Source organism: Mesorhizobium sp. M0244, assembly GCF_040321795.1.
In the GTDB taxonomy this organism is placed as follows: domain Bacteria; phylum Pseudomonadota; class Alphaproteobacteria; order Rhizobiales; family Rhizobiaceae; genus Mesorhizobium.
The window spans coordinates 1-57671 of the sequence record NZ_JAMYSE010000017.1 but is presented as its reverse complement, the minus strand read 5'-3'; the positions used below and the strand labels follow the sequence as shown (position 1 = coordinate 57671).

Here is a 57671-nt window from a genome sequence, read left to right as displayed (position 1 = left end):
TGGCCTCAGATACATCATATGCCCGCCTTCCAGCACCTCGCTGCGAATGGGCTTTGCGCCGGCAAGCGAAGGAATTTGACCAAGCAGGTAGCGCGAGGTCATGTAGGGCGTCACCAGGTCGCTGTAGCCGTTGACGATCAGCACACCAAGGCTGGGGTTCAGTGCCCGCGCCTGTTGCAGGTCGTCCATGACGCCGGCATAGCCCTGACGCGTCGGGCTCGTTCCGTAGTCCCAATTGCCGCTGATTTCGTGGTTGAGAAGCCGGTAGCTGATATCGGTGCGGAAGTTCAACTCGTCGCGCACATAGCCGACAAAGGCGGAGGTGAGCGCCGGCACGCTTCGGTCGAGCACCGGATCTGGACCGTCGACTCCCAGGCTCTCTGGCGCCACGTCCGCCGTCTCGATGGTACCGTCATAGGCGCTGAGAACATTGCCTTTTGCCCGTGCAAACTCCTTGGCGAAGAGCCCTATGGGAATGCGTGCAAAGTGGCGCTGGACAAGATCGAGCGGCAGACCGGTGACTGTGGCGACGCGCTGGCTCGCCAGGTGTCCACCTTGCTCCAACCCGCCGGCAAGCGCCGCCAGATAGTCACCGAGCGCATAGCGTTCGACTTCCGCCAGCCGCTCCTGCAGAGCCGGGCCGGAAACGCCTTCGCTGTGCAGGCGCACCGCCGCCAGCGACGGCAGCTCAAGCGCCCAGTGGAGCGGCTGGAACTCATCGGGGCGCACCAGCGTGAATTCGAGTGCCGGCGAGATCAGCACGACGCCGCTCGGGCTGATGCCGGTGTCTTCCTGAAGCTTCCTGGCGAGCAATGCCGCCCGAAAGCCGCCATAGCTTTCGCCGGCAAGAAACACCGGCGATGCCGTGCGGTTCGTCTGCGCCAGATAGAGCCGGATGAACGCGCCTATCGAGGCGGCGTCCTGACTGACGCCCCAGAAGCTGTGTGCTTCCGTGCCGGGCGCTTCGCGGCTGTAACCGGTTCCGACAGGGTCGACAAAGACCAGGTCGGTCATGTCGAGCCAAGTGTCGGGGTTATCGAACAGCCTCTGTGGCGGCGGCAGGAAACTTCCATCGGCCGCCGTCGCCAGGACCCGCGGACCGAGTGCGCCGAGATGCAGATAGGCGGAGGCCGCTCCCGGACCGCCATTGAACACGAAGGTGATCGAGCGCCGCGGATCCGGTCCCGTTTCTTTTCCGGGGTGCAGGGCATAGGCGACGTAGAAAATCTCGGCGGTGATATCGCCTGTGCCGGACGGCAATGACAACGTGCCGGCCTTGGCCTCGTAATCGAGCGTGCGTCCGGCAATGACGATCGAATGATCGGAAGTCTGCGGCGGCGGCAGGAGCGAGAGAACCCCGCCCGCAGGCGGCCGCTGGGCCGTCTCGGCATGACCGGACCCAGCGCCGGCGACCAACAGCAGAAGAGCGAGGGCGATTTCTTGCAGCTTGATAGGCATGACGTCTCCGGAGCAACTGGCTGGAAACTAGCACACCGTCGGCCGAACCAAAGTCACAGCACCGTGCGCCAGTACATCTGACAAAAGGGGTCGGGGGTGGGAAAGCCCAGGCGGAAGATAGGGCGCGAGGGTCACGGCGGCAGCGTCAACCCCTTGCAGCAGATACGCGGTGGCATAGCGTGCCAACGACTTCGTGAATTTCTGCCGGTTGACTCGATTGGCTCACTTCCTAGGTTGGCATTGGGGCTCCCGTGCAATCCGAAGTTGGTATGACATCTTTCCACATCCGAAAGCTTGCCCTTCTCGTTCTATCGGCAAGCGCCGCCATCCTGTCCTCCTGCGTCATGCCGGACGACACGTCGAGCAGTGCGAAGGAAGACGCCACGGCGGCGGCCGCCCGCAAGGAGATGGTCGGCCTCAGCGAAGCGGACGTTCGAATGTGCGCCGGCTTTCCGACCGCCACCGCCGATGTTGGCAGATCCGGCCAGATCTGGACCTATCAGCGCGTCGTTCAACGCGGCAATCTCAACATTGTGGTTCCGACCGTGGCCATTGGCCCCGTCCCGGCGCTCGGAGGTTCCGTCAACGTCGCCCCCGGCGGCTATTGCAACACGCAAATTCGAATGATTGACGGCCATGTTGCCGAGATCGCCTACGCCGGCGACAACAACCTGCCGAACAACCGCGATGCGCTCTGTGTCAGCACGGTGGACGCCTGCGTCGCCTATGCCCGTCAGCGCCATCCAGTCAGGGCGATGGCCCGTACGAGGTGACCCGGATCAAGCACGCCGCTGCTGGTTGCTTTGCCGGCTAATGGATTTTGCCGAGCTCCGATTTGAGGACCAAACGACTTACCTAGATCCATGCTCTCAACCGCCGACCCCATCGCGAATAGCGCAGAAATAGCGGTCGGTTCCGACCTGCCCACCTTTGAGGGCAATTTCCAGCCCGTCAATCGCCTTTATGCGCGAATGCGCGAGACAAAGCGGCGAGCCCGGCGATGCCGGTAGCGGCATTCGCACCGTCAGCGCATCGACGCCCATCTGGCCAAGTGCATGGCTCGACGTGTCGCCGCCGGCGATAACCACGCGCTGCAGTCTCTGCTCGAGCGTCAGTTCGCGGAGAAGCTCGCCAAGGCCGCGGCCAAGCTTATGGCGGGCGCCTTCCCAGAGATCGATTTCAGCACCGCGGTCGGCCGCGGGTCCGAGCGCGGTGTAGAGGATGACGCTGCGCCCGGCTGCCAGACTGGAGCGGCCGGTTGCAACCGCGCGCGCAATAGCGTCGTCGGAAGCCTCAGAAACCAGTTCGACCGGGTCGAGCTCGATCCCGTCGAAGCCATCGGCCAGAGCATGCCGGATCTGTCGTTCCGTCGTCGGCGAGCAGCTCCCCGAGACCACGGCGATCCTGTCGGCAGCGCCCGGCGGCGAAAACGCGGGGTTGGCATCCACGATCCGGTTCGATGCCCATTCAGCCAGCAAGGCATATTCGATGCCCGAAGAGCCGACGACGAAATAACCGCCCGGCTTGCGAGCGCGCCATATCTCCTTGCCGGCAAGCGCCTGGGTTTCCAGGCTGTCGACATCGACAAGCACGATGTCTGTGCCATTCTCCACAAGCCGGTCGAATGCTTCGGACCGCGACGCCGCTTGCAGCGTCGCCAGGTCGACCAGCCCAGAGGCGAGGTCTGTCTGACGCGACAGATGGATCAGCAGATCGGACTCATCCATCGGCGTGGTCGGATGACGGCTCATCACGGGATGGCGATCGATACGGAAATATTTGTCGCGATAGGCCGCGAACAGATGGCCGAATGCGGTGTAGCGCTTGAGCTGCGGCGCGCCGACGACCAGCGGCACGCTATCTTGCCGGAAAACCGAGCGGCCGATCTCGATCGCCCTGCCGATGCTGCCGATCGCCGGGCTGGAATCGAAGGTCGAGCAGACCTTATAGTGGCAGATCTCGGCGGTAAGGGTTTTCAGCCAGGCGAAGGCGTTGCGCAGATGCGTGTCCATCCACTGCGGCGTCTCGCTTCTGCTGGTGCCGGCCAGCCCGATGGCGCGGCAATGCGCAAACTGCGAAAGCAGCGCCTCGTCGGGCTGGCGCATGAACAGCACGGTCGGCACCCCGCCGAGCTCGAGCGCCTCCATCACGTCGGTCGAGCCGGTGAGGTCGTCGCCATAATAGCTCAGAAGCAGGCTCTGCATGGCGTCAGGCCGCCTTGCCGTCGCCGAACTTCTCGATCGACTGCGCCAGCTCGACATGGCTCAAGGCATAATCCGCCAACGGAATGTCTTGGACCGCCGCCTGCCAGGCTTGCTGCACGGCGCGGACGCCGGCGCCCGGCCCGTCCGGGTGGCTGACGATGCCGCCGCCGCAGAGATAGAGAAGATCGACCGTCAGGCCGGTCCGCTGGAAGGTTTCAGGCGCTTGCCCGCCCCACTGGCCGGAGCCGGCGACCGGCAATGCGCAATCGGCCGGCGAAAAGATCGGCGTGGTCACCGCCTTGAACGATTCGACGAAGGACCAGTCCGGTTCCCAGTATTTCGAGGCGATGCCGTTGATCTGGAACTGGTCGACGCCGAGCAGCCGCCAGAACTGCTGCCAGACCTTGAAATCCATGCCGAGGCCGGGATGGCGGGTGAGAATGTCCCAGCCATTGCGGTGGGCGTGGAGCACCAGCTTCGAGCGTTTTCTTAGAAAGGCCATGCCGCCGAAGCCCACGGAATTGATGTTGACCACCGCGCAATTGCCGCCGGCCTTTACCACCAGATCGTGGTTGCGCATCATCTCGTCGGGATCGGCATGTGAGATGCCGAAGGCATACATGACCTTCTTGCCGGTCTTCTGCTCCTGGTCGAGGATCAGCGGCATGATTGCCTTCACCCGCTCCGACAGCGGCGAATAGGCCGGGCTCATCAGCTTCTCGTCGTCCTTGATGAAATCGACGCCGGCGGCAATCAGCTCTTCCACCATTGCGGCCGTCTCGTGCGGGCGGAGCCCCAGCGCCGGCTTGACGATGGTCCCGATAATCGGACGATCGGTGACACCGGTCAGCCTGCGGCTGCCCGTGACGCCGAATTGCGGGCCTGGATGCGCGCTGCGGTACTCCTCGGGTAGCTTCATGTCGACGACACGGATGCCGGACAGGCCCTTGATCGAAAAGGTGCCGCCGATGGCGATGGTCATCAGCGCCGACAGGTCGGTGCCGATGGCGTCCTGCGGAAAGCCAATGTCGACGTCGGCGCGTTTGAACGGGCCATTGCTTGCTTCTGGAAGTGACGGCCGGTCCGCGTCCGGCAGATGCCGTATCGCTAGGACGCGCGCCGCGACCCTGGCCTTGAGCTCTTCGGTCTCGCCGGCCAGCGCGACGAAGGTTCCGGTCGACTGGTCGCTTGCGATCTTGGCCGCCAGCGCCTCGATATTGCCTGGCGTTTCGATGCGATAAGTAAGAACAATCATATTCGCGCGGCCTGCCGGGGTGAGTTCGAAAAAGGTTCCTTGGCCCTCGAAATCTGGTATAATGAGTACATAAGCATTGCAAGCCCTATCCGGCCTGGCAGGTAAGGGCGAGGGGGCGACAGGCGTACCGGAATTCGCGGCGGAAATGCTAGATAGAGGCCGGTCATAGGAGTGATTCGCGACGATGAACCGTTCGGAGCCGATCGTCCGGCGCAAGCTTTCCGACGAAGTATTCTTGAGACTGAAGCGCCTGATCACCAGCGGCGAATTGCTGCCGGGCGACGACATGCCGTCGGAGCGCGAATTGATGGAGCGCTTCGAGGTCGGCAGGCCGGCCATCCGCGAGGCGATGCAGGCGTTGAGCAATATGGGGCTGGTCGCGATCTCGCATGGCGAGCGGGCCAAGGTGCTGCAGCTGACCGCCAAGTCGATCATCAAGCAGGTCGACGGCGCGGCCAAGATCATCCTGTCGTCATCGAAGGACACGCTGGAGCACCTCAAGAACGCGCGTATCTTCTTCGAGCGCGGCATGGTCAAGGAAGCCGCTGAAAAGGCCACCGCCGAGGATGTGCAGCGGCTGCGGGCAACCGTCGCCGAGCAGCGCAGCTTTCGCGGCGACTCGGAAGCCTTCATATCCGCCGACATGAAGTTCCACACCCAGATCGCGGCAATATCCGGCAACCCGATCTATGTCGCGGTCAGCGAGGCAATGCTTGGCTGGCTAAAGGAGTACCACACCGAAATGCTGATCTGGACCGGCAAGGAAAAGTTCACGCTGACCGAGCACGAAGAGATCATCGGACGCATCGAAGCCAAGGATGCGGATGGCGCCGAGAAGGCGATGATCAAGCACCTCGAACGCTCGCGTGCGCTTTACGTGATGAATTCCGGCAACTGAAAAAGAAGCGCAGTCCCGACCGGCTTAGCGGCCGGGACCCTGTTCATCGGTTTTTCTGACTGACCAAAGATTAGGATGCAGCTTCGGGGCAAGCGGCAACATCCCGAGGCAACACCGTATTCCGCTGCTTCAGCGTCAGCGCAAGAACCGCCCCGAGGAGAGCCGCCGCCGCCGCGAACCAACCGGCGACGCGCAGCCCGTTGACGACATCCGGTGCGACGCCGGCCTGCCCGCCCAAACCGACCCCACCCAAACCGACTTTGGCCACCGCAAGAATGGCGGCGAGACCCAATGCAGCGCCGATCTGCAGGGAGGTCGACGCCAGCGCCCCACGAACAAGGCGTCGGCGCCACTCCGGAAGCGGCAGCTACGAACAGCGTCGTAAAGGCGATGCCGCCGTCAGCAAGCCCGTATACGGCCATCCTGGAGGCGCCGCGCTTTTTCTGGAATTGGCAATTTTGACAAAGACTATGCTAGACTTGCCATCCGACGAGAACGACACCGGGAGTACCGCAATGGCTGTCAGGAGCCTCCACGTTGTGATCTGGCTGCCGTCGAATTTCTATTCGGCCGTCGTCTCCACGCTCGTGGAAATGTTTCAGCTTGTGAATGACGTCTGCCGTTCACAGGTTCTTTCATGTGAGTTCGTTTCAAGGGGCGCGCCGTCAACATCAAGCACCGGAATTTCCTTCCCGACAAAGGCTCAACCATCCCGAAAAATGGATGTCCTGATTCTCATTGCGATGCCGGGTGTCGAGATTCCGGAGCTTCTGCGCTCGCTCGACGAGGAGAGTGAACATTCAAAACCGCTAATAGCGCTCGCGCAGCAGCAGGACGCAATCATCGCCGCACATTGCGGCGCATGTTATCTGCTCGCCAATTCGGGATTATTGGACGGCAAACGCGCGACGATATCCTGGTGGCTGAAAACCGAGGCAAGCCGCCGGTTTCCGCAAGTGCGATGGGACTCTTCCCGCCTGATCATTCGCCAGGACCGCCTTTACACATGCGGAGGCGGGTTTTCCGGACTCGAACTCGCCAGGGCTTTGCTGATCGATCTGGGCTTCTCAAAGGAGGAGCGGATCATTCGAAAACTTCTAGTTCTTCCTCCGCCGCGCAAATTCCAGAGTCCCTACGAATTTCCTCTCGACGAAATTTCGAACGAGGCCAGCCCATTCGAGAACAAGCTGCGCGAGCTCTCGAAAGACAAGATGCCAGAAATCGATTTGAAATTTCTCGCAACCGAATTGGCGATGTCTTCGCGAACCCTGTCTCGCAGATTTTTCGACGAGCTCCAGACAACGCCGGGAAAATGGATCCAGGAAAGGCGGCTGGAGTTGGCAAAATCGATGCTTGAGGAAACGAAACTGAGCGTTTCAGAAATTTGCTATCGGGTGGGATATCAGGACGTCGCTTCGTTCAGCCGTCTTTTTTCCAAGACCACTGGAATGGCACCAGGCGAGTTTCGAAAGCAAATCCGGTGACAAGTCGGCAGCGGAAGTGCTGCGGCTACGGGCAACCGCTGCGGAACTGCGGCGACTCATGAACCCTGGCAAATGACTTCAGCCGATCCGGACGATTGCGTAGGGCGTCATCGCAAGACGGTCGCGGCCCGACGTGTCTCGCTGAATCTGGCGTGACATTCGTCCATCCCAGAGCTTCAGAGGACCCTGATCGGAGCCGAGCCCGGAAACATCGACCGGAACGTCATCAGGGGTAAGGTTCGCCAGCCAGATGATGATCTTGCCTGTCTGGGAGCGGCCGGCCACTGCCAGCACCCGCGTCTCATCGGTCGTTGTCGCCGCCACATGCGCATGGCCGGCCAACTCGCAAAGTCCTTTCACCGCGTGGAAAATCAGCCGAGCTGTACCTTCCTCGACCGGTTCACCCGACGAGGCCAACACGCCGAACGGCCCGGTGAAGCTGCAGAGCGTGAGCATTTCGAGCCCCGCCGGAGCGACGCTGGCGGCGTAGCCGATCGTCCATGCGGCTCCGAACAGCCCGGCATGGCGAGGATCGCGGTCGGCCATGGCGATGCGCTGACTGTCGGGATTGGCCTTGGTCGCACCGCCATAGGGATTCTGGCGCATGGCAATGGTCGACGGCCCGATCCGATAGGGTTTTGGCCCGAAGATCGCCCTCACCGAGGCTGTGATGAAAGGCAGCGCCTCCAGCGATTGCATGACGCTGAGATCGTCGGCGGCGTGCACGATCGGGCATGTACAGTGGGTGACGAAATCGAGGAGGTCCGCAGGAACGCGCTTGCGGTTGAGCTCGGTGAAATAGCTGACCATGCCGCCGCCGAGGCGGATGTCGGGAAAGGCACGCCGCGCCGCGGCATAAACGTCTTCGAGCGGCGGGCATTGCGGCCATGCGCTGCCCGGCGGCGTCGACTGCCGGTCGACCGAGGGCGAGACGGCAATGGCCGAGAGCTTGAGACCGGCCTTGCGCACCCCGTCGGCGGCGCCTGAGAGCTCGGCGTCGAGATCGCCATCGCAGGCAATGACACATTCGAGCGTTGTCCGGACCGGATAGGCGGCGGCGAGCTGGGCGTAAGCCCTCAAGGCGTCGAGCCCATGGCCACGCGTCGGGTCGTAGTGGAACATCAATTGCTGCGGACCAAGCTCGGACAGCATCGGCAGCTTGCCCAGCGCGGCCTCGACCTCATCCGGATAGATGATCACGCCGATATCCGGCAGCGCCGGTCCGGCTTGGCCGAGCGTGACGCGAATTGGTTCGGCGGTTGCCGCAGCAGCTGGCACTTTCCCGCGACCCTCTATCCGCAAGCTGATGGTCTGGCGGAAGGTCTTGCCGGCAGGCAGCACATAGGGCCATGGCAGCGCGAGCGGCCGGACATAGGTCTTGTACGACGCATCCGACCAGTTGCGCTGGTCCTCCATCTCGAACGTGTCGCCTTCCGTCCGGCATTCGGCGGTGACGCCCGGCCGGACCTCATGGGTGATCGCCCGTAAAGCCTTGAAAGGTTGCCAGGGATCGATCAGCTCCGGAAGCCGCGTCGCGACCACACTGCCGTCGGTATGCTCGATCGTGACCGGGCTGCCGGCCAGGCCGGCTATCGGATGCAGAATGCAGAAGCCACAGCGATTGGTTTCGAAATCGCTGTCGGGAAGAGCGCTCACGTCGAAGACCAACTGGCCATCGGCGGAGCCCTTGATGGTCGCGCGGAAGCCAAGCCGGCTGCCGTCCGGTGCTTGGCAACTTGCCGAATAGCTGACGGAAAAAGCCTCGGCATCCTGCTCGATGGTAAGGTCGGCCAGTGTCGGCTCGTAGGTGCCCCAGTCGCGATCCCTGACGATGTAGGCGATGGCGCGCAGAACTTCGGTGCCGCCATGCCGAATGGTGCGCAGATTGCCGTTGACGAAGTCCGCCGTCAGCGCGCCGGCGCGCAGCCTGACCGGTTCGGCTTCAACGGCACGTGTGCCATAGAGGAGGAAGGCGTCGGCTGTCATTTCAGCAAGGCGTCGAGTTGCACCGGCTCCCGGCTTGCGGCGCCGGCATACGCCGCCTCTACCAGCGCCAATGTCTTGAGATTGTCCGCGCCCGAGGTCGCGGGCTCGGTTCCGTTGGTCAAGCAATCGACCCAATGCCGCTGGATTGCGACGACGCTTTCCTGGATGTTGTGCCATGGTCGCGATGCCCAGGCCAGCAGCGGTGGCGAGACGTCGCTGACGACTGTCCCGCTCCTGCCGGTGACGGCGAGCTGGTAGCCTTGCGCCAGCCGGATCGTGCCATCGCTGCCGTCGATCTCGATCAGCGTCTCCGGAAACGGCTCTGTCGCGAGCTTGCTCGCGTAGCTGCAGTCGACCACGGAGGTCGCGCCGCTCGCATGGTCCATCAGCATCGTCGCGACGTCCTCACCGGCGATATTGGGATTGATGCGCGCCGTTCGCGCAGTGACCGTCGAGACGTCGCCCAGCAGAAAGCGGGCGATGTCGAGGATGTGGATGCCGAGATCCTCGATGATGAAGCGCCTTCCGGTCGCCAGATAGGGCTGGCCCGAAAACACGTCATAGGCAGAGCGGAACGAAATCCGTCCGAAGAAGGGCGTGCCGATTTCGCCGCTGTCGAGCACGGCGCGCACCGCCTGGATCGGCGACTGCCAACGAAAATTCTCATGCACCATCAACGGCACGCCGGCGTCGGCGCATGCCTTCACCATCGCCTTGGCGTCGGCAAGCGTCGGCGCGAACGGTTTTTGGCAGATTACCGGCACGCCGTGCTGCGCCGCCATCTCCACGAGCGTTCTGTGGCTTGGTGCGGTGGTGGCGATGTCGACGAAATCCAGCCTTTCGCCGGCAAACAAAGCAGCCGCGTCGGTATAGCGCCGCGCGACCCCGAACTGGTCGCCGACGATCCGCAGCCGGTCCGGATCGCGGTCGCAGATGGCGGCGATCGAGGCTCCCTCTATGTCGCCCCAGGCATGCATCTGATTGACGGCGAAGAAGCCGCAGCCGATCAGCGCTCCACGCAGCTCCGCCACGGTCAGCCTGCCTTTGCCATCTGCATCAGCGTGACACGGCTCTGCAGTCGGCGTTGCGCCTGGTCGACGACGACGGCGACGATGATAACGAGGCCCTTGATCACCATCTGCCAGAACGAGCTCACCCCCATCATCACCAGCCCGTCGGAAAGGATGCCGATGACGAAGGCACCGACAATGGTGCCGCCGATCGTGCCGCGGCCGCCCGACATCGAGGTGCCGCCGAGCACCGCCGCGGCAATGGCGTTCAGCTCGAAGCTCTCGCCGGTCGCCGGATGCGACGCCATCAGCTCGGACGAGATGATCAGCCCGACGATCGCGGCGCAGAAGCCAGAGAACATGTAGACGAACATCTTCACCATGTTGACGCGGACGCCCGAAATTCGCGCCGCCCGTTCGTTGCCGCCGACCGCGAAGATGTGACGGCCGAGCGGGGTGTATTTGGCGAGATAGGCCGCCCCTAGCGCAACAACGAGCAAAATCCACAATGCGACCGGCAGGCCGAGCAACCGGCCGGCGCCGAGAAAGCCGAATCCGGTGGTGCCGAGCTCCGGCTTGCCAATGAGATTGGGGAAGGTGCGCCCGTCCGACGACAGCAGCGCCAGGCCGCGCGCGACATAGAGCACGCCGAGCGTGGCGATGAACGGCGCAACGTTAAGCCTGGTGATCAGCAAGCCGTTGACGGCGCCGATCAATATGCCGACGGCAAGCGTGATCAGCGCGATCTCGAAGACGTTGAAATAGATGGTATAGCCGACCTGCAGGTCGATGCCGTTCAGCACGAGATAGCCGGCCACCATGCCGCACAGCCCAACGATCGAGCCGACCGACAGGTCGATGCCGCCGGTGATGATGACGAAGGTCATGCCCATTGCCAGAAATGCATTCAGCGCAACGTGCTTCGACATCAGGATAAGGTTGGCGGCCGACAGAAAATTGGGTGCAGCGATCGAGAAGAATAACAGCACCGCGATCAGCGCGATGAACGTCCTCGCCTTCATCAGCGTCAACAGGACCGAGCCGCTCGACATGGGGGTGACCGCCGCCTTGGCCGGAATGTCAGTCATGCGCCTTGCTCTCCATGCGGGACCGGTCCGTGGCCGAGCGCCGAGGCAGCGACAAGGGCCGCCTCAGTCGCCTCGGCGCGATCGAACATGCCGGTCAATTTTCCATTGCTCATCACCGCGATCCGGTCGGACAACGCCATCACCTCATCAAGATCCGAGGTGGCAAACAGGATCCCCAAGCCGTCGCGCGACAGCTTGCGCATGGTGCGGAAAACGTCGGCCTTGGCGCCGACGTCGATGCCACGGCTGGGCTCATCCATCAGCAGCACCTTCGGCCCGGTGAGCAGCGCCTTGCCGATGACCACCTTCTGCTGGTTGCCGCCCGATAGCGACGAGACTTCCTGCGCCGGGTCGGCGACCTTGATCGCCAGTTCGCGTACCGTCTGGGCCACCGCCTGTCTTTCGGCGGCACCGCGAATGTGGAATAGACGCACGAACCGGGACAGGCTTGCCAGCGTCAGATTGCTGGCGACGGAGAGGATCGACACCAGCCCTTCGCGCTGGCGGTCTTCGGGGATCAGCGCCAGGCCGCGCCGGATGCGCCGCGTCGTGTCCCGCTCGTGCACCTTCTTGCCGGTGATGAATATCGTTCCGGTCGAATGGCCGTGGCGGCCCATGATGCAGTCGAACAGCTCGCTGCGTCCGGCTCCCATCAGGCCGTAGATGCCGAGAATCTCGCCGGCGCGCAGCGAAAGCGAGACATGGTCGACCGCAAGTCCGCCGGTGGCGCGCGGCAGGCAAATGTCCTCGGCGCGGAATATCTCTTCGCCCGGCACATGGCCATCGGCTTTGGCGAAGTCCTTGGCGTCGGAGCCGATCATCTGCCGCACGATCCACTGCGTGTTGACGTCTTTCATCTCCGCCTGGCCGGTGATACGCCCATCGCGCAGCACGGTGATGGTGTCGCCGATGCGGATCAGTTCCTCGAGCCGGTGCGAGATGTAGACGATTGCGACGCCGCGCGCCTTGAGGTCGGCAATCACCTTGAACAGGATCTCGACCTCCGCCGCGCTGAGCGCCGAGGTCGGTTCATCCATGATCAGGATGCGCGCATCGAGCGAAACCGCTTTGGCGATCTCGACCAGCTGCTGCTGGCCGATGCGCAGATCCTCGACCAGCATGTCCGGCCGGATGCCGGCTTCCAGGCGTTCCAGGAATTCCGCCGCGCGGCGCTCCTGCTCCCGGCGGTCGATCTTGCGGAAGCGGTTGGTGATTTCGCGGGTCGCGAAAATGTTTTCGGCGACAGTCAGGTTGCCGAACAGGTTGAGCTCCTGGAACACCATGCCGATGCCGCGGTTCACCGCGTCCCCGGATGAGGAGAAGGAGACCTCTTCACCGTCCAGCAGAATGCGCCCGAGGGTCGGCTGCTCGACACCGGCGATGATCTTCATCAGCGTCGATTTGCCGGCTCCGTTTTCGCCGACCAGCACGTTGACCGCGCCCTTGCGCACCTCAAAATTCGCACGTTTGACCGCGACGGTGCCCGAATACACTTTCGAGACATCCTCCAGCTTCAGGATGACGTCTTGATCGCCGGTCATGGCTTCGGCCCGATCTCTGCCTCCGCCGGCGTCACCAGCGGCAGGTCCTGGCCACTGCCTGGCGTATAGGCGCCGAGGATCTTGACGCTTCGGCCCTCGAGTGCCTCGCGCGGCAGCTTGGAAAGCACGGTCTTGTCCGCGTAGGCGTTGAAGGCCTTGCCGAATTGGGCGAAGTCGATCTGGTTGGTGAAATCGTTGAATTGAATGAAGTCGAGGCTGTCGCGCAGCGCGGTCCCACGCATGGCGGGGCCGATCTGCACCCGCGCATCCGCCTTGCCGTCGCCGTCGGCATCGACGTCCATCGTCGCCGCGCGTGACTGTGTATTGGCTGCAACGACCTTGCCCTCGAGCCGGACGGCGAAGGTCCATGGCGAATTCGCCTGCTTATTCGGATTGCCGTATTTGGCACCGGCAGCGGCGGGATCGGTCTTCGCCAAAGCATGAACCTCGGGAAACGGCCCGGCCTTCTGCTGCAGATAGGGTATCACTTTCGCCGCCCAGATGTCCTCGACCATCTTGTCGGGATTGAAGCCCGTGGCATTGCCGCTGGTATCGCCTGACGGCGTCGGCAGGATCTTGCAGGCGGTCAGGCTGACTATTGCTGCAAGGAACGACGCGACAAGGATCGGCCGGGTCAGCTTGTTGAACATGTCGGCTCGTTCGGCATGGCGGTCAGGAGCACCCAGGGAAATGGAAGCAAGGGACGAACCGAAGGCTCGTCCCTTGCTGCTTGATGTTACGCCGGCTCAGTTGGTGAGCGCGAACGTCTCCAGCTTGGCGGCATTGTCGCCATTGACCAGGACGCAGTCCATCAGCTGCTTTTCCTCAGGTGGAGACTTCTTGTTCTTGATGAAGTCGTTGGCCTGCTCGACCGCCATCTGCGCCTGCGCGAAGGCCGGCTGCAGGACCGTCGCCTTGATGCCGCCGGAGGTGATCGAGTCGCGCACGTCGTTCGACCCGTCGAAGCCGACGACGATGACGTCCTTGCGACCGGCAGCGGCAAGTGCTGCATAGGCGCCCATCGCCATCGTGTCGTTGCCGGAGATCACGCCCTTGATGTCCGGATTGGCCTGGAGGATCGATTCCATCTTGGAGTAGGCCTCGGTCTGGCTCCAATTGGCCGACTGCTGCGCCACCATCTTCAGGTCCGGATAGTCGTCGATGACGTCGTGGTAACCCTTGGAGCGGATGCCGGCATTGGTGTCGGATTCCTTGCCGACGAGCTCGACGAAATTGCCCTTCTCGCCCATCAGCTTGACGAATTCCTGCGCGCCGAGCTGGGCGCCCTGATAATTGTTGGAGACGATCTGCGCCACGGCGACGCCGGTGGCATTGATCTCGCGATCGATCAGGAATGAGGGAACACCCGCATCCTTGGCCTTCTGCATGGCAGCGACGGTGGCGTCGGCGCCGGCATTGTCAAGGATGATCGCCTTGGCGCCGCGGCCGATCGCCGTGTCGATCAGCTCGGACTGCTTGTTGGCGTCGTCGTCATGGACGAGCACCAGCGCTTCGTAACCGAGTTCCTTGGCCTTGGCTTCCGCACCGACGGCTTCCGCCTTGAAGAACGGATTGTCGTGCGAGGGCGTGATGATGGCGATCAGATCCGCCGCGTAGGCGGGTGCGGCGGTGCCAAGCGCCAGCATGCCGGCAAAAGCCGCAAGCGTCATTCTGCGTGTCAGTTTCATGTATTCCTCCCGTTGAAAACCCGTGCCTTGATCCCAAGGCTGTATGCATTCAATTCGTTGGCCAGCGCAGATCGCGGATCGCGTCAGATTCATAAGCCTTTTGCCGGCTTCACCTCGACGGATCGCTTCCCCGCTATCCTCCACTCGTCCAGGCCCTGAGCTTGCTGCGAAGCTTGATGGTCCGAGCCATCGAACAGCTAAGCCAACTGGTATGATGAGTCAATGACAATTTCAGGTGACATGTCCCGGAAGACGCGTCGGCACCCTCAAGTGATGCGCTGAATGCTCGCAGCAATCTCCTCCGGCTCGAACACCCGCTTCCAGTCATCGCGCATCAGCACCGGCTTGCCGAACTCTATCGCCTTGTTGCAGGCGTCGGAGAACACGCCTTTGGTCTCGCCGAAGATGACGGCGCCAAGCACGTTCATATGGCCAAGCAGGAAGTCGAGCGCCGCCTGCCTGTCGACCCCGCGCGCCACGACTTCGTCGACGGCCTCTTTCATAACGACGAGCAGTGAAGCGCATACCGTTTCCGAAAGGCCGGGCTCGAGCAGTGCCATCTGATCGACCGTGACGCGATGCGAGCGCATGACCGGGGCCCAGATGATCTTGGCGATTGCTTCACCCTTGGCGAAATCTTCCTCGGGTCCCTGCATCAAGGCGCTGACCATGTGTTGCTTGGCCTTGACGCCGCCGAAATAGTCCTTCTTGGCCGCCATGTCGGTCTCGTCGTTGAAGATCGGCGGATGGCACGGGTGGGTGACGAAATAGGTCAGGTCCGGCCGCTTCGGCAGGTGGCCGGCGAAAGGTGCTGCGGCGTCGAGCACGACGACCATGGTGCCGGCGGCAAGCTTGCTCTCGATGCTCGCCGCGACCTTGCCGATATGCGTGTCCGGCACCGCCAGGATCACCACATCGGCGCCATCAAGCGCCTCATCGGCACTGACCGCGTCGATGCCGAGATCCGATTTCAGCCGCTCGCGACCGGCGTCGCTGACCTCGACATGGCGTATCGTATAGGGAGATCCGCGAAAATTGGTCGACAGGCGGTAACCCATTTTGCCGCCGGCACCAAACAGCGCAATCGTTGTCATTGTCCGTTACTCCTGATTTCCAACGACGGCTCTGCCGATCGTCATCCTATTGACCTTGTATGCACACTGCCGCCGGTTGGCGGATTAGACAGGCGGGAGCCGCCGCTCAGCTTGGCCCATCCCTGGCCAGCGCTCCGTCGTCGTTGCTTGCGGGTTCGACGGAGGGTCGCCTCGCCAACGCCTGCCGCCCGGCAAGGGCGAGCACGAAGATGACGACGATGCCCTGGACGATGTCCTGGGCACCGGGAGGCAGGCCGATGATCTGCATGGTGGTGACGATCAGGATCAGAAGAATGCTGGCAAACAGGGTGCCGATCGCGGTCGCCGAGCCGCCGAAGATGAGCGTCCCGCCCAGCACCACCGCGGCGATCGACTGCAGCAGATAAGGCTGGCCCATCTCGAGGAAGGCGCCGCCGATATAGGCCCCGAGCAGCAGGCCATCGAGCGCCGCCAGCACCGATGAGATGATGAACGCCGATGCGATCACCGGACCGTTGCGGATGGCCGCCAGCCGCGCCGCGGTCCGGTTCTGGCCGACCGCCGACAACAGCTGCCCGAACACCGTGTAGCGCAGCACGAAGGACGCGGCCGCCACCCCCAGGATTGCGATGACGGTCATGATCGGCACGCCCGCGACGCGGCCCGTGGCCAGATGTTTGAGCGTCGGGCTGACGGCGAATCCTGTTATCGCCCGGTTGGACAGCAGCGTCGCTGTCGCCAGCACATAGCCGGTCGCCAGTGTGGCGATGATCGCTGGTATGCCCAGCCTGACGACGAGCAGCGCGTTGAGCGCACCGACCGCGAGGCCAAGCACGATTGCGACAAGGACGCCAATGGCAAGATTGGCGTCCTGGCCTTTGATGGTGAGCAGCGCGACGAAGGCGCTGAGCGTAATCACCGAGGCGACCGACAGATCGATATTGCCGCGCCCGGTCGTCACCACGAACATCTGGCCGATACCGGCGACCGTCAGGAAGGAGGCCGAAAGCAGGATGCCCGACAGGCTGAACAGGCTGAACCGGTTGGTGACCGCCGACAGTACGAGCCACAACAAAAGCACGCCAATCGCCGACCAGATCCAGCGGTTCCTCTGCGCCCAGATGCTGAACGCGTTCAGCGCATTCATTGTTCGCTCCTGCGGTCGGCCGTCAGGCTGCGCAGCGTCAGCAGTGCTATGAGGATCAGTCCTTGCGTCGCGGCATTGAAATCGCTGCTGACGTTCAGCGTGCCGAGCAGCGCCCCGATCAGCGACAGGGTGACGGCACTGACAACGGCACCGAGCGGCGAGATGACACCACCCAGCAAGGCACAGCCGCCCATGACCACGGCCGCGACGCTGAGCAGCGTGAACGAGTTGCCGGAATTGATGTCGCTCGCCGTGTTGATCGCGGTCAGCGACAGGCCGGCGGCTGCGGCGAACAGCCCCGACACCAGATAGCGCACCAAAGCATAGCACGTCGGCGACCAGCCGGAGCGAATCATGGCGGTCGGATTGTTGCCGAAGCCGCGCAGCACCACGCCGAGCGGCAATCGGTCAATAACGAACGCGATCAGCGCAACGATGCCGATGAGGATGATGGATGTTGGCACGGACCCCAGTGACCAGTTGACGAGGGCCGACAGCCATTCGGGACTGGCGCCGCCGGGCGTCGGCTGCAGCGAATAGCCAAGGCCCATCCAGATGAACGATGCGCCGAGCGTAACGACGATCGCCGGAATCTTTCGCGCCTGGATCAAGCCGCCAAGTCCGGCATAGGCGGCGACTGCCGCCATCAGCGCCAGGGCGCCAAGCCATGGCCGGTCATAGAGCAGCGTGGCGCTGAGCACGCTGACAAGGCCGGCGAAGGCACCGACGCCGAGGTCGATTTCGCTGCCTCCGACAACGAACATCTGCGCCGCCGTCACCAGCACCAGCGACAGCGCCGGCAACAGAAGCAGGTCTAGGCCGAAAACCGAGGCGACCGCCGGATTGGCCCAGATCATGACGGCCAGCACGACGGCAAGGCCGATAAAAGGCGCCGCATTCATCAGCCGCCGGGCAAATCTGGCCGCAGGCCCATCCCCTCGGAGAGTGCCGGCGAGCCGGTCCGCTGGCTGGGCGAAGGACGCGCCGACGATGGCTTTCTCGGTGATCGCATCGCCGGCCAGCTCCCGAACGATCCGTCCGCAGGCAAAGACCAGCACGCGATCGCAGGCCAGCAGTTCGGCGTCCTCAGTCGTGTGCCAGACCAGCGTCCGTCCGCTGCGCGCAATCTCGTTACAGAGCCGGTAGAAATCTTGCTTGGTGGCGATATCGACGCCGCGCGTCGGGTCATCGAGAAGGATGATCGGCGTCTCGGCGACCAGTGCCCGCGCAACCAGCGCCTTTTGCTGATTGCCGCCGCTTAGCTCCGTGATGTTCGAATTGAAACGTCTGTCATCGAGCCGCAGCCGGCCGGCTGCGCTAACGGCCGCATCGTGGTTGACGCGATCGGAAACAAGGCCCAACACCGGGCGGCGGGCAAGGGCGCCGATGCTGATGTTCGACAGCACGCTCCACAAGGGAAACACGCCTTCCTTCTGGCGGTCTCCTGCTATGAAACCGGCGTCGGCATGTCTTATGACTGCCGCGCCCTGTTTGCGATCCGGTTTGAAGATCGCGTGCAGCAGCTCCTTCTGGCCGCTGCCCTCGAGACCGGCCAGGCCGACGATCTCGCCGCGAACAATGTCGATGTCGCGGCCAAGTTCGGACGTCAGCGTACCGGAGAGTTGCACCAGCACATCCGCGCTGGAAGCGGCTGCGACGGCGTGCTGATGGACCGGATTGGCGTCGCCGCCCATAAGCTGCACCAGCTTTCCGATCGACGCATCCGCGACAGGGCCATGCCAAGCAGTGCGGCCGTTGCGCAGCACCACGATCTGCGTGGCGATGTCGATGATTTCCTGAAGCTTGTGGCTGATGAAGATGAACGCCAACCCCGATTTCGCTCGCTCACGGATGAAAGCCCTGAGCTGCCTCGAACGATCGAGGTCGAGGGAAGATGTCGGCTCGTCGAGGACAATGAGCCTCACGCCGGGCGTTGCCGCCGCGCGCGCAATCTCCACCATTTGCCGTTCGGCAATGGAGAGATGGCCGATTTCGGCATCTGCATCGATGCCGTTCCCTGGAAAGACCGCGTCGAGCGCCGAACGGGCCCGAGCCTTGTAAAGCGTTCTCCAGCCAGGCCGGCTCGCCGCATCCGCAGGTGTTTCCAGGAAGAAGTTCTCGGCGACAGACAGGTTGGCGCACAGCGACAGTTCCTGGTGCACCATGCGGATGCCACGCTTTTGCGCCTCTCCCGTGTCGTAGTCGCTGAAACTCACCACTTCGCCGCCGAACGAGATCGAGCCCAGCGTCGGCCACATGGCACCGCACAGGATGCGCATCAGCGTCGATTTTCCAGCACCGTTACCGCCGACCAGCCCGATCACGTCCCCGGCCGAGACGGAGAGATCGATGTCCGCATTTGCGAGTGTCGGTCCGAAGCTCTTGCTTATCTGCCTGAGCGAAACCACGCTTTGCCGGACAGGCATCACCTGCCCCGCAAACGCGGCATCTCCCGGGTCGGCAAGGGCAAGATGGGACATTCTCGTCTCTGTTTCTTCGATAGCGGTTGCCGGGCGTGATCCGTCGAGGCGGCGCCCGGCCGAAGTGAAGCGTGGCCGCCTCATTTCTTGGTCAGGAGATTTTCCTTGACCCAGTCCAGCGAATAGCTCGGGCTGATGATCTGGCCGCCCGGCAGCTTCGCGTAGTCCTTGAGGTTGCCGGCGTCGACCGTCGCCACCGGCATGATCATCAGCTTGGGCGCTTCGGCTCCCTTCAGAAGCGACAGGCCGAGCCAGAACGCTGCGCCGCCAATGCCCGGCGTGGTGTTCATCGAGACGGTCTTGTAGCCGTTCTTGGCGTTTTCTTCGGCCCACCATTTGACGAAGTCGGTGCCGCCGCCGCCCTCGATGATCGGCATCTTGCCTTCATATTCGCCGCCATACTGGACGAAGGCCTGGGCGATGCCGACGTCGTCGCTGCCGCCTTGTGCCAGCACCGCGTCGACATGCGGCAGGCTGGGCAGCACGTTGGCGATCGCCGCTTGCGCGACCGAGGCGGTCGCTTGGCCGTAGACCGTCGCAAGCACCTTGATTTCGGGGTATTTCGCCAGCACCGACTGCTGCGAATTGTACATGTCGTTATCCGGCGCGGAGCCTTTCACGCCACGTACCTGCAGGATGTTGCCCTTGCCGCCGAGCATCTTGATGACGGCCTCGGCCTGGGCTGCCTTGTAGCCCTTGAAGTCGAAATTGAGCTGGTAGTTGCAGGGCGCCGACGCGACCGAATCGAAGGAAATGACGATAATGCCGGCGGCGCAGGCCTTCTGGATGACGCCGTTGACTGCGGTTTCCGAGGCTGCGTCGACGGCCAGCACATCGACCTTCTTGAGGATCAGCTCGGCGATCTGGCTGTTTTGCTGCGCCACGGAGCCGTCGCCATTCATGATGATGTAGTCGGCGATCTGACCGGCCGCCTTCGCCTCCTTGGCCGAGGCTTCGAAAGCCTCGACCATCTGGTGGCGCCAGGTGTTGCCGTAATAGGCGTTGGCGAGCGCGATGACCGGCGCGTCCGGAGACGCCATTGCCGGCAGCACCGCCGCGCTGGCCAGCGCGGCGCCGGCAAGCGCCGCCACAGTTGCAAATCTCATGGTATTCCTCCCAAAAACACGATCGGCTCAGTCTGTCATGTCGAGCACAGCGCAGCTACGTGGAGCACGCTATCTCAGGTACATATTATACCAGCATACCAAATTGGCAAGCGCCCGTGGCGCGGCTCTGCCCCACCGGCGAGCCGCAGCAATCGCTTAGGTTTGGCCGTCGTTTACCTCCTGTTCAACGGCAAAGAGCGATCATCGCGCTGAACCGCCAATAGGGCAGGATGATTCGCAACGGACGAAGGCCAATGCTCGAGACCTCACTCTACAGCCCGGTCAAGACCTTCCTCGAAGGCTTGGGATTTATGGTCAAGGGCGAGATCGGCGGCTGCGATCTGCTGGCGCTGAGCGCCGACTCTCCACCGATCGTCGTCATCTGCGAGCTGAAACTGAAGTTCAATCTCGAGCTCGTGCTCCAGGGCGTCGACCGTATGGCGGCGAGCGACGAGGTCTGGCTCGCAGCCCGCATGTCGGTCCGCGGCAAGGGCCGTGAGAGCGATGTGAGGTACCGGAATCTCTGCCGTCGCCTCGGCTTTGGCCTGCTTGGCGTGCACGCGAACGGCGAGGTTCAGGTGCTGCTCAGCCCGACGGCATTGGCTCCGCGTCGGGATCCCCGGCGTCGCTCGAAGCTGGTCGACGAACATCGGCGCCGGCAGGGCGATCCTGTCGCCGGCGGCGGCTCGCGTGCGCCGATCATGACCGCCTATCGCCAGCAGGCGCTCGCGTGCGCCGCAGCACTCGCCGATGGCCCACAACGGCCGCGTGACTTGAAGCCCAACCTGCCGAACGCGCCCAAGATCCTGCTGCACAACGTGTATCGCTGGTTCGCGCGCGCCGACCGCGGGGTCTACGAATTGACCGATCTGGGCCGCGAAGCATTGCAGCGCTGGCCGCAGCCGCATCGCAGCCACGCCGCCGCCTGAGACAGCCAACGCCGGATTTCGCGCTCTGCTTCCGCGACAATCACGGCTTTTCGGCAAGACGGCCATCTCCGTGACGGAACCATATTTCGGCACGATGGTTGTGTCGTCACCGAAATGATCATCCCCTGAGCAAAACGGAAGGAAAGGTCATGCGCCTATCGACGACAATTGCCACACTTTCGGCACTGGCCCTTGCCTCGCCGGTCTACGCGCAATCCGTGGGACCAGAGCTTGCCCCTGTCCCGCCGACGGCCCCGCAAACCCTGCCCGAGCAAGCCACGCCCGAAGGGGCCACGCCCGACCAGGCTACACCGGACCAAGCCTTCTCCGCCCAGAATTTCACCGCTGTGACGATCGTGGCGATGGAGGATCTGCCTCCTGAAATCAAGGCACAGGCGGAGGCTGTGGTCACCCAGACCAGCGCCGAGGATTTGCGTATCCTGCAAAGTTCGATCGACGCATCACCGCAGGCAGCATCAGCACTGGCGGCGAACGGCCTTAATTCCACGCAGGTCGTGGCGGCCAATATCGACGGCGACGGCACGCTGACGCTGATCATCCAGACGACGACATGAGCGGCTGAACGCGGACAAACCCGCCTAATTGCGGAGGACTGTCATGGCCGAGGCTGCGGTTCGCAACTTCACCATTAATTTCGGGCCGCAACATCCCTCTGCTCACGGCGTCCTGCGGCTGGTGCTCGAACTCGACGGCGAAATCGTGGAGCGCGCCGATCCTCACATTGGCTTGCTGCATCGCGGCACCGAAAAGCTCATCGAGTACAAGAACTACCTGCAGGCTCTGCCCTATTTCGACCGGCTCGACTACGTCGCGCCGATGAACCAGGAGCACGCATTCTGTCTCGCCGCCGAGAAGCTCCTCGAAATATCGGTTCCGAAACGCGGGCAGCTCATCCGCGTGCTTTTCTGCGAGATAGGCCGGCTCCTGTCGCACCTCCTCAACGTCACCACGCAGGCCATGGACATCGGCGCGCTGACGCCGCCGCTCTGGGGTTTCGCCGAGCGCGAGAAGCTGATGGTCTTTTATGAGCGCGCGTCCGGCGCCCGCATGCACGCGAATTATTTCAGGGTCGGCGGCGTGCATCAGGATCTGCCGCCGGAGCTCCTCGACGACATCTGGAATTTCTGCGATCCGTTCCTCAAGGTCTGCGACAATCTCGAAGGGCTGTTGACCGACAACCGCATTTTCAAGCAGCGCAATGTCGATGTCGGCGTGATCGGCCTCGATGATGCCTGGGCCTGGGGCTTTTCCGGCGTGATGGTGCGCGGATCGGGCGCCTCATGGGATCTGCGCAAGGCGCAGCCATACGAATGCTACTCGGAGATGGATTTCGATATACCGGTCGGCAAGCATGGCGACTGCTACGACCGCTATCTCGTACGCATGGAGGAAATGCGCCAGTCGGTCCGGATCATGCGGCAATGCCTGGAAAAGTTGCGCTCGCCCGAAGGCCAGGGGCCGGTCGCGATCCCGAACAGCAAGATCACGCCGCCGCCGCGTGCTACAATGAAGCGCTCGATGGAAGCGACGATCCATCACTTCAAACTTTATACCGAAGGCATTCGCGTGCCGCGCGGTGAAGTCTATGCCGCCGTCGAGGCGCCGAAAGGCGAGTTCGGCGTCTATCTCGTATCGGACGGAGGCAACATTCCCTACCGATGCAAGATCCGCGCACCTTCCTTCGCCCACCTGCAGGCGATGGATTTCCTGTCCCGAGGCCATATGATCGCCGATGTTGCCGCGATCATCGGCTCGCTCGACATTGTGTTTGGAGAGATCGACCGCTAGAGCGGATCGAAGAATCTTCCGCGATCGCAGGATTGTTTCGTCCTTAGCCAGATCGCGCATGCCTGAACGGCGCTCGAAAGCCCGTCGGATGAAGGCTCAATTGCCGCGGGTCAGCTCAAATTCTCACATCGCAAACAGACGCATGGCCGCGACAAAGCGCAGCCAAGCGTCGAGGAGTTTCACAATCTGTGCGGCCCGACGGCGCACGAGCCCTTCCAGATTCGGAAGCGCTCTCCACGGCGCGGAAAGAACGCGTGTTCCGCCGTTCCTCGTACCGCGTCAATGCACGATCAACCCCTTCATCCAGGCAACAAATCTGTTGCCGCGGACTATCCCGCGCACCCTGGCAGCGGCCCATCGCGCTTGCATCGTAGCACCGACATGGCAATGGCAGACGATTTGGTGCAACTGCCGGTCGCTCAGTTCGAAGAAGCGCTTTGCCTCACCATAGGTATCGTCATTCAGGCCCATGGCACGCAGAACCGGATCCTCGAAAGCGACAGTGAGCGGCGTCCCAGCGCCACGCGATCTGTCACGCGCTTCCCTGTTCATATATTCGGTGCCCGGAAGCGCTCCAAGGCATCGCGTCGGGTTTTGCTCGAGAAGTTCTGCCCAACGTTCAATCCGCTGGTTTCGAGTCATCGCCGGATACGCCGCGAAGGACTCAACTTCCGCGACGGCATGCAGTTGGTCGAGTGTTTGATGTTTCATGGTCGGCTCCTGTCGACAGGTGAAATTGCCCACGCCTTTATGAGCAATTATCGCGCCGTGGAGCGCTGACAAGGCCGGACCGCCGCAACATGAAGCATACGGTGAAGCGGTGCTCGAGTTCCAACGCGCCCGCGCCGCTCGGTGGGTTCGATGTCGACCCGTTAACCGAACCCATTCCGGACAGGAACTTTTGCGGAAGCTTGCCGTTTGGCTTTGCGTCCGCTCCGGCGGCTGCAATATCAATCTTGAAAGCCATTCCGTTGGACACGAAGCCTCAAAGCGTCGAACAAGACGTCGAGCCTGTAAATGAAACTCGGGAGCAACCGGCCCGGGTTCGAGAATCTCGTGAGCGATCGGCAGGGCCCCGGCAGGAAAAGCCCGACGGGGATGCCTCGCAACGAAAGGCCGGTCTGCTCGGCTTTCCCAAGCGCCATCCCTATGCGACGGCAGCGGTCGCGCTTGCGCTGTTGCTCGTCGCGGCAGGCGTCGTGATCTGGTGGCTGAACGCCGGCCAGTACGAATCGACCGACGACGCCTTCATCGACGCCCGCACGGTGACGATCGGCGCCCAAATCGCCGGCCGCATCACCGAGCTGGCGGTTACCGACAATCAGCACGTGCAGGCGGGCGATGTCCTCCTGCGCATCGATGACAGCGATTATCAGGCAAACCTGAAGCAGGCCGATGCCGGCGTCGCCGCGGCCGAGGCCGAAATCGTCAATGTCACCGCCCAGATCGAGGCTCAAAACGCAAAGGTGAACGCCGCGCAGAGGCAGGTTGCACAGGCCAAGGCAGCGCTGGATTTCGCTAAGGCCGAGGATCAGCGCAATCGCGAACTCCTGGCCAGGGGCACGGCAACGCAGCAGCAGGCGCAGCAGGCGGCATCGACGCTGCGTCAGGACCAGGCCGCGCTGGACAGCGCCGAGGCCAATGTCGCCTCGGCAAAAAGCCAGGTTTCGGTCTTGCAGGCACAGGCCAGGAGCGCCGAGGCGCAGCTTGAGCAGGCCAAGGCCAGCCAGGATCAAGCCCGCACGACGCTGTCGCGCACGACCATCACAGCACCGGTCGCCGGGCGTGCAACGAGCATTTCGGCCGCTGACGGCACCTACGCCCAACCCGGCCAGGTATTGATGATGTTCGTTCCCGACGAGGTCTGGGTGAAGGCCAACTTCAAGGAGACGCAGCTCGACCTGATGCGGCCCGGACAGCCGGTCGACATCGACATCGACGCCTACCCGGACAAGTCCTTCCATGGCCGCGTCGACAGCATCCAGGCCGGCAGCGGCACCGCCTTCAGCCTCCTGCCGGCCGAAAACGCCACCGGCAACTACGTCAAGGTGGTGCAGCGCGTACCGGTCAAGATCGTCTTCGACAAGCCGCCCGATATGCTTCTTGGCCCAGGTCTGTCGGTGGTGCCGACGGTCAAGGTGCGATGAGCGGCGAAGCCGCCAGAAATCACGGCGAAAGCCGGTCTGCCGCCGGGACGCACAATCCCTGGCTCATCGCCGTCGTCGTTTCCATCGCCACTTTCATGTTGGTGCTGGACACCTCGATCGCCAATGTCGCCCTGCGCAACATCGCCGGGAGCCTGGCGGCCGGAATGGACGAAAGCACCTGGGTCATTACCACCTATCTCGTTGCCAACTCGGTGATCATCCCGGTCAGCGGCTGGCTGGCAAGCGTTGTCGGCCGCAAGCGCTACTACATGCTCTGCGTGGCGATCTTCACCGTCGCCTCGCTGCTGTGCGGACTGGCGCCCAACCTGGAACTGCTTATCCTGTTCAGGATCCTTCAGGGCCTCGGCGGCGGCGGCATGGCGCCAAGCGAGCAATCGATCCTTGCCGACACCTTTCCGCCGGAAAAGCGCTCGCAAGCCTTCGCGCTTTACGGCATTGCCGTCATCGTCGCGCCGACGGTCGGGCCGACGATCGGCGGCTGGCTGACGGACCATTTCTCCTGGCACTGGATCTTCTTCATCAACGTGCCGTTCGGCATCCTGTCGCTGGCACTGGTGCAATGGCTGTTGGTCGAACCGGACGTACTCGAACGCGAACGCAAGGAACGGCTGAAAGGCGGCCTGAAGATCGACGGGGTCGGGTTCATCCTGGTGGCGACGGCATTGGGATGCCTGGAGATCTTCCTCGACCGAGGCCAACGCTACGACTGGTTCGCCTCGAATTTCATTACGACTTTCGCAGTGATTTCCGCGATCGCGTTCCTGCTGCTCATCCCATGGGAAATCAGCCGCAGCGATCCGGTCGTCGACATGCGCCTATTGTTCACTCGCCAGTTCGGCACGGCCTTCCTGGTTATGATGGCGGTCGGTGCTATCCTGTTCAGCACCACCCAGATCGTGCCGCAGCTGCAGCAGACGACATTTGCCTACACCGCGACGCTCTCGGGCCTTTCGATGATGCCGGGCGGCATCGCCATGCTGATCTTGATGCCGGTGTCCGGATTTGTAGGCAGCATCGTGCAGCCCAAATACCTGATCATGATGGGCATGTCGGTGGTCGCAGTCGCCCTTTGGCACATGACCTCACTTACCCCGGACGCCAGCTTCCGCTTCTTTGCCTTTGCCCGTGTCTTCCTGATGGTCGGGCTGCCGTTCCTGTTCATTCCCATTTCAACCGCGGCCTATGTCGGCCTGCCCCCGCAACAGACCAACCAGGCATCGGCGCTGATCAACGTTGCACGCAATATCGGCGGCAGCATCGGCGTGTCGCTGTCCAACACCGTTATTGCGCAAAGCTCCCAAATCCATCAATCGAATCTGGTCGGCCACACCGTGCAATCGTCGCCCGCCTATCAGCAGGTGCTTCGGCAGGCGACCGAGCATTTCGTCGCCCATGGTTCGGCGATGGTCGAGGCGAAGCAGCAGGCGATTGGCTGGCTCGGCCAGTTGATCGCCCGCCAGGCCACGCTGCTCGCCTATGTCGATGTCTTCCGTTACTGCGCGGTGGCAACCGCCCTGTTCGTTCCGATTGCGCTGCTGCTGCGGTCGCGCAAGTCGGGCAGCAGCCAGGCGAATCCGGAGATGGGCTGACCCGCAGGCAAGACGGTGTGGTTTCCAAAACGAGGAAGGCGGGAACCAGCTGGCCCATTGCGTTGTTCTGCGCCAAGAGGAGATGATTACGATGGCCACTATTCCCACACCCGAGCCGATACCGACCCCGGTGCCGCCGCCTCCTATCCCCGATCCCAAGCCCGTGCGTGAGCCGGATCCCGACAGGCTCCCCGACGAGGACCCCGTTCCCAATCCGGATGAAAACGACATTCCACCGAAGCGGACGTCTTTCCGCCGGCAATTGCTGTGATCGTTCTGCAGTGTGTACTGGCGATTGCTTGCGCCAGTGGCGGCGCCTGTCAGATTTCGAGCATGGCGTAGGGACGGCCGGTCGGCTTGGCGACATGCATGGCAACGTTATAGACCGGCGCCCCGCCCGGCGTGCGGCCCTCGTAGGCGCCGCGATGCGCATGACCATGCACCACCGCGCTGACCTGGAACCGGTCTATTGTCTCGGCCAGGCGCGATGAACCGAGAAACGGGAAGATCTCCAGCGGCTCGCCTACGACCGTCTCGACGACAGGCGCGTAGTGCAGAACGACAAGCGTGCGTTTGGCGCGGACCTGCCGCATCGCGTTTTCAAGCCGCATCGCTTCGTTCACGCTTTCCGCCACCATTGACTTGATCGCCGGTTCGCCGAAGGAGCCGAGCATGCGCGACCCAAAACCGCCAACGAAACCCTTGACCCCAACGAACCCGACCTCGTGAATCTCTGTCGCCTCGCCGTCGAGCAGGTGAACGCCCGCCTGGCGCAGAATGTCGGAGACCTGCTCGACGGCGCCTGACTCATAGTCGTGATTGCCAAGTACGGCGACGACCGGGATCGTGCAGGCACGCAGTTCCTCGGCAAGGATTTCGGCCTCCCGAGGCTTGCCGAGATTGGTAAGGTCGCCCGTCAGCACGAGAACCTGGGCTTCACGCGACATCTCGCCGAAAAGATCGCGGTACGAGGCCCGGTCCTCCTTGCCGACATGCAGATCGCCAATGGCGGCGACTTTGAGTGCGCTGCCGTTTTCCGCCTTCGGCGAAGCAGTTTCGAGCTCGTCAGCCATTGCTATGTTCTCCTTCACCGCCGACGTCGGCAAAGCCCCAGTCCTTGACGTCGATCTCATAGTCGGTTCGTGAAAGCATGCGCCCACGGCAGATTTTCATCCGGGAAGGTGGCAATTCGCGCTGCTTGGCCAGCCGGTCAAGCAGCTCGTCGAGCAGCCAGGCGGGCACGCGGCCCCGCTCCGACGGATAGATCCATCGGAAGTTCAAGAGATGCATCAGCAGAACTTCCCAATGAACTTCCATGTAGGAAAGCAGCCTTTGCCAGTCGATCTGGTCGTGCGCCTTGAGGATGGTGTGCGAGATGTCGGCGCCATCGTGGCGGCCCCGGTCCTGGATGAAACATTTGGACCAGATAAGCTCGGTGGGACCGATAATCCGCACCTGGCTGCCCAGCAATTCGCCCTGACGTGCGTGCTCCAGCCACTGGTCGTCGACAGGCATTGTGCCGTTCATCGAGACGAAAATGACGTCGAAAAAATGCGTGCCCTTGAACACTTTGCCGAGCCACCGGTCGTCCTCGACCACGACGGCGTAGCCGATGCGCTTGAAATGGGCGAGGATGCGCGGGCAGTCGCCGGCCTTGCAGAAAATGTCGAGATCCTTGGTCAGGCGGGTGATCCCGGTATAGGCGCTTACGGCATAGGTGCCGGCGACTAGAAAGGGGATGCCGGTCGCGACAAGTTCGCGGATCGCTTCGATATAAAAGACCTCCGCTTCGGCATTGCGAGGCGTCGGGGCGGCTTTTGGATCGACCGACGGAACGGATGCCGGGATAGCACTTTTCGGTGGAGGATCGATGATCATAAGCAATGGCTCCTGGCCCGGCAGACCAGCAGCCGCCTGTATCTAATAGCCAAGCATGCCCGATGGTTCCCGGCGTTGCGCCGCAACCGGCTGTGTCCGGGTCCGGGTCGGCGCAACGACGGACGGCAGCGGCATGATGCCGCCCTCGCTGGGTCAGGCGGACACGCCGCCGCGTCCGGCCTCCGCAGCGGTCATCCACCGCATGGCCGTCGGCGCCGGCCCTAAAAAGATATGTGAGCGGTCATTTTTGGCGTCAAGATCGCAGCGCGATCGGCCTCAAGCGCGTCGAGGCGGAGTGGGCCCGCTATCATCCTCGGGTCCGGAAAGGATTGGCTTCAACATGGTTCCCGAGCTGTCGGAGGCGCTGCGCACTCGGCGCAACAGCCACTTGAGCGCCCGTAGCCAGACCGACTCTGTTTGCCGGAAAGCTGCAGGCGGCGTGGCGAAAAGGCCATTCTCCATATTGTAGTTCCTCACTGTCTCAGTCCAATCGGCGCTCATCAACGAGCAAAACTTGTGTTGGTTCCGCTTGGCCATCGACGGGAGCACGGGCTGGACAGGCGAAGCCCCATTGGTGGGTTCGAGCAGGCCAGCCTTCTGCAGCGAGATCAGCGCCTCGCGAGAGCGGGGTCATCGGCGACCATCTCGGGGAATTCAGCTAGTTATCCGGGCGGAATTCAGCTTGTATCCCGGTTCGGCGGCTCTGGACACGACCGGCGAAGGCTGAAATTGTGACCGGTATTTCCGGTTGCAAAGTTTGGTTGGGCTCGGCGGGGATGGCGCTGGATTCTGAAAACATTGCCGGCCATTCGGCATTGCGTCGCCATGTCCAGGCTCAATCCCGGACGCTGCTCGAGACCTATGAAGCGAACCCGCGGCTGGCTTCCGTGTTCGCCACGCAACAGCGTTGGCTGATGGCCCATATCGGCCTTGCCTTGTATTTCGATCGAGAGCCGGACGATCATCGCAAGGGACTTACGTCTGCACGGTTCATGGGCGACATCCACCAGCATTCGGTAGCCAGCCGCAACACCGCCGACGCCTTCCTGAAGGAGATGCTGCATTACGGTTTCATCCGGCATCTGCCGATCAAATACGGGCGCATCCGCCCCTTTGAGCCAACCGCGGGCACTCTGGAGAAGGTCGCCGGCTGGTTCATGGCTCATCTGAAAACGCTGGACAGCCTGGACAATGGATCTCGACTGGCTGCATTCGTCGCACATCCGGACGTGCTCGCCAAACTGCAGCCGCTGGTGGCCGACGGCCTGCTTTCGTCGCATGCCGTGCGGGAGCCGAGACAGACCTTTTCGTTGTTCACCTGGCTCGACAATGGCGGCATCGTCATGGATTGGCTGATATCCGGCGTCGATCCCGATCATGCCGGCCTGGACCGGATTCCGACCGGTGTCGTCTCGATCGGAGATTTCGCGAACTGGCTCAAGCTTTCCCGGACCCATTTGTCACGCAAATTGCGCGATGCCGAGGAACTCGGCAGCATCGGCTGGCTGGGCCAGCGCGGTCATTCGGTCATGTGGTTGTCGAGCGAGTTCTACCAGGAATACATGACCGCCCAGGCGGTCAAGCTCGCCATCATCGATGCAGCCTTCGATAACTGTTTTGTATCTTGGGGGGACGGCTCACGCGTCACTTTAAGGGGGGGGGGGGGGCTTTGGCCCCGCCACGACAAGGCCTTCTTAGTCGATGTCGAACGACACGCCCTGCGCAAGCGGCAGCGCCTTGGAATAGTTCACCGTATTGGTGGCGCGCCGCATATAGGCCTTCCAGGCATCGGAACCGCTCTCGCGGCCGCCGCCGGTTTCCTTCTCGCCACCGAAGGCGCCACCGATCTCGGCCCCGGATGTGCCGATATTGACGTTGGCGATGCCGCAATCCGAGCCGTCGACGCCGAGAAAGCGCTCGGATTCCTGCAGGTCGCGGGTGAAGATCGACGACGACAGCCCCGCTCCCACCGCATTGTGCTCGTCGAGCACGGCGTCGAAGTCAGAATATTTCATCACATAAAGGATCGGCGCGAAGGTCTCCTCCGTCACCGGCGAAACCTGCCGCGGCATTTCGACCAGCGCCGGACGCACGTAGTAAGCCTCAGGCTGGCCGTTCTCGACCCGCATTCCGCCGGTTGTCGTGCCGCCATTCGAAGCCGCCTCCTCCAGCGCCTTCTGCATGTTCTCGTAGGCAGCCTTGTCGATCAGCGGGCCGACGAGAGCACTGGTCTCCAGCGGATTGCCGACCGAGACGCTCTCATAGGCTTTCTTCAGGCGCGGAACCAAGGCATCATAGACGCTGTCATGCACGAACAGGCGCCTGAGCGTCGTGCAGCGCTGACCGGCCGTGCCCATGGCGCCGAAGGCGATGGCACGCAGCGCCATGTCGAGATCGGCCGTCGGGCAGACGATGCCGGCATTGTTGCCGCCGAGCTCCAGCACGGCACGCGCGAAGCGTTTCGCCAGACGCGGACCGACATCCCGGCCCATGCGGGTCGAGCCGGTGGCCGAAACCAGCGGCACCTTCGGATGGTCCACCATGATCTCTCCGACGGCGCGATCACCGATCAGCACCGGCGCCAGCCCTTCCGGCGCATCGCCGAAACGCTTTGCCGCGCGCTTGAAGATCGCTTCGCAGGCGAGCGCCGTCAGCGGCGTCTTCTCAGACGGCTTCCACACAACCGCGTCGCCGCAGACCAGCGCAAGTGCCGCGTTCCACGACCATACCGCCACCGGAAAGTTGAAGGCCGAAATGACGCCGACCACGCCGAGCGGATGCCAGGTTTCCATCATGCGATGGCCGGGACGCTCGGTGGCGATGGTCAGGCCGTACAATTGCCGAGAAAGACCGACGGCGAAATCGCAGATGTCGAGCATTTCCTGCACTTCGCCAAGACCCTCGGATGGGATCTTGCCAACTTCGATCGATACCAACCGGCCAAGCTCGGCCTTGTGTGTGCGCAACTCTTCGCCGAGCAGCCGCACCAGCTCTCCACGCTTGGGAGCTGGCACCTGCCGCCACGCCAGGAAAGCTTCGTGGGCATTGTCGATGGTCGTTGCCGCATCGGCCGGCGAGATGGTCTTCAGCGCGGCGATCTGCTCGCCGGTCACCGGGCTGCGCACGATAAGATCGCCGCCCGTAAGCGCGCCCTCGGCAACGCCCAGTTTCGCCAGAAGCCCGGCCGTTTCCTTCGCAATCGTCATTTTTATCCCTTTCATATCCCGCCGCTCATAATGCATGTCGCCCAAAAGTGCGCAGCGGTTTTGGGACAACGACATGCATAAAACAAAAGCACTTCGGTCCAAGCCTTGCGCCATGCCGTCTCTGTGCCGGTCGGCACATCGGGCGCTGTCATGGCGTGGCATTACTCGTTTCAGGGAAAAATCGCCACCCCGGCATGGTCTAAGCCAAAGATCAGACCGTTGAACCAGGCGGAGGCGTCGGATCAATGCGCCGTTTGCTTAGCGCCTTCTTTCATCAGCCGGTCGATATGCATGCGGATATGCGCTGCCTCGGCGGCCGTGTTGGCAAGCGCGATGGCGCGGTCGAAAGCGACGCGCGCCTCCTCGCCGCGGCCAAGCTGCATCAGCAGGCCGCCCTTGAGGCCGAAGAAGTGGAAATAGCCGGAAAGCCTTCCTTCCAGCGGCTCGATCATGGCAAGTGCCGCTTCCGGTCCACGCACCTTGGAGACCGCGACGGCGCGATTGAGGGTCACCACCGGCGACGACTGCATCTGCTCGAGCAGCCCGTAGAGCAGGTCGATCTCGTTCCAGTCCGTCTCCTCGGGCTTTTCCGCCCGAGCATGCAAGGCGGCGATCGCCGCTTGTACCTGGTAGGGACCGGGCTTGCGATGGCGCAACGCCTTATCGACCAGCGCCAGGCCCTCATCGATCATCTTGCGGCTCCACAGGCTGCGGTCCTGGTCTTCGAGCAGCACGATCTCGCCGTTCTCGTCGAAGCGAGCCGGCGCACGTGCATGCTGGAGCAACAAAAGCGCCGTCAGTCCCATGATCTCCGGCTCGGTCTGGAACAGCCTGAGCAGCAGCCGGGCCAGCCGGATCGCTTCTTCGCAAAGCGGCGCACGGGCGGATGCCTCGCCGCTGTTGCTGGAGTAGCCTTCGTTGAAGATCAGGTAGACCATGGCAGCGACGGCGGCGAGCCGTTCGGAGCGCTCGACCGCTCCCGGCGTCTCGAACGGCACGCCGGCATCGGCGATGCGAGCCTTGGCTCGAGTGATACGCTGCTCCATCGCGCTTTCCCCGACGAGAAAGGCGCGGGCGATCTGCTTGACCGTCAGGCCGGAAACGATGCGCAGCGCCACCGCGATCTGCTGAGTGGCCGGCAGGTCGGGATGACAGCAGATGAACAGCAGCCGCAAAATATCGTCGCGGTAATGCGCGCCGTCCAGCCGCTCGGCGATGTCGCTCTCGGCATCTTCGAGATCGGAGATCTGGTCCTCCTCCGGCAGCGGCGCCTGCTTGGCGCGCTTGCGCACCGCATCGATGCCGCTGTTGCGGCCGACGAAGATCAGCCAGGCTGCCGGATCGCGCGGCGGGCCGTTTTTCGGCCAGTTGTTCAGTGCCCTCAGGCAGGCGTCCTGGAATGCTTCCTCCGCCGCGTCGAGGTCGCGGAAGTAGCGCAGCAATGCCCCCATCGCCTGCGGGCGAGCGGTGCTGATTGCCGTGCTGATCCAGGCAAGTTCGGTCATGCAGAAACCTTGGCGGGATTGAAGAGGGAGACCGGCCGGATCTCGTAAGAGCCGCCGCTCGGGTTGACCTCGGAAAGCTCGCGCGCGAAGTCGACAGCCTCATCGAGGTCGGCGCAGTCGAGCGTGTAGAAACCGAGGAACTGTTCCTTGGTTTCGGCAAACGGACCATCGATGACGACCGCTTCGCCCTTGACCTTTCTCAGCGTTGTCGCGGCGGTCGTCGGCAGCAGCCGCGCCACCGGGCCAAGCCGGCCCGCCTGGGCATATCTTTCCTGTACGCCCAGGAGTTTTTCCATGACAGCATCGTCCTGTTCCTTGCTCCAGGAGCAGACAACGTCTTCGGAGGCATAGCAGAGGATCGCGTAGAGCATGGGTCGTCCTTTTCTCTATCAAAGGACGAAACAGTAGGACCGATGCCGACATGGCGTCGACAAAAAAATCGCCCGTCCGGCGTCAGCCTTCCCTCGCCTTCAGCCATCTCAGGACCAGCGCCTCCTCGTCGTCGAGCCCGGCGATCGGGCGCTTGCCTTTGTTCGCGTCCGCCATTTCGCTAAGCAGCCGCCCTTCGGACCAGGCGCGGAAGACTTCCGGATGGATGTAGCATTGGCGACAGACTGTGCGCGTATTGCCGAGCCGCTCGGCAACCTTGTCGATGACGCTGTTCATCGCCCTCTTCTGCTGCGCCTGGCTTTCAGGACGTTCGGTTTGAGCAAACAGCGAGGCGGCATGAATGGTACCGCCCCAGGTTCTGAAATGCTTGGAGCTGAAATCCACGCCGGCGTTCTCCCTGATATAGCGGTTGACGTCGTCTGAGCGCACCGGATGCCTGTTTCCATCCTCGTCGAGATACTGGAACAGCTTTTGGCCCGGCAGGTCCTGCGCTCCACGCACGATCTTGGCGATCCGTCGATCGACGAGCTTCAATCTCCATTCCTTGCCTGACTTGCCCTTGAAGGCGAAACGCAGGCTCGAGCCCTTGATGTCGACATGGCGATCGCGCAGCGTGGTCAGACCAAAACTCTGGTTGTCGCGCGCATAGGCGGCATTGCCGACGCGGATCATCGTGTTGTCGAGCAACCAGACGATAGCCGCCACGACCCGTTCCAGCGGCAGCCCGTGACGGCGCAAATCGACATCGATCTGCCGTCGCAGTTCAGGCAGGCTTTCGGCGAAGGCGATGAGGCTCGAATATTTGACCCCGTCCCGCTCCTCGGCCCAGTGCGGATGATAGCGGTATTGCTTGCGCCCGCGCTGGTCCCGGCCGGTCGCCTGAATGTGACCGTCGGCATCCGGCGAGATCCACACATCCGTCCAGGCCGGTGGAATGGCGAGCGCCTTGATGCGTGTCAGCGCATCCTTATCGACGGCACGCCCGTCCGGTCCCTTGTACGAGAACCCCTTGCCTGAACGCAGCCGATGAATACCGGGTTCGATGTCGCTGACATAGTTGAGCGAGGCCCTAACAGCCGAGGCTTGCGCGCCGTTCTCCAGCGCTCCGTTCCGCGGCACCCCGTTCTTTGGTGCAGCTTTCCTCACAGCCGATCGGCCAGACGACGACCCGGATTTGTCGAGCATGTCCTCTCCACGGAATTTCCGTAGATAAGCCGCTTGCTGGCTGCGGGTTCCACCGCCTCTCGATTGCCAGGACAGCCTATCGACGACGCCGTGCAACGAGGAAGTGCGTCGTCACGCCTTTTCGAGCACGACCGGTATGACGTCGACTGCCTGCTCGCCAACCTGCCCGCCCGTGGTTTTCAGCACGCCGACGATCGGCGCCACGTCCGAGTAGTCGCGGCCATAGCCGACCGTGATATGGTCGTTGCTTGCCCGCATGCCGTTGGTCGGATCGAATTCCTGCCAGCAGGTATCGCGCCCGCACCACACCTTGACCCAGGCATGCATGGCGTCGGCGCCTTCGAGCCGCGGCTTTCCGCGTGGCGGGATGGTACGCAGGAACCCGCTGACATAGCCTGCAGGAATGCCGAGGCCGCGCAGGCCGGCGATCATGATGTGGGAAAAATCCTGGCAGACGCCGCGCTTCAGGCCGAAGGCGTCGCTGGCCCGCGTCTGCACGGTGGTCGCCTCGCCATCATAGGTGAAATCGCGGTGAATGCGGTTGCACAGAGCCATGGCCGTGCCGACCGTCGAACTGCCGGCACTGTCTTTCGCATAGGCAGTGATTGCCGCGTCGATGCCGGCATGATCGCTGGCGGCCAGAAAATGATGCGGCGAAGCCGGCGCCAGCGAGTGCACCGCGCCGAGTTCTTCCCTCAGCCGGCGTATGTCCGGCGATACGTCAAGCCCGGGCTCCGGCCGCGACACTGAAACACGCGCGCTCATCCTGATATCGAGCGCATCATGCGCGTCACGAAAGGCGATCGAGGTGACACTGTTGCCGAAAAAGTCGGAAAAGTCGGAGCGTTCGCTGGGCGCCGGCACAAAAGACAGTGAAGCGGCGATGACGCGCTGCACGCCAGGGATGGTCGGCGGCAACACGCGCACCTGATGGCGGCCGCCGCCGGCCGCCGCATCATAGTCGGAACGCAGGTGAAGCCTGATGTCGTAGAGCATGCCGTCTCTACCCGAAATAGGCTTTGGAGAGGCTGTTGTAGAGGCCGCCGATTTCATTGGCGAGATCGCCGAGGGCCTTGGTCGTCATGTCCGAGGGCTCCTTGATGGCGATCGACGTGTTGAGCTGCAAGATTTCCTTGGCCGCCGGCGACATATGGCCTTCACCGCCGACAGCGGGCAGCAGCGCGATTTCGGCCTTCAGCCGTTCGAGCTGGAAAAGGATTGAGCGCGGGTTGAGCGGATCGAGCGCCAGAAGGTCGACCACCGTGCGCCGTCCCGCCTGCACCGGATATTGCCGACGGTGGGTCATGACGCTGTCGCCGATCTCCAGCATCATGTCGAGCGCGCCTTCCGGCGCCTGGGCTCTGGTCAGCCGGGCGAGCGTGCGGGCGATCTGGATGCCACGTTCCAGCCTGCGGCCGATTTCCAGGAAACGCCAGCCGGTGAAGCGGTACATGTTCTCATGCAGCAGGCCGGAAAACCCGGCCAGCTTGCGCAGGATGACCGTCATTGCCCTTGTCGCGTCGTCGCCCGGCGCCACTGTCGCGGCAAATTGATGGATGGTCTTCGACAGATCCTTCAATGCCAGCCATCCATCGGGCGAGAAGCGGTCGCGGATCTGCCCGGCGCTGTAAACCGCGCTGTCCAGCGTGCCGATCAGCCCCAATGGGATTGCCGTCTCGACGTCGATGCCGAAGGGCGCGAGATAGTCTCTGATGTCGGCGAGCAGCGGCATCTCGGGATCGGATGTCTCGGCCAGCCGCACGTGGTAGGCGCGCAGAATGCGCACCGTGTCTTCCGATCGCTCGATATAGCGGCCGAGCCATGTCAGGTTCTCCGCCGCGCGGCTGGGCAGGCTGCCCGGCAAGGTGCGCGTGAAGCTATCATGCTCCTGCGGCAGCAGCGTCTCGCGCTCCACCGGCCTGTCGCTGACCACCCATACATCCGCCGCCTGGCCGCCGCGCTGCATGGCGATCGCCGTCGGGTCGAGCGAAAAACCGACACGGGCGAAACCGCCGGGCATCACCGTCCAGCCTTCCGGCGTCCGCGCCAGATAGACGCGCAGGCTTGCCGGCCGCGGCTCCAGCCAGCCGCCGACATAGACCGGGGTGGTCGAAAGCGTCACTGCTTCCTGGCCGACGAAGTCGCCGCCGTCCCGCTCGATCCGGGCAACGAGTTCGGCCCGCTCCTCGGCCGACAGCGCCGAACCGAGCTTGGTCGAGCCGTCGTCCTCGAAGGCAAGCCGTGTCGACAACGCCGGGCCGATCACCATGCGATCGATATTGGCGAGCACATGCCGACGTTCGGTCTCCTGCCCGCACCACCATGTCGCGACGGTCGGCAGCAGCAGCTCCTCGTTGCGCAGGGCGCGCGAAATCTTCGGCAGGAAGGCGAGCAGCGCGCGTGTCTCCATCAGGCCGGAGCCCAACGCGTTGACGGCCGAAACCGCCCCTTGCCGGATCGCTTCGACCAGCCCCGGCGTGCCGATCTGGGAATCCGGCCGCAATTCAAGCGGATCAGCGAAGGCGGCGTCGAGCCGCCGCCACAGCACGCTCACCGGCATCAGCCCCGAAACCGTGCGCACCATCAGCCTGCCGCCTGAGACGGTCAGGTCCTCGCCCTCGAGCAGCATGATGCCGAGATAGCGCGCGATATAGGCATGTTCGTAATAGGTTTCGTTCAGCGGTCCCGGCGTCAGGATGGCGACACGGCCGCCGGTCTCCTTGGCCATGCCGTTCAGCGCGTCGCGGAAGCGACGGAAAAAGCCGGCCAAGCGGTGCACATGCATCTCGCCATAGATGTCGGACAGCGCGCGCGTGGTGGCGACGCGGTTCTCCAGTGCAAAGCCGGCGCCCGACGGCGCCTGCGTGCGATCGCCAAGCACCCACCAGCGGCCGTCCGGACCACGGCCGAGCTCGAACGCGCAGAAGTGCAGGAAATGGCCGCTGGCCGGCCTGGTGCCGACGACGGGCCGCAAATATTCCGGGCTGGCCGCGATCAATCCAGCCGGCAGAATGTCTTTCTCGACCAGCCGGTTGGGCCCATAAATGTCGGCGATGGTCTCCTCGAACAGATCGGCGCGCTGGACCAGGCCGGCGCTGATGTCAGCCCATTCCTGCTCCTCGATCAGCAGCGGCACATGCGCCAGCGGCCATTCCCGTTCATTGGCGCCGGCCTTGTCATAGACGCGGTAATAGACACCGGCATCGCGCAGATACTGGTCGGCGCGGGCGAAGCGCTGGGCAAGCTTTTCCGGCCCTAGTTCCTCCAGTGCCTCGATGAAGTGACGCCAGGCCGGCCGCGGATTGCCCGACGCATCGACCATCTCGTCGACGGCGCCGTCGATTGGCTGGTAGTGCGCCAGCAGATTGTGGGTCTGCGGCTTGCTGCGCAGCTTCTTGTGATTCCCCTTCGCCATTGCTGATCAGAGTCTTTGCGGCCGCCGAAGGTCAAGGGTCATCGGGAAATCTTCAGAGGCTTCTTCGTTGCGCAGCACATAGCTGGACGGCGTGTGGCCACGCGGCTCGAAGCGGGCGAGCCGTCGCGCCTCCGCTTCGTTGCCATTGACCGGGAACGTGTCGTAGCTGCGCCCGCCGGGATGCGCGACATGATAGACGCAACCGCCGACCGCGCGGCCCGACCAGCGGTCATAGATGTCGAAAACCAGCGGCGTGTTGACCGGTAGCGCCGGATGCAGGCCCGAAGCCGGCTGCCAGGCCTTGAAGCGAACGCCCGCCACCGCGATTTCGCGGTTGTCGGTCACCTTCATCGGCACCAGGCGGCCATTGCAGACGATGGCGTGACGCTCCGGGTTGAGCCCTTCGGTCTTCACCTGCAGCCGCTCGACGGAGGAATCGACGAAGCGCACCGTGCCGCCGATCGCCCCTTGCTCGCCCATCACATGCCACGGCTCCAGTGCCTGCCTGAGCTCCAGCTTGATGCCGGCATGCTGGACCTCGCCGCAGAACGGGAAGCGGAATTCGAGTTGGGCGTCGAACCATTCCGGACGGAAGGCAAAACCGTTCAGCTTGAGGTCGTCGAGCACGTCGAGAAAGTCAGCCCAGACGTAATGCGGCAGCATGAAACGATCGTGCAGGGACGTGCCCCAGCGCACGAAACGGCCGTCGAGCGGGTTCTTCCAGGCCCGGGCGATGATGGCGCGCACGAGCAATTGCTGCGCCAGGCTCATGCGTGCGTTGGGCGGCATCTCGAAGCCGCGGAATTCGACCAGCCCTAGCCGGCCGGTCGGGCCATCGGGTGAAAACAGCTTGTCGATGCAGATTTCCGAGCGGTGGGTATTTCCCGTTACGTCGGTCAGGAGGTTGCGGAACAGCCGGTCGATCAGCCACGGCAGGGGTGCCGCGCCCTTGTCCGGATGCGGCACCTGCGCCATCGCGATTTCGAGCTCATAGAGCGAATCGTGGCGCGCCTCGTCGAAGCGCGGCGCCTGGCTGGTCGGGCCGATGAACAGGCCGGAGAACAGATAAGAGAGCGACGGATGCCGCTGCCACTGCAGCACCAGGCTCTTCAACAGGTCGGGCCGGCGCAGGAACGGACTGTCATTGGGTGTGGCGCCGCCGACGACGACATGATTGCCGCCGCCGGTGCCGGTGTGGCGGCCGTCGATCATGAATTTGTCGGCGCCAAGCCGCGTCTGCCGCGCCTCTTCGTAGATCGCCGTTGTCGTCGCCACGCAATCCTGCCAATTCGCGGCTGGATGGATGTTCACCTCGATGACACCGGGATCCGGAGCCACACGGATGACGTTGAGGCGCGGATCGTGCGGCGGGCCGTAGCCCTCGATATGTACCGGCAGGCCGATCGCCTTTGCAGCGTTCTCCGCCGCCGCGACCAGTTCGAGATAATCCTCCAGCGCCTCGACCGGCGGCATGAACACGCAAAGTCGGCCGTCGCGCGGCTCGACCGAAAGCGCGGTGCGCACGGCGCCGCCGATCTCAGTGATCTCCTGTTCGACACGATCCTGCTGGCCGGTGGCGGCCGTGAAGGAGACCGCCTGCTGGCGGCGCGCCATTTCGTCGGCGCCTTCCAGTTCGGCCGGTGCCGCCTCTGACAAAGGAGCGGCCTCAGGCAAAATAGCCTCGCGCGCCGGCAGCGGTCCGCGCGGCAGCGATGGATCGACCGGCACGATATAGGGAAACTGCGCCGGCGGCACGTAGGGCAGCGTGCCGAGCGGCAGGCGATAGCCGACCGGAGAATCGCCCGGCACCAGGAACAGCCTGCCGCGCCGCGTCTTCCATTTCTCCGAGCGCCAGCGCGGTTCGGACGCCTGGCTGTTCCAGCGCTGGACGGGCAGCACATAGCCCGACGGCTTGGTCAGCCCGCGTTCGAACACCCGCGCCATGCGGCTGCGCTCCTCCGGGTCCTCCAGCTTCGAATTGGACGGATCGACATTCTTCGGCAGCTTGCCTTCCTTGAGCAGCCATTCGGCCGGATCCTCATAGGCTTCGCTGACCATGGTCTTGTCGATGCCGAGTTCATCGGCAATCGCCGTCAGCAGGCTTTCGGCCTGCTTCGGTCCGACATCCGCTTCGCTCTTTTCATGCGCGATCAGCGACGGGTCGCTCCACACCGGCTCGCCATCGGTGCGCCAGTAGAGCGAGAACGTCCAGCGCGGCAGGCTTTCGCCGGGGTACCACTTGCCCTGGCCGTAGTGCAGGAAGCCGCCGGGCGCGAAGCGCTCGCGCAGTCGGCGGATCAGCGCATCGGCCTTTCCCCGCTTGGTCGGCCCGACGGCTGCCGTGTTCCACTCGGCCGCCTCAAAATCGTCGATCGAGACGAAGGTCGGCTCACCGCCCATGGTCAGCCGCACGTCGCCGGCCTGGAGCGCGGCATCGACCTCGACGCCCAGCGCGTCCAGTGCTTGCCAGCTTTCGTCGGAGAACGGCTTGGTGATGCGTGGGTGCTCGGCGATGCGGTCGACCCGCATGTCGAAGCCGAACTCGACATTGGCGAAGCTCGCCATGCCGGAAATGGGTGCTGCATTGCGGAAATGCGGCGTCGCCGCGAGCGGCACATGGCTTTCGCCGGTGAGCAGGCCGGAGGTAGGGTCGAAACCGATCCAGCCGGCGCCCGGCAGATAGACCTCGCACCAGGCATGGAGGTCAGTGAAATCGGTCGCGGTGCCGGGCGGCCCGTCAAGCGCGACAAGGTCGGGTTTGAGCTGGATCAGGTAGCCGGAGACGAAACGCGCGGCGATGCCGAGGTTCCTCAGGATCTGCACCAGGAGCCAGCTTGAATCCCGGCACGATCCCTTGCCGGCGGCCAGCGTTTCCTCGGGCGAGAACACGCCGGTTTCCATGCGCACGATGTAGGCGATTTCGCGCTGCAGCCTGGCATTGAGGTCGACGACAAAGTTGACGGTGTTGGTCGGGCTGCGGTCGATGCTCTTCAGGAACGCCTGCAACAGCACCCCTGCCGGCTCGGGCGTCCGGTAGATGGTGAGATCGTCCCTGATCTCTTCGGGGTATTCGAATGGGAACGTTTCGGCCGACGGCTCGACGAAGAAATCGAATGGATTGTAGACCGTCATGTCGGCAACGAGATCGACCTCGATCTTCAATTCCGTCACCGGCTCGGGGAAGACGAAGCGGGCCAGGAAATTGCCGTAGGGATCCTGCTGCAGATTGACGAAGTGGTTTGCCGGCCCGACCCTCAGCGAATGGCTGAGCACCTTGGTGCGGGAATGCGGCGCCGGCTGCAGCCTGACGATTTGAGGGCCGAGGACGACCGGCCGGTCATATTTGTAATGGGTCAGGTGGTAGACGGCTGCCAGAATTGCCATAGGGCCTCGAAAGTCGGCTTTTCATAAGAACTCGCCGAACCCTGACACAAATGGCGGGCATTCTCCAAGCAGATGTTGCGGTGCACCTAATTTAAGCGACGGCTAGCGGCTCAGAAAAACGCCTGTATCCCCGTCTGCGCGCGTCCGAGGATCAACGCATGCACGTCATGCGTACCCTCATAGGTGTTGACGGTTTCAAGGTTCTGGGCGTGGCGCATGACGTGATAGCCGATCTGGATGCCATTGCCGCCATGCATGTCGCGGGCCTGGCGGGCGATGTCGAGCGCCTTGCCGCAATTGTTGCGCTTGACGATCGAGATCATCTCCGGCGCCATCTTGCCTTCATCCATCAGCCGCCCGACCCGCAGGCTGCCCTGCAGGCCGAGCGCGATCTCGGTCTGCATATCGGCGAGCTTCTTCTGGAACAGCTGCGTGCCGGCCAGCGGCTTGCCGAACTGCTTGCGATCGAGGCCATATTGGCGGGCGCGGTGCCAGCAATCCTCCGCCGCGCCCATTGCACCCCAGGAAATGCCGTAGCGCGCCCGGTTGAGGCAGCCGAACGGACCTTTGAGGCCCGAGACATTGGGCAGCAAGGAGTCTTCGCCGACCTCGACGCCTTCCATCACCACTTCGCCGGTGATCGACGCGCGCAGCGACAGCTTGCCGCCGATTTTCGGCGCCGACAGTCCCTTCATGCCATTTTCCAGCACGAAGCCGCGAATCTCGTTGTCATGCGCGGCCGATTTTGCCCAGACGACGAAAACGTCGGCGATCGGCGCGTTGGAAATCCACATTTTCGAGCCGGAGAGCTTGTAGCCGCTCGCGGTCTTCTCGGCCCGCGTCTTCATGCCGCCCGGGTCGGAACCGGCATCCGACTCGGTCAGGCCGAAACAACCGATCCATTCGCCCGACGCCAGCTTCGGCAGGTATTTCCTGCGCTGCTCTTCCGAGCCGTAGGCATGGATCGGATACATCACCAGCGACGACTGCACGCTCATCATCGAGCGATAGCCGGAATCGATGCGCTCGACCTCGCGCGCCACCAGCCCGTAGGTGACATAATTGGCGCCGAGCCCACCATATTCTTCCGGAATGGTGATGCCGAGCAGCCCGGCTTCGCCCATCTCGCGGAAGATGCCGGCATCGGTCTTTTCCTCGAGATAGGCTTCCTCGATCTTCGGAGCGAGCTTATCGGCGGCAAATGCCGCCGCGCCATCTCGCACCATACGCTCGTCTTCCGAAAGCTGATCCTCGATCAGGAAAGGATCATCCCAGACGAATGCGTTCTTGTCGGCGGCCATGGCTCTCGGTCCTCAAAAACAAAAATCTTCAAGTGCGCGGCTTATCGGCTCCTGGCCCGAAAAAATCAAACGAAATTGCTTCACCGACCAATGACCGTTAGTAATGGATCATGAATGTCCAGCGCCGCCTTCTACCTGGTATCAGCGCCCTTGCCGCCTTCGAGGCGGTGGCCCGGCTGGGCAGCTTTACCGCTGCCGCGCAGGAACTCGATCTGACCCAGGGCGCCGTCAGCCGGCAGATCAAACTGTTGGAAGATCAGTTCGGCCGCCGGCTGTTCGAGCGCGACAGCCGCAATGTCCGGCTGTCGGCGGCAGGCGAACTCTATGCCGAGGCGGTGCGCTCAGCGCTTGGCCAATTGCGCGACGCCGCCCTTGGATTGATGAGCAATCGGCATAGTGGCATCTTGAACCTCGCCATCCTGCCGACCTTCGGCACCCGCTGGCTGATGCCGCTCATTCCGGATTTCGTCGAAAACAACCCCGACATCACCATCAACTTCGTCACCCGCGTCGGTCGCTTCGACTTCGCTCGCGAACGGCTCGACGCCGCTGTCCATTACGGCCTGGCCGACTGGCCGGATGCCGACTCCATGCTCCTGATGCGCGAGACGGTGGCGCCGGTGGTCTCGCCCGACTTTCTGGCCGGCCGCGCTATCGTCACAGCCGCCGACATCGGCCGCCTGCCGCTGTTGCACATGGCGACCCGCCCCGGCGCCTGGGCGGAGTGGTTCGCGTATCAAGGGCTGAGCGCGCCAACCGGGCCAGGCATGCAGTTCGAGCAATTCGGCACCGCCGCCCAGGCCTGCATGGCCGGGCTCGGCGTGGCCCTGCTGCCGCAGATCCTGATATCGGGCGAGCTGCAGCGCGGTCAGCTCGTACCGGCTCCCGGCCGGCCGATGGAGAGCCGCAGCGCCTATTATCTCGTCGTGCCGCACGACAAGCGCGGCCATCCGCCGGTCGCCAGCTTTCGCGATTGGCTGCTCATGCATGTGGCCAAAAAATCAGAAGCGGTTTGAGGTAGACGCAAAAAACCGCCTTTGGAGGGCGGGTCGCTGGCGCAAACACCATGACTAAATTAGTAGCATAGCTGCCGGCACAAAGCAAGAACAAAATTCCGCAAAGTCGCGTTCACGAATCGCTTCGCGCCACGCCGAACCGGACTGGCCGCTCCGCTCCGGGTCGCAAAAACGATTGCCACAAAACACCTACCTCCGTTTCAGCGCCTCCGACAGAGCGGCGCCAAACGCGCCCTGCTGCGCCGGCCGCTCCGGCTGACGCTGAGGCGCCGGCGCGCGCGGCACCGGCCTGTTGCCATTGTCACGCGGCTTCGGTGCGCCACCGTCGCCGTCCTTGCGCATCGACAGGCCGATGCGCTTGCGCTTGATGTCGACGTCGACGACACGCACCTTGACCACGTCACCGGCCTTGACCACCTCATGCGCGTCCTTGACGAAACGGTCGGCCAGTTGCGAGACGTGCACCAATCCATCCTGATGCACGCCGATATCGACGAATGCGCCGAAGGCCGCGACATTGGTGACGGTGCCTTCCAAAAGCATGCCGGGCTTCAGATCCTTGATGTCGTCGACGCCGTCGGCAAAGGTCGCGGTCTTGAAACCGGGGCGCGGATCGCGGCCGGGTTTTTCCAGCTCCGCCAGGATGTCGCGCACTGTCGGCAGGCCGAAGCGCTCGTCGACGAAGACGCGCGGGTCGAGCGCCTTGAGTGCGGCGCTGTCGCCCATCAGCGAGCGTACGTCGCGCCGGCAGGCCGCAACAATCTTTTTCGCCACGCCATAGGCTTCCGGATGCACGGCCGAGGCATCAAGAGGTTCGGTGCCGTTCGGAATGCGCAGGAACCCGGCGCATTGCTCGAACGCGCGGGGTCCAAGGCGGGAGACCTTCAACAGTTCGCGGCGGCTGGCGAACGGGCCGGAGACGTCGCGATGCGCAACGATCGCCTCGGCCAGCGATGCGCCGAGACCCGAAACCCGCGCCAGAAGCGGTGCCGACGCCGTGTTGAGATCGACACCGACGGCGTTGACCGCGTCTTCCACCACCGCTTCCAGCGAGCGGCCGAGCCGGTACTGGTCGACATCGTGCTGGTACTGGCCGACGCCTATCGACTTCGGCTCGATCTTGACCAGTTCGGCGAGCGGATCCTGCAGGCGCCGCGCGATCGACACCGCACCGCGCAGCGACACGTCGAGGCCTGGAAATTCAGCTGCCGCCGTGGCGGAAGCGGAATAGACCGAGGCACCAGCCTCGCTGACGATCACCTTGAGCGGCTTCGGCCCGGAGCCAGCAGGCATGTCAGCCAGCATATCGGCCACCAGCCGCTCGGTCTCGCGGCTGCCGGTGCCGTTGCCGATCGAAATCAGCTCGACCTTGTGCAGGCGGATGAGCTTGGCCAGCTCGGACTGCGTGCCGCGCACGTCGTTCTTCGGCGGAAACGGATAGACCGTTGTCGTCACCAGAACCTTGCCGGTGCCATCCACCACCGCTACCTTGACGCCGGTGCGGATGCCGGGGTCGAGCCCCATTGTGGCGCGCGAGCCGGCGGGTGCTGCGAGCAGCAAATCCTTCAGATTACGGGCGAAGACATGGATCGCCTCCTCCTCGGCCCGCTCGCGCAGATCCCGCATCAAATCGAGTGTCAGATGCAGCGACAGCTTTATGCGCCAGGTCCAGCCGGCCACCTCCATCAGCCAGCGGTCGCCCGGCAACTGGCGGCCGATGGCGTAGGCATCGGCAATCATCCGCTCGACCGGCTTCACCGGCGAGGCATCGTCGGCATCGACCTCAATGTCGAGCGACAGGACCTCCTCGTTGCGGCCGCGCAGCATCGCCAGCGCGCGATGGCTCGGCACGTTGGCCCAGCGCTCGACATGGTCGAAATAGTCGGAGAATTTCGCGCCGGCCTCCTGCTTGCCGTCGACGACACGTGAGCGCATGAAGGCGCGCTCCTTCATATAGGTCCGCAGTCTGCCGACCAGATCGGCATTCTCGGCGAACTGTTCGGACAGGATATCGCGCGCGCCTTCCAGCGCCGCCTTGGCGTCGGCCACCTCCTCTTTGATATAGGCCAGCGCCAGTTCGCCGGGCACGGCAGCACGGTCGGCGAGGATGGCCTCGGCCAACGGCCCCAGCCCACGTTCGCGCGCGATCTCGGCCTTGGTCCGGCGTTTCGGCTTGTAAGGCAGGTAGATGTCTTCGAGCTCCGCCTTGGTGACGGCGGCAGCGATTTTCGCCTCGAGCTCCTCGGTCAGCTTACCCTGCTCGCGGATCGAACCAAGGATGGTGTCGCGGCGCGCGTCGAGCTCGCGCAGATAGGCGAGCCGCTCGGCAAGATCGCGCAGTTGCGTGTCGTCGAGGCCGCCGGTGACCTCCTTGCGGTAGCGCGCCACGAACGGCACGGTCGCGCCGTCGTCCAGCAGTCCGATCGCTGCCGCGGCCTGTTCCGGCCGCGCGCCGATCTCGGCGGCTATGATCGTTGCGATGCGCTTACTGTCGGATGCCATGTCGGCCCTCGCGTTGGTCGAAAAGAACGGCGACCATAGGCGGAGACGCCCGCTGCGCCAACCGCAGCGTTTCAACCGCTTGAGAGGTCCACAGGAAAGCGGAGGGTTGGGTGCGCCTGAACCAGCAGCGTTGGCGCCGCCCCTCACCTGCCTGCCGGCATCCTCTCCCCGTATAGGGACGGGGAGAGGGCGCTGCCATCGGCGATTTCGCCGATCGCCGGCGTTGCAAGGATGGCGCCAGCGTTGCGGCCAGCCCCTTCTCCCCGTTCTTCGCGGGGAGAAGGTCCCGGCAGGGGGTTGAGGGGCGGCTCCGACTTCGACCACTGCCCCCGCTAAACCATCCGGCTCAGCGCCTCGAAGAAGGAAATCATGTCGAGATCGAGCTGATCGTCGACCGGCTTCGGCTGCGACGACATCTTTGCGATCACCACTTCGGCCTTCGGATTGACGTAGAGCCACTGGCCGTGGATGCCGATACCGTAGAAGGCGCCGCTTTCCGCCCCCGTCTGGTACCATTTGTTGCGGTAGCGGCCCTGCGGAAACAGGAACGCCATCGTGCCGCGCCGCCAGGCCTCGGCGTCACCGCCTGCGACGGTCGTGTCGCGCACCCAGCTTTCAGGGACGATGCGGCGGCCATTGGCCACGCCGCCTTGCCGCATCATCTCGCCGACGCGCGCAAGGTCGCGCGGCGTCACCGAAATGCCGCCGGCCGCGCGCGCCGTACCTTCCATGTCCAGAGTCACCGATGCCTCGCTGGCGGCGCCGAGCGGCAGCCACAATTTTTCCCGCATCAGATCGGCGAAGCGCCGGCCGGATGCGCGCTCGATCAGGATGCCGAGCAGGTCGGAGTTGGGCGAGCGGTAGCGGAACGTCCGGCCATGCGGCTCCTCCAGACGCTGCAGCGTCATGATGAAGGCTGCCAGGCTCTCTGTACCGCCGCCAGGATTCCACAGCGTCGCGCGACGGTAGCGGGCGAATGCGCTTTCCGGATCGAGATAGGCCTCTTCGAAATCGAGGCTTACCGTCATGTCGAGCACATGCCGCACGCTCGCATCGCCATAGGCCGAACCGGCGGCTTCGGGCAGATAGCGGGTCACCGGTGCGTCCGGATCGAAAATCCCCTCACCTTCCAATATGCCGGCAACAATGGCGGTCAGCGACTTGCTGAGCGAAAAGACGATGTGGCGGGCGCCGAAATCCATATGCGGTGCGTACCAGTCGCCGACGAATTTGCCGCCTTTCATGATCGTCAGCGCGTCGGTAGCGGAGCGCCTGAGAAAGGCTGTGACGCTCTCAGGGCCACCGGCCAGCGCGACCTTTTCGCCGAGCAGCCCGCCGAAATCCTGCACCGGCACCTCGCCGCCACCCGGCTTTGCCGCAACGCTCATGCTCGGCACCAGCTCACCGACATTCTGGAACGACCACCGGCTGAACGGGCTTTCCCGCCAATTGCCGAGCAGCACCTCATTGCGGGCAAAGCCATATCTGGTCTCGAACGCGGTCTTGCCGGTCATGATGGTCCTTGCGGATTTTCTTTGAGGCTCAGCCGACCGCAGCGGCAATGGCATGCACCGCCTTCAGCGTCGCCACCGAATAGCCGATGTTGGTGAAATCCGGATAGCTCGAAAGCTTCACCACGACCATTCTCGTATCCCAGTCGATATGGATCAGCTGCCCGAACACGCCCCGGCACATCAGCGCGCGCGAGCGCGGGTCCTCGATCCAGAACTGGTTGTGATAGCTGCCTTCCGGCAGGCTGGGACTGAAATCCGGTCCATGCCTGCCGTTGCGCGTCGCCTCGATCCAGTCGGCCGGCACGATGCCGCCCCCATTGTCGAGGATCAGCTGGCCGAAGCGGCCATAGTCGCGCAGCGTGGCGTTGAAGCCCCCGTCGGCGACCGCATAACCGGCGCTGTCGACGGTAAAGCAGGCACTTTCATCGGCGCCGAGTTTTTGCCAGAGTTCGTCCGAAACCAGCTGCGCCAGCCGTTTGCCGCTCACCCGTTCCATGATGAAGGCAAGCACGTCGGTCTCGATCGAGCGGTATTCGAAGGCAGCGCCGTGCGGCCGGCTCTTTTCCTTGAGCCCCAGGATCAGTTCGAACATATGCGATGGCCAGCGGAAGGCCGGATCGCTGCCCGGCGGCACCGGCTTCCAGCCGGTGGCGACATCGACCTGGCCGATATCGGAATAGGGGTCGGTGTATTCCTCGGAAAAGCGCACCCCGCTCGTCATGTCGAGCACATGCTGCACGCTGGCGCCTGCCCAGCCGGTCGCTTCCAGCTCCGGCAGATAGGCCGTCACCGGCAAGGCCGGATCGATCAGCCCGCGCCCGACCAGTATGCCGAACACCGAGGCCGTGACAGACTTCGCCATCGACTGTGATAGATGCAGCGTGCGTTCGGCCATGCCGTTGAAATAGCGCTCATAGGCGACCTTGCCGTCCTTGAGCACGAGAAACCCGTCCGTATAGGTCTCATCGAGCAGTCCGGCGAGCGTAGTCGGCTGCCCCATGCTGTCATTCACCGACAGCGCGTCGAGATCGACCTCGGCGCGCTCGAAGCGATGCCGATGGCCATTGCCGCGCCAGACTTCGACGGTCGGCAGAAATTCGCGGATGTGCTGGAACGCCCAACGATTCCATGGCGGCCGGTCCCAGTCGAGCTTCGGCGGCACCATCTGCGGCGGCGAACCCTGCATGATCGGCGGCGCCGGTTCGCTGTTGCGATAAGATTTCATCCAATCCCCTTGTCGCAAAGAAGGGAGGCCGAAGCCTCCCTTCGATCGATCCCACGTCGAGCCTATTTGCGCAGATTGGTCCAGATCTTGTTGTAGATCTCGACCACTTCCGGTGGGCAAGGTGGCACGAATTCCGCAGTCGGCGCACCAGCCGGTGGATTGATTTCCGGCGCGCTGGCGAAATCCGGCGACAGGAACTTGTGACTGCCGGTAATGCCGTTGTCGTAGCCGGCGAATTCCGAAATCAGCGCCGCGTTTTCCGGAGCCATGACGAAGTCCTGGAACAGCTTCGCATTTTCAAGGTTCTTCGCGCCCTTCAACACGGCCACATTGTCCATCCAGCCTTCGATGCCTTCCTTGGGATAGGCGTATTTGATCGCCGGAATTTTCTGGCGCGCACGATAGGTTGCGCCGTTCCACGCCTCCGTGACGATCACATCGCCCGAGGTGATCTTGGTGATGGTGTCGTAGCTGAAGGTCTTCCATGACGGCTTGGCGGCCATGAGAATGTCGTTGACCTTCTTCAGATTGGCCTTGTCGGCGCCGCAACGCGGCACGCCGGCATAGCGCTCGGCCGCGTGCATCACGGTGTTGACATCGTCGAGCATGTTGATCTGGCCTTTCAACTCGTCCGGCGGGTCGAACAGGATTGCCAGCGTGTCGATGTCGCCCTTGTATTTGTCGGTGTTGACTTCGAACGCGGTGGTGCCGAACTGCCACGGCACGGTGTAGTGACGGCCACTATCCCAGTAGATGTCGACGAAGCGCGGGTCGAGGTTCTTGCCGTTCGGCATCGCATTGGGCTCGGTCTTTTCGAGCAGGCCCTCATCGATCATGATCTTCACGGTGTAGTCGGACGGGACGACGATGTCGTAGCCGGAATTGCCGGCGCGCACCTTCGACAGCATGGTCTCGTTGGAATCGTAGTCGTCCAGCGTCACCTTGACGTTGTATTGTTTTTCGAATTTCTCGATCAGCTTGGGGTTGGTGTAATCACCCCAATTGTAGATGTGCAGCTCACCATCGGCGAGTGCAGGTACTGCCCATAAAAGTGCTGCCGTCGAAACGGCAGCCATCAGTTTCCTAGACATCACAGTCTCCTTTGCCTTCCCATTGACTCACTTGGCGCGGCGGCGCGCGATCAGGAACGATATCGAGACGAACAGGATCGACACCAGCAGCAGGATGGTGGAGATGGCATTGATCTCCGGCGTCATCGGCCGCCTGATCTGGTTCCAGATGTAGAGGGGCAGCGTCGTCTGCCCGGGGCCGGCGACCAGCTGCGTGATGGTGAAATCGTCGAAGGAGACGATGAAGGCGAGCGCCCCACCCGACAGGATGCCGGGAACCAGCAATGGCAGCGTTATGCGCCGGAAAGCATGCCAGGGCGTGGCATAGAGATCGGCCGCGGCAGCTTCGAGCGTCAGATCCATGTCCTCGAGACGCGCCCGGATCGGCATATAGGCGAAAGGAATGCAAAAGACGGTGTGGGCGAGGATCAGATTGCCGATGCCGAAATTGAGCTCGAGAGTGCCCGCGATCAGCGCAAAGAACGATAGCGTTGCCACCGCCGTAATGATTTCCGGCACCATCAGCGGCAGGTTGATGACCATGAAGGCCGCCGACAGCCCGCGCCACGGCTTCACCCGGGTCATGCCGATCGCCGCCAGCGTCGCCGCGATCGTCGAGATGATGGTGGCGCTCACCGAGATGATCAGCGTGTTCTTGGCGGCGTTGTGGAATTCCTCGTTGAGCAGCGCACTGCCATACCAACTAAAGCCGATGCCTTCCCAACGAGTGACCAGCGACCCGGTGTTCAGCGAAAAGATCATCAGGATCAGGATCGGCGCGTAGAGCACGCAAAGGCAGATGATGGCAATCGAGCGAAAGCCAGGCTGGTCCTTGATGTCGACGCGGGGATCAGCCATGCCTCATCTTCCCCGACGTGTTGCGGACATAGAAGTAGAGCGCGACCAGCACCGCTGCCATCAGGATCAGCGCCTGCGCGCAGCCGAGCGGCCAGTTGCGCCCGGAGCCGAATTGCTGGGCGATGAGATCGCCGATCATCAGGTGGATACCGCCGCCGAGGATCAGCGGCGTCACATAGGCGCCGAGGGCCGGAATGAACACAAGCAGGCAGCCGGCGATGATGCCGGGCAGCGACAGCGGGATGATCACCCGCCATAGCACCTGCCGACGCGTCGCATAGAGATCGTAGGCGGCCTCGACCAGCCGGAAATCCAGCTTCTCCAGGCTGGAATAGAGCGGCAGGACCATGAACGGCAGGAACGAGTACAACAGGCCGAGCTGGATGGCGAAGTTGGTGTAGAGCATGGTGATCGGTTTCTCGATCACCCCCAGAGCCATCAGTGCGTTGTTGATGAGGCCCTCGTCGCGGATGATGAACATGATGGCGAGCGTGCGCACCAGCAGGTTCGACCAGAACGGGATGGTGATCAGCAGCACCCACCAGTTGCGCTGCGCCGGCGGTCGCGTGGCCATGAAATAGGCTGTCGGAAAGCCGAGCAGCAGGCAGATGACCGTCGTCACCACGGCGAAGACGAACGAGCGCAGATAGATAATCAGAAAATCCGGCGTAAACTGCAGCGTGTCGTCGAAAATATCGCGCTGGAACAGGAAGTTCAGATAGGCGTCTGTCGAGAACTTCCACTGCACGCCGCCGTAAGGTGCTGCGGCAAGAAATGAATAGATGAGGATGATGAGAAGCGGCAGCACGCCGAAAATCCCGATGATTATCAAAGCTGGTAACGAAAGCAGGCGGTGGCGCCTGGCGCTGGCCTTCTCCGCCTCTGCTTCGAACAATGCAGCTTGGGAAAACGTGACTGCCATCAATCCCTCAGCACTTGCGCGGCGTCGTTGCCGATCGAGACGCCGACCTTGTCGCCCCGCTCGAAACCGCAGCCTGCGCTGCGCGTGTTCTGCTGGCGCACGGTGAAGGCTTCGCCACTGTCCAGTTGGACATGAATATGCGTGTCGGTACCGAAATAGACGATGTTTTCGATGGTTCCCGAAAGGTCGCCCTTGCCGCTGGTCAGCTTGGCGTGTTCCGGCCTGACCACCACGGTAGCATTATCCTTCGGCTGGAAGCCTTCAGCCACGGTCGCGTCGATCGTTGCGCCGGATTTGAGGGTCGCGCGAGCCTTGCCGTTGCCGATATCGGTGATGGCTGCGGTCAGGAAATTGGTTTCGCCGATGAAGTCGGCAACGAAGCGCTCCGCCGGCTTGTCGTAGATGTCCCACGGCGTGCCGACCTGCAGGATCTTACCGGCCGACATCACAGCGATGCGGTCCGACATGGTCAGCGCTTCCTCCTGGTCGTGGGTGACGAAGATGAAGGTGATGCCCGTCTGGTGCTGCAGCCGTTTCAGTTCGATCTGCATCTCCTTGCGCAGCTTGTAGTCGAGCGCCGACAACGGCTCGTCGAGCAACAGCACTTTTGGCTGCGGCGCCAGCGCGCGGGCCAGTGCCACGCGCTGCTGCTGGCCGCCGGAGATCTGGCTGGTGCGGCGGCCGCTGAGCGCCTCCATTTTGACCAGCTTCAGCATCTCGGCGACGCGTGCCTTGATTTCGGCTTTCGGCTTGCCCAGCATCTCCAGCCCGAAGCCGATATTCTCGGCCACCGTCATGTGCGGGAACAGCGCATAGGACTGGAACACGGTGTTGACCGGCCGCTTGAACGGCGGCAGCGGCGCGATGTCCTGCCCGTGAAGCAGGATTTCGCCTTCGCTGGGAAAATCGAAGCCGGCAATCAGCCGAAGCAGCGTCGTTTTTCCGCAGCCGGACGGCCCGAGCAGCGTGAAGAACTCATTCTCGCGGATCGATACCGAAACCGTGTCGAGAGCGGCGACTTGTGCGTCCCCGGTACCGAACACCTTGCGGACGCCGCGTACCTCGATTGCACTCTTACCCGGGTGATCCGGCACGCACTACCCCATTGTTATGTCCGCTCTTAAAGGCGGATGCAGTTCCCATTCGATTGTCAGCACATGCCGGTCGGCTTGGCAACCATGCGTCTGAATCTCGGTTCAGAACGCAAGCCCCGTGCCACGGCAGCTCCATCATCAAATCTGATAAGTGACCTTGCCGCCGCAGATGGTGGTGACCGGATGCACCTTGTGCAGGGAAGCCGGCTGAATTGCCTCAATATCGGCCGACAGCACCACCAGATCGGCCAGATAACCGGGTTTCAGCCGGCCCTTGCGGTGCTCCATGAATTCGGCGTAGGCGCCTTCGACCGTATAGCCGGCAAGCGCTTCCAACAGCGAGAAGCTCTGGTCGGGAACGCCGTCTGCCCAAGGTTTGCGCAGCACCGCCGCCTGAATGCCCAGGATCGGATCGACCCGCGACACCGGCCAGTCGGAAGCGAAGACGACATGCGCACCCGCCTGCTTCAGCGTCCGCCAGGCATAGCTCAGCGGCCATCTTTCGCGGCCGATGCGCGAGAGCGTCGGCTCCAGCGGGAAGTCCATGGCGCCGGGCGGGTGCGGCGGCTGCATCGAGGCGACGACGCCGAGTTCGGCGAAGCGCGGCACGTCGGCGGCGGTGGTCACCTCGATGTGCTCGACCCGGTGCCGGCTGTCGCGCCTGCCATTTTTCCGTCGCGCCGCCTCGTAACCGTCGAGGACCGCACGCACCGCGCCGTCGCCGATCGAATGTACAGCGATCTGCAAGCCGCGCCGGTCGGCCTCCACCGCCACCTCGGCGAAATGCTCGGGCGTGAACAGCGGCTCGCCGCGCCAGCCCGGCCGGTCGGCATAATCGTCGACCATGACCGCGGTCCAGCCTTCGAGCACGCCGTCATAAAACATCTTGACCATGCCGGACGACAGCCATTCCGATCGATAGGCGGAAGCCATCCTCGATGCCTTTTCCAGCCTGTCGAGCGTCATGAAATTCTTGAAGTGGAAGGGTATCTTGGTGCGGCAGAGCAGCCGCCCTTCCTGCTCCAGTCCGGCAAGCAGCTCGAGCTGGTAGAGATTACCATCCATGTTCTGGATCGAGGTAATGCCGTGGCGGGCGCACCATTGCAGCCCGCGATGCATCAGGTCACGATCGGCCGCGATTTCAGCGGCGGAAGGGTACGGCTCGGGCTCGCCGCCTGTCGCGAGGCCGAGCCGAACGCGGTTCTGCCCGGAAAGTTCGAGGATCGGCCCGAACGCCTCTCCCTCGCGCAATTCGCCCGCCGCAAGGCCGTCGGCGCCCATGACGATCTCGTTGCCGGGGCCGAGTTGCTTGCCGTGCAGGATGCCCGCCAGTTCCAGCGCCTTGGTGTTGGCCCACATCGTGTGGTGATCGGAAGCAGACATGGCGAACGGCCGGTCGGGGATGATGCGGTCGAGATGATGGCGGGTGACCGGTTCTTCCCTGGAAAGGATGGTGTAATCGACGCCGGCTCCAAGCAGCAATTTGGCGTTCGGCCGTGCCGCCGCATACGCACGGATCGCGTCGCTCAGCGCATCGAAGCCATGCACGCCCTGAAGATGCAGATTGTCGAGTTCGGCCGCGCCGCCGAAAAGATGCATGTGCGCTTCGATGAAGCCCGGCACCACCGACCCCCCTTGCGCATCCATAATCTCCGTGGCCGGCCCCTTCATCGCCTCGATGGTCCGGCGATCACCAACCGCCAGGATGTTGCCGTCCTTTATCGCCACCGCCTCGGCCATCGGATTGCCTTCATCCATGGTCAGCACGCGGGCATTGGTGACGATCAGGTCGGCATTTGAACTCATGATTACCTGCGGTTTCGTTGCGGCCGCGACAGGCTAGACGACCGGCTGCCGGGCCAGCAAGCCATGGCTGGTTGGCCCAGCGCCTTGTGAAGGGCAGTGCAGGACGGTTAGGGTCGCCGCGTCTCACCACGGAAAGATTTCATGAAGACTGTTTTTTCGCCTCTCCATGCCGGTCATGCCGGCAATGTCGAACTGATCGCCGGCGCCATCGTGCCGGCCTTCGAAAAGCCCTCGCGCGCCGAGTTCATCAGGGCGCGGGTGGAGAGCGAAAAGCTCGGTCCGATCCTGCCGCCGGAAAGCCACGACCTCGCCGCCGCCAAGAAGGTGCATGCCAGCGACTACATCGATTTCCTGCCGACCGTGTGGCCGCTCTGGGAAGCGTCCGGCCGCACGGGTTCGGCCATTCCCTTCACCTGGCCGACGCGCGGCCTGCGCGGCGACGTGCGCCCCAGAGGCATCGATGCGCTGCTCGGCTTCTACTCCTTTGACGGCGGCGCGACGTTCGTCAAAGGCACATGGGACGCGATCAAGTCGTCCTATGACGTCGCGCTGACCGCCGCCGCTCTGGTCAAGGCCGGTGAACCTTCTGCCTTCGCGCTCTGCCGCCCGCCGGGACACCATGCCGGTGCAGCCTTCATGGGCGGCTATTGCTTCATCAACAACGCCGCCGTCGCCGCGCAATGGTTCCGTGATCACGGCGCCAGACGCGTTTCGATCCTCGATGTCGACTATCACCACGGCAACGGCACCCAGGAGATATTCTATCGCCGCGGCGACGTTCAGGTGCTGAACCTGCACGGCGATCCGATGACCGAATATCCGTTCTTCCTCGGTCATGCCGATGAACGCGGCGAGGGCGACGGCGAAGGCTTCAACGACAACTATCCGATGCCCTTCGGCACCGGCTGGGACGTGTGGAACGCCTCACTCGAGGACGCTTGCACGAGGCTTTCGGCTTACGCCCCGGACGTCGTCGTGGTTTCACTCGGCGTCGACACCTTCGAGAAGGACCCGATCAGCCAGTTCAAGCTGAAGACCGCCGACTACCCCAGGATCGGCCGCCGCATCGCCAGGCTCGGCCTGCCGACGCTGTTCGTCATGGAAGGCGGCTACGCCGTCGAGGAAATCGGTGTCAACGCCGTCGGCGTGCTGACCGGGTTCGAAGGCCGCTAGAAGCGCTGCTGGACCCGGCGCCTGCAGATCATGTGGCCGCGCTCGGCGCGGCAACCGGCGCCGCCGGCTTGCGCGAGCGGCCAAGATAATAGACCGCCGCCGCTGCAATGACGCCGGCGGCCAGAATGCCTGCCGCCAGCATCGGTCGGTACCAGAACCAGGCGATCGCCATCGTCGTCGTGCCGACCAGGATCGCCAGGAAAAAGGCAATGATGCCGGTCCCCATCCGCGCCACGCTGCCGAGCAAAGGAATGACGTCGAGGATGACGCCGATCGGACTAAGCAGCAGGGCAAAGCCGATGGCCAACAGCAACAGGCCGGCAGCGCGCAGCAGCCAGGTGATCAGCGTGTTCGTGCTGACCGCGTCGGCGAACATCTTTTCCGCAGGAACATTGCCGGTGTCGACCATCAGCAACTGATCGCCGGCCTTTGTCTGGTAAGGTTCGAACCCGCCCGCTGTTTGGCGCGCGACAATGCTGACCACGCCGAGCGGCGCCAGCTCATAGCCAATGCGATAGTCGCCCAGTGCCGGCGACGTGGTGTTGAAGCCGAGATAGATCTTTCCGTCGACAATGTTGACCCGCTTGGTGCCGGTATAGGCAGCGTCTATGACGGCCGACTGGTCCGGCGACAGTGAAAATTCCCTGTCGCCGCCGATCAGGTCCAGCACCGGCCGGTCGAGCGTGAATGCACCGAGCTTGCCGTCCGGAATCTGGAACCTCTTGCTGTGGATCTCCATCGGCGGATTCTCGTGGCCGTCCGGCTTCTTGAACTCCGACGAGTTGATCTGACTGTCGTCCCACACCTTCGAATAGCTGTAGGTCGTCACCGTCTCCTCGCCGCCGCCCAGCTTCTTCGTCGTCTCGGATTTCTGTTCCTCTTTCCATTGGTACATCTCGGCGCTGCGCGACAGCCGCAATCCTTGCGCCGAAATGCCAAAGTCCGGATCGGCAAGGCCGCCGCTCGCCGTCACCGCCCCGGCGACATGGACGAGCTTACCGTCATTGCCGGCATCGATGCTGTCGGCGCCAACCGAGATCACCGCGCCCGATCCCTCGGCGAGCGAACGTGCCGTCTGCACGGCGCGGCCCTCGTTCCAGAACAGGCCGATCACCATCAGCATGATCAAGAGCAGGCCGAAAACGACGCTGCCGACCGCGCGCTTGATCCGCCCGAACCACGAGACGGACGTTACTTCCTGAAATGAATCGCTCATTGTTCCCCCCCCATACCCCCAAGCCGGGTTCACGAAAAGAGCCCTCTGCAGCGCGGTGGGGGGGAACCCGCCGTGCGCACAACCGCGCCACACGCCCC

At 63.2% G+C, this 57671-nt stretch carries 45 protein-coding genes and 1 pseudogene (1 of these 46 running past the window's edge); 12 read left to right on the top strand and 34 right to left on the bottom strand.

What is annotated here, in order from left to right; all coding sequences use genetic code 11:
* Positions 1 to 1458 carry the 5' portion of a S10 family peptidase gene (locus NKJ08_RS13820; protein WP_352524503.1) on the bottom strand. It extends 57 nt beyond the left edge of the window, so only the first 1458 of its 1515 coding nucleotides appear in the window; it begins with the start codon at positions 1456 to 1458; its stop codon lies beyond the left edge, outside the window.
* Positions 1459 to 1727: 269 nt separating this feature from the next.
* Here NKJ08_RS13820 and NKJ08_RS13815 point away from each other — a divergent pair, with 269 nt between their 5' ends.
* Positions 1728 to 2231 (top strand): hypothetical protein, encoded by a 504-nt coding sequence (locus tag NKJ08_RS13815; protein WP_352524504.1) that lies wholly within the window; start codon positions 1728 to 1730, stop codon positions 2229 to 2231.
* 96 nt (positions 2232 to 2327) lie between these two features.
* Here the strand turns inward: NKJ08_RS13815 and NKJ08_RS13810 are convergent, their stop codons facing one another.
* Both NKJ08_RS13810 and oiaX read right to left on the bottom strand, forming a co-directional pair.
* Positions 2328 to 3662, bottom strand: a complete 1335-nt coding sequence (locus tag NKJ08_RS13810; RefSeq protein WP_352524505.1) for a four-carbon acid sugar kinase family protein — start codon at positions 3660 to 3662, stop codon at positions 2328 to 2330.
* A 4-nt stretch (positions 3663 to 3666) separates the two neighbouring features.
* Positions 3667 to 4917 carry a 3-oxo-isoapionate-4-phosphate decarboxylase OiaX gene (oiaX, locus tag NKJ08_RS13805; RefSeq protein ID WP_352776755.1) on the bottom strand — a complete coding sequence of 417 codons (1251 nt, stop codon included), beginning with the start codon at positions 4915 to 4917 and terminating at the stop codon, positions 3667 to 3669.
* Between the two features lie 184 nt (positions 4918 to 5101).
* Here oiaX and NKJ08_RS13800 point away from each other — a divergent pair, with 184 nt between their 5' ends.
* Positions 5102 to 5815, top strand: coding sequence for a transcriptional regulator NanR (locus NKJ08_RS13800; protein ID WP_352524507.1), 714 nt, complete (start codon positions 5102 to 5104; stop codon positions 5813 to 5815).
* 70 nt (positions 5816 to 5885) lie between these two features.
* Here the strand turns inward: NKJ08_RS13800 and NKJ08_RS13795 are convergent, their stop codons facing one another.
* On the bottom strand, positions 5886 to 6107 hold the full coding sequence (locus NKJ08_RS13795; protein ID WP_352524509.1) for a hypothetical protein: 222 nt from the start codon (positions 6105 to 6107) through the stop codon (positions 5886 to 5888).
* Between NKJ08_RS13795 and NKJ08_RS13790 the strand changes: the two genes are divergently transcribed.
* Positions 6091 to 7299 carry a GlxA family transcriptional regulator gene (locus NKJ08_RS13790; RefSeq protein WP_352524510.1) on the top strand — a complete coding sequence of 403 codons (1209 nt, stop codon included), beginning with the start codon at positions 6091 to 6093 and terminating at the stop codon, positions 7297 to 7299. The genes NKJ08_RS13795 and NKJ08_RS13790 overlap by 17 nt on opposite strands.
* 78 nt (positions 7300 to 7377) lie before the next feature.
* Here the strand turns inward: NKJ08_RS13790 and apnL are convergent, their stop codons facing one another.
* The 10 genes from apnL to NKJ08_RS13740 all read right to left on the bottom strand — a co-directional run bounded on the left by apnL (position 7378) and on the right by NKJ08_RS13740 (position 20418).
* Positions 7378 to 9285: a D-apionate lactonase gene (gene apnL / locus NKJ08_RS13785; protein WP_352776754.1), complete on the bottom strand. Its 1908-nt coding sequence runs from the start codon at positions 9283 to 9285 to the stop codon at positions 7378 to 7380.
* Positions 9282 to 10316, bottom strand: a complete 1035-nt coding sequence (locus NKJ08_RS13780; protein WP_352524513.1) for a Gfo/Idh/MocA family protein — start codon at positions 10314 to 10316, stop codon at positions 9282 to 9284. The genes apnL and NKJ08_RS13780 overlap by 4 nt, the downstream gene beginning before the upstream one ends.
* A gap of 2 nt (positions 10317 to 10318) precedes the next feature.
* Positions 10319 to 11383 carry an ABC transporter permease gene (locus NKJ08_RS13775; RefSeq protein WP_352524514.1) on the bottom strand — a complete coding sequence of 355 codons (1065 nt, stop codon included), beginning with the start codon at positions 11381 to 11383 and terminating at the stop codon, positions 10319 to 10321.
* Complete coding sequence (locus tag NKJ08_RS13770) at positions 11380 to 12924, bottom strand: sugar ABC transporter ATP-binding protein (RefSeq protein WP_352524515.1); 1545 nt, start codon at positions 12922 to 12924, stop codon at positions 11380 to 11382. Before NKJ08_RS13770 ends, NKJ08_RS13775 begins: the two co-directional genes overlap by 4 nt.
* Positions 12921 to 13574 (bottom strand): DUF2291 family protein, encoded by a 654-nt coding sequence (locus tag NKJ08_RS13765; RefSeq protein ID WP_352524516.1) that lies wholly within the window; start codon positions 13572 to 13574, stop codon positions 12921 to 12923. Before NKJ08_RS13765 ends, NKJ08_RS13770 begins: the two co-directional genes overlap by 4 nt.
* Positions 13575 to 13670: 96 nt before the next feature.
* Positions 13671 to 14612, bottom strand: coding sequence for a D-ribose ABC transporter substrate-binding protein (locus NKJ08_RS13760; RefSeq protein ID WP_352776753.1), 942 nt, complete (start codon positions 14610 to 14612; stop codon positions 13671 to 13673).
* Between the two features lie 266 nt (positions 14613 to 14878).
* The gene (locus NKJ08_RS13755; protein ID WP_352524519.1) at positions 14879 to 15706 is read right to left on the bottom strand and encodes a phosphogluconate dehydrogenase C-terminal domain-containing protein; all 828 of its coding nucleotides are present in this window, start codon (positions 15704 to 15706) and stop codon (positions 14879 to 14881) included.
* Positions 15707 to 15812: 106 nt separating this feature from the next.
* A complete protein-coding gene (locus NKJ08_RS13750) occupies positions 15813 to 16832 on the bottom strand; it encodes an ABC transporter permease (RefSeq protein ID WP_352524521.1) in 1020 nt (339 codons plus the stop codon).
* A complete protein-coding gene (locus NKJ08_RS13745) occupies positions 16829 to 19312 on the bottom strand; it encodes an ATP-binding cassette domain-containing protein (RefSeq protein WP_352524522.1) in 2484 nt (827 codons plus the stop codon). Before NKJ08_RS13745 ends, NKJ08_RS13750 begins: the two co-directional genes overlap by 4 nt.
* A gap of 80 nt (positions 19313 to 19392) precedes the next feature.
* The gene (locus NKJ08_RS13740; RefSeq protein WP_352524523.1) at positions 19393 to 20418 is read right to left on the bottom strand and encodes an ABC transporter substrate-binding protein; all 1026 of its coding nucleotides are present in this window, start codon (positions 20416 to 20418) and stop codon (positions 19393 to 19395) included.
* 254 nt (positions 20419 to 20672) lie between these two features.
* Between NKJ08_RS13740 and NKJ08_RS13735 the strand changes: the two genes are divergently transcribed.
* The 3 genes from NKJ08_RS13735 (at position 20673) to NKJ08_RS13725 (ending at position 23156) form a co-directional block, all read left to right on the top strand.
* Positions 20673 to 21347: a DUF2161 domain-containing phosphodiesterase gene (locus tag NKJ08_RS13735; protein WP_352524525.1), complete on the top strand. Its 675-nt coding sequence runs from the start codon at positions 20673 to 20675 to the stop codon at positions 21345 to 21347.
* A 149-nt stretch (positions 21348 to 21496) separates the two neighbouring features.
* Complete coding sequence (locus NKJ08_RS13730) at positions 21497 to 21922, top strand: hypothetical protein (RefSeq protein ID WP_352524527.1); 426 nt, start codon at positions 21497 to 21499, stop codon at positions 21920 to 21922.
* Between the two features lie 43 nt (positions 21923 to 21965).
* Positions 21966 to 23156, top strand: a complete 1191-nt coding sequence (locus NKJ08_RS13725; RefSeq protein WP_352524528.1) for an NADH-quinone oxidoreductase subunit D — start codon at positions 21966 to 21968, stop codon at positions 23154 to 23156.
* Between the two features lie 279 nt (positions 23157 to 23435).
* Here the strand turns inward: NKJ08_RS13725 and NKJ08_RS13720 are convergent, their stop codons facing one another.
* A complete protein-coding gene (locus NKJ08_RS13720; RefSeq protein ID WP_352465792.1) occupies positions 23436 to 23867 on the bottom strand; it encodes a hypothetical protein in 432 nt (143 codons plus the stop codon).
* 260 nt (positions 23868 to 24127) lie between these two features.
* On the opposite strand from NKJ08_RS13720, the gene NKJ08_RS13715 reads away from it, so the two are divergent.
* The 3 genes from NKJ08_RS13715 to NKJ08_RS13705 all read left to right on the top strand — a co-directional run bounded on the left by NKJ08_RS13715 (position 24128) and on the right by NKJ08_RS13705 (position 27184).
* The gene (locus NKJ08_RS13715) at positions 24128 to 25303 is read left to right on the top strand and encodes an HlyD family secretion protein (protein WP_352524529.1); all 1176 of its coding nucleotides are present in this window, start codon (positions 24128 to 24130) and stop codon (positions 25301 to 25303) included.
* A complete protein-coding gene (locus NKJ08_RS13710; RefSeq protein WP_352524530.1) occupies positions 25300 to 26913 on the top strand; it encodes a DHA2 family efflux MFS transporter permease subunit in 1614 nt (537 codons plus the stop codon). Before NKJ08_RS13715 ends, NKJ08_RS13710 begins: the two co-directional genes overlap by 4 nt.
* A 91-nt stretch (positions 26914 to 27004) precedes the next feature.
* Positions 27005 to 27184, top strand: coding sequence for a hypothetical protein (locus tag NKJ08_RS13705; protein ID WP_352524531.1), 180 nt, complete (start codon positions 27005 to 27007; stop codon positions 27182 to 27184).
* A gap of 49 nt (positions 27185 to 27233) precedes the next feature.
* On the opposite strand, the gene NKJ08_RS13700 is transcribed toward NKJ08_RS13705, so the two are convergent.
* The gene (locus NKJ08_RS13700) at positions 27234 to 27986 is read right to left on the bottom strand and encodes a metallophosphoesterase family protein (RefSeq protein WP_352524533.1); all 753 of its coding nucleotides are present in this window, start codon (positions 27984 to 27986) and stop codon (positions 27234 to 27236) included.
* Entirely contained in the window at positions 27979 to 28791 is an 813-nt protein-coding gene (locus tag NKJ08_RS13695) for a hypothetical protein (protein ID WP_352524534.1), read from the bottom strand. Before NKJ08_RS13695 ends, NKJ08_RS13700 begins: the two co-directional genes overlap by 8 nt.
* 776 nt (positions 28792 to 29567) lie before the next feature.
* Here NKJ08_RS13695 and NKJ08_RS13690 point away from each other — a divergent pair.
* A pseudogene (locus tag NKJ08_RS13690) lies at positions 29568 to 30410 on the top strand (hypothetical protein); the annotation flags it as partial.
* A gap of 75 nt (positions 30411 to 30485) precedes the next feature.
* On the opposite strand, the gene amaB reads toward NKJ08_RS13690, so the two are convergent.
* The 8 genes from amaB to NKJ08_RS13650 all read right to left on the bottom strand — a co-directional run bounded on the left by amaB (position 30486) and on the right by NKJ08_RS13650 (position 43177).
* Positions 30486 to 31997 carry an L-piperidine-6-carboxylate dehydrogenase gene (gene amaB / locus NKJ08_RS13685; RefSeq protein WP_352524536.1) on the bottom strand — a complete coding sequence of 504 codons (1512 nt, stop codon included), beginning with the start codon at positions 31995 to 31997 and terminating at the stop codon, positions 30486 to 30488.
* Positions 31998 to 32239: 242 nt separating this feature from the next.
* Positions 32240 to 33502, bottom strand: a complete 1263-nt coding sequence (locus tag NKJ08_RS13680; protein ID WP_352781981.1) for an RNA polymerase sigma factor — start codon at positions 33500 to 33502, stop codon at positions 32240 to 32242.
* Positions 33499 to 33873 (bottom strand): YciI family protein, encoded by a 375-nt coding sequence (locus tag NKJ08_RS13675; protein ID WP_352781980.1) that lies wholly within the window; start codon positions 33871 to 33873, stop codon positions 33499 to 33501. Before NKJ08_RS13675 ends, NKJ08_RS13680 begins: the two co-directional genes overlap by 4 nt.
* 82 nt (positions 33874 to 33955) lie before the next feature.
* Complete coding sequence (locus tag NKJ08_RS13670; protein ID WP_352524539.1) at positions 33956 to 35077, bottom strand: DNA topoisomerase IB; 1122 nt, start codon at positions 35075 to 35077, stop codon at positions 33956 to 33958.
* Positions 35078 to 35188: 111 nt separating this feature from the next.
* Positions 35189 to 36073, bottom strand: a complete 885-nt coding sequence (locus NKJ08_RS13665; RefSeq protein WP_352524540.1) for a transglutaminase family protein — start codon at positions 36071 to 36073, stop codon at positions 35189 to 35191.
* Between the two features lie 7 nt (positions 36074 to 36080).
* Complete coding sequence (locus NKJ08_RS13660) at positions 36081 to 38492, bottom strand: circularly permuted type 2 ATP-grasp protein (RefSeq protein ID WP_352524541.1); 2412 nt, start codon at positions 38490 to 38492, stop codon at positions 36081 to 36083.
* Positions 38493 to 38498: 6 nt separating this feature from the next.
* On the bottom strand, positions 38499 to 41876 hold the full coding sequence (locus tag NKJ08_RS13655) for a transglutaminase family protein (RefSeq protein ID WP_352776749.1): 3378 nt from the start codon (positions 41874 to 41876) through the stop codon (positions 38499 to 38501).
* A 110-nt stretch (positions 41877 to 41986) separates the two neighbouring features.
* Positions 41987 to 43177 carry an acyl-CoA dehydrogenase gene (locus tag NKJ08_RS13650; protein WP_352524544.1) on the bottom strand — a complete coding sequence of 397 codons (1191 nt, stop codon included), beginning with the start codon at positions 43175 to 43177 and terminating at the stop codon, positions 41987 to 41989.
* 110 nt (positions 43178 to 43287) lie between these two features.
* Between NKJ08_RS13650 and NKJ08_RS13645 the strand changes: the two genes are divergently transcribed.
* On the top strand, positions 43288 to 44193 hold the full coding sequence (locus NKJ08_RS13645) for a LysR family transcriptional regulator (RefSeq protein ID WP_352524546.1): 906 nt from the start codon (positions 43288 to 43290) through the stop codon (positions 44191 to 44193).
* A gap of 189 nt (positions 44194 to 44382) precedes the next feature.
* Here NKJ08_RS13645 and NKJ08_RS13640 read toward each other — a convergent pair whose 3' ends face one another.
* From NKJ08_RS13640 to NKJ08_RS13605, 8 genes are all read right to left on the bottom strand, one after another.
* Entirely contained in the window at positions 44383 to 46695 is a 2313-nt protein-coding gene (locus tag NKJ08_RS13640) for a Tex family protein (protein ID WP_352524548.1), read from the bottom strand.
* 332 nt (positions 46696 to 47027) lie between these two features.
* Positions 47028 to 48209: a serine hydrolase domain-containing protein gene (locus tag NKJ08_RS13635; protein WP_352524549.1), complete on the bottom strand. Its 1182-nt coding sequence runs from the start codon at positions 48207 to 48209 to the stop codon at positions 47028 to 47030.
* Between the two features lie 28 nt (positions 48210 to 48237).
* Positions 48238 to 49434, bottom strand: coding sequence for a serine hydrolase domain-containing protein (locus tag NKJ08_RS13630; protein ID WP_352524550.1), 1197 nt, complete (start codon positions 49432 to 49434; stop codon positions 48238 to 48240).
* A gap of 62 nt (positions 49435 to 49496) precedes the next feature.
* The gene (locus tag NKJ08_RS13625) at positions 49497 to 50525 is read right to left on the bottom strand and encodes an extracellular solute-binding protein (protein WP_352524551.1); all 1029 of its coding nucleotides are present in this window, start codon (positions 50523 to 50525) and stop codon (positions 49497 to 49499) included.
* Between the two features lie 27 nt (positions 50526 to 50552).
* Positions 50553 to 51362: an ABC transporter permease gene (locus NKJ08_RS13620; protein WP_352524552.1), complete on the bottom strand. Its 810-nt coding sequence runs from the start codon at positions 51360 to 51362 to the stop codon at positions 50553 to 50555.
* A complete protein-coding gene (locus NKJ08_RS13615) occupies positions 51355 to 52284 on the bottom strand; it encodes an ABC transporter permease (RefSeq protein ID WP_352524553.1) in 930 nt (309 codons plus the stop codon). The genes NKJ08_RS13620 and NKJ08_RS13615 overlap by 8 nt, the downstream gene beginning before the upstream one ends.
* Positions 52284 to 53378 carry an ABC transporter ATP-binding protein gene (locus NKJ08_RS13610; RefSeq protein WP_352524555.1) on the bottom strand — a complete coding sequence of 365 codons (1095 nt, stop codon included), beginning with the start codon at positions 53376 to 53378 and terminating at the stop codon, positions 52284 to 52286. The genes NKJ08_RS13615 and NKJ08_RS13610 overlap by 1 nt, the downstream gene beginning before the upstream one ends.
* Before the next feature lie 138 nt (positions 53379 to 53516).
* Positions 53517 to 55184, bottom strand: a complete 1668-nt coding sequence (locus tag NKJ08_RS13605; protein WP_352524556.1) for an amidohydrolase — start codon at positions 55182 to 55184, stop codon at positions 53517 to 53519.
* Positions 55185 to 55325: 141 nt separating this feature from the next.
* On the opposite strand from NKJ08_RS13605, the gene NKJ08_RS13600 reads away from it, so the two are divergent.
* Positions 55326 to 56357: a histone deacetylase family protein gene (locus NKJ08_RS13600; RefSeq protein WP_352524558.1), complete on the top strand. Its 1032-nt coding sequence runs from the start codon at positions 55326 to 55328 to the stop codon at positions 56355 to 56357.
* A gap of 28 nt (positions 56358 to 56385) precedes the next feature.
* Here the strand turns inward: NKJ08_RS13600 and NKJ08_RS13595 are convergent, their stop codons facing one another.
* Positions 56386 to 57573, bottom strand: a complete 1188-nt coding sequence (locus NKJ08_RS13595; protein WP_352776747.1) for a TMEM43 family protein — start codon at positions 57571 to 57573, stop codon at positions 56386 to 56388.
* Positions 57574 to 57671 lie beyond the last annotated feature (98 nt).

Coding starts and splice junctions, on each gene's coding strand:
- oiaX (WP_352776755.1), bottom strand. CDS start 4,917: ATGATTGTTCTTACTTATCGCATCGAAACGCCAGGCAATATCGAGGCG.
- NKJ08_RS13660 (WP_352524541.1), bottom strand. CDS start 38,492: ATGGCGAAGGGGAATCACAAGAAGCTGCGCAGCAAGCCGCAGACCCAC.
- NKJ08_RS13740 (WP_352524523.1), bottom strand. CDS start 20,418: ATGAGATTTGCAACTGTGGCGGCGCTTGCCGGCGCCGCGCTGGCCAGC.
- NKJ08_RS13605 (WP_352524556.1), bottom strand. CDS start 55,184: ATGAGTTCAAATGCCGACCTGATCGTCACCAATGCCCGCGTGCTGACC.
- NKJ08_RS13735 (WP_352524525.1), top strand. CDS start 20,673: ATGCTCGAGACCTCACTCTACAGCCCGGTCAAGACCTTCCTCGAAGGC.
- NKJ08_RS13815 (WP_352524504.1), top strand. CDS start 1,728: ATGACATCTTTCCACATCCGAAAGCTTGCCCTTCTCGTTCTATCGGCA.
- NKJ08_RS13800 (WP_352524507.1), top strand. CDS start 5,102: ATGAACCGTTCGGAGCCGATCGTCCGGCGCAAGCTTTCCGACGAAGTA.
- NKJ08_RS13635 (WP_352524549.1), bottom strand. CDS start 48,209: ATGACCGGCAAGACCGCGTTCGAGACCAGATATGGCTTTGCCCGCAAT.
- NKJ08_RS13790 (WP_352524510.1), top strand. CDS start 6,091: ATGGCGGCGAGACCCAATGCAGCGCCGATCTGCAGGGAGGTCGACGCC.
- NKJ08_RS13645 (WP_352524546.1), top strand. CDS start 43,288: ATGAATGTCCAGCGCCGCCTTCTACCTGGTATCAGCGCCCTTGCCGCC.
- NKJ08_RS13775 (WP_352524514.1), bottom strand. CDS start 11,383: ATGACTGACATTCCGGCCAAGGCGGCGGTCACCCCCATGTCGAGCGGC.
- NKJ08_RS13725 (WP_352524528.1), top strand. CDS start 21,966: ATGGCCGAGGCTGCGGTTCGCAACTTCACCATTAATTTCGGGCCGCAA.
- NKJ08_RS13675 (WP_352781980.1), bottom strand. CDS start 33,873: ATGCTCTACGCGATCCTCTGCTATGCCTCCGAAGACGTTGTCTGCTCC.
- NKJ08_RS13615 (WP_352524553.1), bottom strand. CDS start 52,284: ATGGCAGTCACGTTTTCCCAAGCTGCATTGTTCGAAGCAGAGGCGGAG.
- amaB (WP_352524536.1), bottom strand. CDS start 31,997: ATGACGATTGCGAAGGAAACGGCCGGGCTTCTGGCGAAACTGGGCGTT.
- NKJ08_RS13670 (WP_352524539.1), bottom strand. CDS start 35,077: ATGCTCGACAAATCCGGGTCGTCGTCTGGCCGATCGGCTGTGAGGAAA.
- NKJ08_RS13665 (WP_352524540.1), bottom strand. CDS start 36,073: ATGCTCTACGACATCAGGCTTCACCTGCGTTCCGACTATGATGCGGCG.
- NKJ08_RS13730 (WP_352524527.1), top strand. CDS start 21,497: ATGCGCCTATCGACGACAATTGCCACACTTTCGGCACTGGCCCTTGCC.
- NKJ08_RS13760 (WP_352776753.1), bottom strand. CDS start 14,612: ATGAAACTGACACGCAGAATGACGCTTGCGGCTTTTGCCGGCATGCTG.
- NKJ08_RS13765 (WP_352524516.1), bottom strand. CDS start 13,574: ATGTTCAACAAGCTGACCCGGCCGATCCTTGTCGCGTCGTTCCTTGCA.
- apnL (WP_352776754.1), bottom strand. CDS start 9,285: ATGACAGCCGACGCCTTCCTCCTCTATGGCACACGTGCCGTTGAAGCC.
- NKJ08_RS13770 (WP_352524515.1), bottom strand. CDS start 12,924: ATGACCGGCGATCAAGACGTCATCCTGAAGCTGGAGGATGTCTCGAAA.
- NKJ08_RS13755 (WP_352524519.1), bottom strand. CDS start 15,706: ATGACAACGATTGCGCTGTTTGGTGCCGGCGGCAAAATGGGTTACCGC.
- NKJ08_RS13640 (WP_352524548.1), bottom strand. CDS start 46,695: ATGGCATCCGACAGTAAGCGCATCGCAACGATCATAGCCGCCGAGATC.
- NKJ08_RS13595 (WP_352776747.1), bottom strand. CDS start 57,573: ATGAGCGATTCATTTCAGGAAGTAACGTCCGTCTCGTGGTTCGGGCGG.
- NKJ08_RS13650 (WP_352524544.1), bottom strand. CDS start 43,177: ATGGCCGCCGACAAGAACGCATTCGTCTGGGATGATCCTTTCCTGATC.
- NKJ08_RS13600 (WP_352524558.1), top strand. CDS start 55,326: ATGAAGACTGTTTTTTCGCCTCTCCATGCCGGTCATGCCGGCAATGTC.
- NKJ08_RS13745 (WP_352524522.1), bottom strand. CDS start 19,312: ATGTCCCATCTTGCCCTTGCCGACCCGGGAGATGCCGCGTTTGCGGGG.
- NKJ08_RS13630 (WP_352524550.1), bottom strand. CDS start 49,434: ATGAAATCTTATCGCAACAGCGAACCGGCGCCGCCGATCATGCAGGGT.
- NKJ08_RS13750 (WP_352524521.1), bottom strand. CDS start 16,832: ATGAATGCGCTGAACGCGTTCAGCATCTGGGCGCAGAGGAACCGCTGG.
- NKJ08_RS13710 (WP_352524530.1), top strand. CDS start 25,300: ATGAGCGGCGAAGCCGCCAGAAATCACGGCGAAAGCCGGTCTGCCGCC.
- NKJ08_RS13625 (WP_352524551.1), bottom strand. CDS start 50,525: ATGTCTAGGAAACTGATGGCTGCCGTTTCGACGGCAGCACTTTTATGG.
- NKJ08_RS13700 (WP_352524533.1), bottom strand. CDS start 27,986: ATGGCTGACGAGCTCGAAACTGCTTCGCCGAAGGCGGAAAACGGCAGC.
- NKJ08_RS13705 (WP_352524531.1), top strand. CDS start 27,005: ATGGCCACTATTCCCACACCCGAGCCGATACCGACCCCGGTGCCGCCG.
- NKJ08_RS13680 (WP_352781981.1), bottom strand. CDS start 33,502: ATGACCGAACTTGCCTGGATCAGCACGGCAATCAGCACCGCTCGCCCG.
- NKJ08_RS13695 (WP_352524534.1), bottom strand. CDS start 28,791: ATGATCATCGATCCTCCACCGAAAAGTGCTATCCCGGCATCCGTTCCG.
- NKJ08_RS13810 (WP_352524505.1), bottom strand. CDS start 3,662: ATGCAGAGCCTGCTTCTGAGCTATTATGGCGACGACCTCACCGGCTCG.
- NKJ08_RS13620 (WP_352524552.1), bottom strand. CDS start 51,362: ATGGCTGATCCCCGCGTCGACATCAAGGACCAGCCTGGCTTTCGCTCG.
- NKJ08_RS13655 (WP_352776749.1), bottom strand. CDS start 41,876: ATGGCAATTCTGGCAGCCGTCTACCACCTGACCCATTACAAATATGAC.
- NKJ08_RS13720 (WP_352465792.1), bottom strand. CDS start 23,867: ATGAAACATCAAACACTCGACCAACTGCATGCCGTCGCGGAAGTTGAG.